At 41.7% G+C, this 57671-nt stretch carries 60 protein-coding genes and 2 other annotated features (1 of these 62 running past the window's edge); of the genes, 18 read left to right on the top strand and 42 right to left on the bottom strand.

Going from position 1 to position 57671, the window contains the following annotated elements; translation table 11 throughout:
* Positions 1-646 carry the 3' portion of a YwqG family protein gene (locus H540_RS0123635; RefSeq protein WP_028402657.1) on the top strand. The gene continues 116 nt to the left of window position 1, outside the view, so 646 of the gene's 762 nt are visible here — the last part of the coding sequence; its start codon lies off the left edge, out of view; its stop codon occupies positions 644-646.
* 406 nt (positions 647-1052) lie between these two features.
* Here the strand turns inward: H540_RS0123635 and minD are convergent, their stop codons facing one another.
* The 6 genes from minD to H540_RS33585 form a co-directional block, all read right to left on the bottom strand.
* Positions 1053-1904 (bottom strand): septum site-determining protein MinD, encoded by an 852-nt coding sequence (minD, locus tag H540_RS0123630; protein WP_051317257.1) that lies wholly within the window; start codon positions 1902-1904, stop codon positions 1053-1055.
* Positions 1905-2200: 296 nt separating this feature from the next.
* Positions 2201-2593 (bottom strand): large conductance mechanosensitive channel protein MscL, encoded by a 393-nt coding sequence (gene mscL, locus H540_RS0123625; RefSeq protein WP_028402655.1) that lies wholly within the window; start codon positions 2591-2593, stop codon positions 2201-2203.
* A 291-nt stretch (positions 2594-2884) separates the two neighbouring features.
* Complete coding sequence (locus tag H540_RS0123620) at positions 2885-3430, bottom strand: GNAT family N-acetyltransferase (RefSeq protein WP_028402654.1); 546 nt, start codon at positions 3428-3430, stop codon at positions 2885-2887.
* A gap of 166 nt (positions 3431-3596) precedes the next feature.
* Entirely contained in the window at positions 3597-4799 is a 1203-nt protein-coding gene (locus H540_RS0123615) for an MFS transporter (RefSeq protein ID WP_028402653.1), read from the bottom strand.
* A gap of 646 nt (positions 4800-5445) precedes the next feature.
* On the bottom strand, positions 5446-6360 hold the full coding sequence (gene cysK / locus H540_RS0123610; protein WP_028402652.1) for a cysteine synthase A: 915 nt from the start codon (positions 6358-6360) through the stop codon (positions 5446-5448).
* Positions 6361-6539: 179 nt separating this feature from the next.
* Positions 6540-6713 carry a hypothetical protein gene (locus H540_RS33585; protein WP_155891126.1) on the bottom strand — a complete coding sequence of 58 codons (174 nt, stop codon included), beginning with the start codon at positions 6711-6713 and terminating at the stop codon, positions 6540-6542.
* Positions 6714-7063: 350 nt separating this feature from the next.
* Here H540_RS33585 and H540_RS0123600 point away from each other — a divergent pair, with 350 nt between their 5' ends.
* From H540_RS0123600 to H540_RS0123585, 3 genes are all read left to right on the top strand, one after another.
* Positions 7064-7456, top strand: a complete 393-nt coding sequence (locus H540_RS0123600) for an NUDIX hydrolase (protein ID WP_028402651.1) — start codon at positions 7064-7066, stop codon at positions 7454-7456.
* A 278-nt stretch (positions 7457-7734) separates the two neighbouring features.
* Positions 7735-7980 carry a hypothetical protein gene (locus H540_RS0123590; RefSeq protein ID WP_028402650.1) on the top strand — a complete coding sequence of 82 codons (246 nt, stop codon included), beginning with the start codon at positions 7735-7737 and terminating at the stop codon, positions 7978-7980.
* Positions 7981-8077: 97 nt separating this feature from the next.
* Positions 8078-9091 (top strand): serine hydrolase domain-containing protein, encoded by a 1014-nt coding sequence (locus H540_RS0123585; protein WP_034671795.1) that lies wholly within the window; start codon positions 8078-8080, stop codon positions 9089-9091.
* Between the two features lie 214 nt (positions 9092-9305).
* On the opposite strand, the gene H540_RS31570 is transcribed toward H540_RS0123585, so the two are convergent.
* The 8 genes from H540_RS31570 to H540_RS0123540 all read right to left on the bottom strand — a co-directional run bounded on the left by H540_RS31570 (position 9306) and on the right by H540_RS0123540 (position 13925).
* Complete coding sequence (locus H540_RS31570) at positions 9306-10103, bottom strand: DUF1129 family protein (RefSeq protein ID WP_051317256.1); 798 nt, start codon at positions 10101-10103, stop codon at positions 9306-9308.
* On the bottom strand, positions 10100-10432 hold the full coding sequence (locus tag H540_RS0123575; protein WP_028402648.1) for a PadR family transcriptional regulator: 333 nt from the start codon (positions 10430-10432) through the stop codon (positions 10100-10102). Before H540_RS0123575 ends, H540_RS31570 begins: the two co-directional genes overlap by 4 nt.
* A gap of 203 nt (positions 10433-10635) precedes the next feature.
* Positions 10636-10908: a hypothetical protein gene (locus H540_RS30755; RefSeq protein ID WP_028402647.1), complete on the bottom strand. Its 273-nt coding sequence runs from the start codon at positions 10906-10908 to the stop codon at positions 10636-10638.
* Positions 10909-10991: 83 nt separating this feature from the next.
* Complete coding sequence (locus H540_RS33580) at positions 10992-11135, bottom strand: hypothetical protein (protein ID WP_155891125.1); 144 nt, start codon at positions 11133-11135, stop codon at positions 10992-10994.
* Positions 11136-11365: 230 nt separating this feature from the next.
* A complete protein-coding gene (locus tag H540_RS32605) occupies positions 11366-11497 on the bottom strand; it encodes a YrzI family small protein (RefSeq protein ID WP_081415256.1) in 132 nt (43 codons plus the stop codon).
* A gap of 18 nt (positions 11498-11515) precedes the next feature.
* Entirely contained in the window at positions 11516-11647 is a 132-nt protein-coding gene (locus H540_RS32600; RefSeq protein ID WP_081415255.1) for a YrzI family small protein, read from the bottom strand.
* 20 nt (positions 11648-11667) lie between these two features.
* Complete coding sequence (locus H540_RS33860; protein WP_162144554.1) at positions 11668-11799, bottom strand: YrzI family small protein; 132 nt, start codon at positions 11797-11799, stop codon at positions 11668-11670.
* A 488-nt stretch (positions 11800-12287) separates the two neighbouring features.
* Positions 12288-13925 carry a PAS domain-containing sensor histidine kinase gene (locus H540_RS0123540; protein ID WP_028402645.1) on the bottom strand — a complete coding sequence of 546 codons (1638 nt, stop codon included), beginning with the start codon at positions 13923-13925 and terminating at the stop codon, positions 12288-12290.
* Between the two features lie 377 nt (positions 13926-14302).
* On the opposite strand from H540_RS0123540, the gene H540_RS0123535 reads away from it, so the two are divergent.
* Positions 14303-14602, top strand: a complete 300-nt coding sequence (locus tag H540_RS0123535; protein WP_155891124.1) for a hypothetical protein — start codon at positions 14303-14305, stop codon at positions 14600-14602.
* 185 nt (positions 14603-14787) lie between these two features.
* Here H540_RS0123535 and H540_RS30750 read toward each other — a convergent pair whose 3' ends face one another.
* The 16 genes from H540_RS30750 to trpE all read right to left on the bottom strand — a co-directional run bounded on the left by H540_RS30750 (position 14788) and on the right by trpE (position 32410).
* Positions 14788-15366, bottom strand: coding sequence for a BclA C-terminal domain-containing protein (locus tag H540_RS30750; RefSeq protein ID WP_051317255.1), 579 nt, complete (start codon positions 15364-15366; stop codon positions 14788-14790).
* Positions 15367-15582: 216 nt separating this feature from the next.
* The gene (locus tag H540_RS0123525; RefSeq protein ID WP_211241927.1) at positions 15583-16911 is read right to left on the bottom strand and encodes an MATE family efflux transporter; all 1329 of its coding nucleotides are present in this window, start codon (positions 16909-16911) and stop codon (positions 15583-15585) included.
* Positions 16912-17008: 97 nt separating this feature from the next.
* The gene (locus H540_RS0123520; RefSeq protein ID WP_028402642.1) at positions 17009-17365 is read right to left on the bottom strand and encodes a GIY-YIG nuclease family protein; all 357 of its coding nucleotides are present in this window, start codon (positions 17363-17365) and stop codon (positions 17009-17011) included.
* A 25-nt stretch (positions 17366-17390) separates the two neighbouring features.
* The gene (locus H540_RS0123515; protein WP_028402641.1) at positions 17391-18146 is read right to left on the bottom strand and encodes a DUF2087 domain-containing protein; all 756 of its coding nucleotides are present in this window, start codon (positions 18144-18146) and stop codon (positions 17391-17393) included.
* Positions 18147-18554: 408 nt separating this feature from the next.
* Positions 18555-19658 (bottom strand): Ger(x)C family spore germination protein, encoded by a 1104-nt coding sequence (locus tag H540_RS0123510; RefSeq protein ID WP_028402640.1) that lies wholly within the window; start codon positions 19656-19658, stop codon positions 18555-18557.
* Positions 19655-20755: a GerAB/ArcD/ProY family transporter gene (locus H540_RS0123505; RefSeq protein WP_028402639.1), complete on the bottom strand. Its 1101-nt coding sequence runs from the start codon at positions 20753-20755 to the stop codon at positions 19655-19657. Before H540_RS0123505 ends, H540_RS0123510 begins: the two co-directional genes overlap by 4 nt.
* A 4-nt stretch (positions 20756-20759) precedes the next feature.
* A complete protein-coding gene (locus H540_RS0123500; protein ID WP_028402638.1) occupies positions 20760-22307 on the bottom strand; it encodes a spore germination protein in 1548 nt (515 codons plus the stop codon).
* Positions 22308-23033: 726 nt separating this feature from the next.
* Complete coding sequence (locus tag H540_RS0123495; RefSeq protein ID WP_028402637.1) at positions 23034-24524, bottom strand: L-lactate permease; 1491 nt, start codon at positions 24522-24524, stop codon at positions 23034-23036.
* 200 nt (positions 24525-24724) lie between these two features.
* Positions 24725-25663: a manganese-dependent inorganic pyrophosphatase gene (locus H540_RS0123490; RefSeq protein WP_028402636.1), complete on the bottom strand. Its 939-nt coding sequence runs from the start codon at positions 25661-25663 to the stop codon at positions 24725-24727.
* 367 nt (positions 25664-26030) lie between these two features.
* A complete protein-coding gene (gene trpA, locus H540_RS0123485) occupies positions 26031-26822 on the bottom strand; it encodes a tryptophan synthase subunit alpha (protein ID WP_028402635.1) in 792 nt (263 codons plus the stop codon).
* 1 nt (position 26823) lies between these two features.
* Positions 26824-28020 (bottom strand): tryptophan synthase subunit beta, encoded by a 1197-nt coding sequence (gene trpB / locus H540_RS0123480; protein ID WP_034671793.1) that lies wholly within the window; start codon positions 28018-28020, stop codon positions 26824-26826.
* Positions 28020-28631, bottom strand: a complete 612-nt coding sequence (locus tag H540_RS0123475) for a phosphoribosylanthranilate isomerase (protein ID WP_028402633.1) — start codon at positions 28629-28631, stop codon at positions 28020-28022. Before H540_RS0123475 ends, trpB begins: the two co-directional genes overlap by 1 nt.
* On the bottom strand, positions 28628-29389 hold the full coding sequence (gene trpC / locus H540_RS0123470; protein ID WP_028402632.1) for an indole-3-glycerol phosphate synthase TrpC: 762 nt from the start codon (positions 29387-29389) through the stop codon (positions 28628-28630). Before trpC ends, H540_RS0123475 begins: the two co-directional genes overlap by 4 nt.
* A complete protein-coding gene (gene trpD / locus H540_RS0123465; protein ID WP_028402631.1) occupies positions 29390-30415 on the bottom strand; it encodes an anthranilate phosphoribosyltransferase in 1026 nt (341 codons plus the stop codon).
* Positions 30387-30995, bottom strand: a complete 609-nt coding sequence (locus H540_RS0123460) for an anthranilate synthase component II (RefSeq protein ID WP_028402630.1) — start codon at positions 30993-30995, stop codon at positions 30387-30389. The genes trpD and H540_RS0123460 overlap by 29 nt, the downstream gene beginning before the upstream one ends.
* Positions 30992-32410, bottom strand: a complete 1419-nt coding sequence (gene trpE / locus H540_RS0123455) for an anthranilate synthase component I (RefSeq protein ID WP_028402629.1) — start codon at positions 32408-32410, stop codon at positions 30992-30994. Before trpE ends, H540_RS0123460 begins: the two co-directional genes overlap by 4 nt.
* Positions 32411-32505: 95 nt before the next feature.
* Positions 32506-32746: a binding site (T-box leader), on the bottom strand.
* A 143-nt stretch (positions 32747-32889) separates the two neighbouring features.
* Positions 32890-33122 (bottom strand) — a binding site (T-box leader).
* 634 nt (positions 33123-33756) lie between these two features.
* Here trpE and H540_RS30745 point away from each other — a divergent pair.
* Positions 33757-34155 (top strand): Ig-like domain-containing protein, encoded by a 399-nt coding sequence (locus H540_RS30745; protein ID WP_051317254.1) that lies wholly within the window; start codon positions 33757-33759, stop codon positions 34153-34155.
* On the opposite strand, the gene H540_RS0123445 is transcribed toward H540_RS30745, so the two are convergent.
* Entirely contained in the window at positions 34156-35049 is an 894-nt protein-coding gene (locus tag H540_RS0123445; protein WP_028402628.1) for a DMT family transporter, read from the bottom strand. It abuts the gene before it with no gap.
* Between the two features lie 135 nt (positions 35050-35184).
* Between H540_RS0123445 and H540_RS0123440 the strand changes: the two genes are divergently transcribed.
* The 4 genes from H540_RS0123440 to H540_RS0123425 all read left to right on the top strand — a co-directional run bounded on the left by H540_RS0123440 (position 35185) and on the right by H540_RS0123425 (position 39316).
* Positions 35185-35910 carry an alpha/beta hydrolase gene (locus H540_RS0123440; protein ID WP_028402627.1) on the top strand — a complete coding sequence of 242 codons (726 nt, stop codon included), beginning with the start codon at positions 35185-35187 and terminating at the stop codon, positions 35908-35910.
* A gap of 67 nt (positions 35911-35977) precedes the next feature.
* The gene (locus H540_RS0123435; RefSeq protein ID WP_028402626.1) at positions 35978-36490 is read left to right on the top strand and encodes a YjcG family protein; all 513 of its coding nucleotides are present in this window, start codon (positions 35978-35980) and stop codon (positions 36488-36490) included.
* Positions 36451-36918, top strand: a complete 468-nt coding sequence (locus tag H540_RS0123430) for a GNAT family N-acetyltransferase (RefSeq protein WP_081415252.1) — start codon at positions 36451-36453, stop codon at positions 36916-36918. The genes H540_RS0123435 and H540_RS0123430 overlap by 40 nt, the downstream gene beginning before the upstream one ends.
* A 112-nt stretch (positions 36919-37030) precedes the next feature.
* Positions 37031-39316 (top strand): UvrD-helicase domain-containing protein, encoded by a 2286-nt coding sequence (locus H540_RS0123425; protein WP_028402624.1) that lies wholly within the window; start codon positions 37031-37033, stop codon positions 39314-39316.
* Between the two features lie 29 nt (positions 39317-39345).
* Here H540_RS0123425 and H540_RS33575 read toward each other — a convergent pair whose 3' ends face one another.
* Both H540_RS33575 and H540_RS0123415 read right to left on the bottom strand, forming a co-directional pair.
* Positions 39346-39510: a hypothetical protein gene (locus H540_RS33575; protein ID WP_155891123.1), complete on the bottom strand. Its 165-nt coding sequence runs from the start codon at positions 39508-39510 to the stop codon at positions 39346-39348.
* A gap of 75 nt (positions 39511-39585) precedes the next feature.
* Positions 39586-39945, bottom strand: coding sequence for a DUF1360 domain-containing protein (locus H540_RS0123415; RefSeq protein WP_028402623.1), 360 nt, complete (start codon positions 39943-39945; stop codon positions 39586-39588).
* 162 nt (positions 39946-40107) lie between these two features.
* Between H540_RS0123415 and H540_RS0123410 the strand changes: the two genes are divergently transcribed.
* Positions 40108-40533, top strand: a complete 426-nt coding sequence (locus H540_RS0123410; RefSeq protein WP_028402622.1) for a CotY/CotZ family spore coat protein — start codon at positions 40108-40110, stop codon at positions 40531-40533.
* A 56-nt stretch (positions 40534-40589) separates the two neighbouring features.
* On the opposite strand, the gene H540_RS0123405 is transcribed toward H540_RS0123410, so the two are convergent.
* The 5 genes from H540_RS0123405 to H540_RS30735 form a co-directional block, all read right to left on the bottom strand.
* Positions 40590-41312, bottom strand: a complete 723-nt coding sequence (locus H540_RS0123405) for a CotO family spore coat protein (protein WP_028402621.1) — start codon at positions 41310-41312, stop codon at positions 40590-40592.
* Between the two features lie 66 nt (positions 41313-41378).
* On the bottom strand, positions 41379-42119 hold the full coding sequence (locus H540_RS30740) for a glycosyltransferase family 2 protein (RefSeq protein ID WP_051317253.1): 741 nt from the start codon (positions 42117-42119) through the stop codon (positions 41379-41381).
* A gap of 322 nt (positions 42120-42441) precedes the next feature.
* Positions 42442-43239, bottom strand: a complete 798-nt coding sequence (locus tag H540_RS0123390; RefSeq protein WP_155891122.1) for a hypothetical protein — start codon at positions 43237-43239, stop codon at positions 42442-42444.
* A gap of 14 nt (positions 43240-43253) precedes the next feature.
* A complete protein-coding gene (locus H540_RS0123385; RefSeq protein WP_028402619.1) occupies positions 43254-43922 on the bottom strand; it encodes a class I SAM-dependent methyltransferase in 669 nt (222 codons plus the stop codon).
* Positions 43923-44243: 321 nt separating this feature from the next.
* On the bottom strand, positions 44244-45665 hold the full coding sequence (locus tag H540_RS30735) for a sugar phosphate nucleotidyltransferase (protein ID WP_051317251.1): 1422 nt from the start codon (positions 45663-45665) through the stop codon (positions 44244-44246).
* Positions 45666-45860: 195 nt separating this feature from the next.
* Here H540_RS30735 and H540_RS0123375 point away from each other — a divergent pair, with 195 nt between their 5' ends.
* Entirely contained in the window at positions 45861-46973 is a 1113-nt protein-coding gene (locus tag H540_RS0123375) for a glycosyltransferase family 4 protein (protein WP_028402618.1), read from the top strand.
* Positions 46974-47023: 50 nt separating this feature from the next.
* On the top strand, positions 47024-48199 hold the full coding sequence (locus H540_RS0123370; RefSeq protein ID WP_051317250.1) for a glycosyltransferase family 4 protein: 1176 nt from the start codon (positions 47024-47026) through the stop codon (positions 48197-48199).
* 325 nt (positions 48200-48524) lie between these two features.
* Here the strand turns inward: H540_RS0123370 and H540_RS0123365 are convergent, their stop codons facing one another.
* The gene (locus H540_RS0123365; protein WP_028402616.1) at positions 48525-49679 is read right to left on the bottom strand and encodes a glycosyltransferase; all 1155 of its coding nucleotides are present in this window, start codon (positions 49677-49679) and stop codon (positions 48525-48527) included.
* Between the two features lie 300 nt (positions 49680-49979).
* On the opposite strand from H540_RS0123365, the gene H540_RS0123360 reads away from it, so the two are divergent.
* The 3 genes from H540_RS0123360 (at position 49980) to rfbG (ending at position 53072) form a co-directional block, all read left to right on the top strand.
* Complete coding sequence (locus tag H540_RS0123360) at positions 49980-50936, top strand: glycosyltransferase family 4 protein (protein ID WP_155891121.1); 957 nt, start codon at positions 49980-49982, stop codon at positions 50934-50936.
* Between the two features lie 255 nt (positions 50937-51191).
* Complete coding sequence (rfbF, locus tag H540_RS0123355; RefSeq protein ID WP_028402614.1) at positions 51192-51968, top strand: glucose-1-phosphate cytidylyltransferase; 777 nt, start codon at positions 51192-51194, stop codon at positions 51966-51968.
* Between the two features lie 18 nt (positions 51969-51986).
* Positions 51987-53072, top strand: a complete 1086-nt coding sequence (gene rfbG, locus H540_RS0123350; RefSeq protein WP_028402613.1) for a CDP-glucose 4,6-dehydratase — start codon at positions 51987-51989, stop codon at positions 53070-53072.
* Between the two features lie 178 nt (positions 53073-53250).
* Here the strand turns inward: rfbG and H540_RS0123340 are convergent, their stop codons facing one another.
* Both H540_RS0123340 and H540_RS0123335 read right to left on the bottom strand, forming a co-directional pair.
* Positions 53251-54372 (bottom strand): DegT/DnrJ/EryC1/StrS family aminotransferase, encoded by a 1122-nt coding sequence (locus H540_RS0123340; RefSeq protein ID WP_028402611.1) that lies wholly within the window; start codon positions 54370-54372, stop codon positions 53251-53253.
* A gap of 106 nt (positions 54373-54478) precedes the next feature.
* On the bottom strand, positions 54479-55282 hold the full coding sequence (locus H540_RS0123335; RefSeq protein ID WP_028402610.1) for a UTP--glucose-1-phosphate uridylyltransferase: 804 nt from the start codon (positions 55280-55282) through the stop codon (positions 54479-54481).
* Positions 55283-55843: 561 nt separating this feature from the next.
* On the opposite strand from H540_RS0123335, the gene H540_RS35280 reads away from it, so the two are divergent.
* Complete coding sequence (locus H540_RS35280; RefSeq protein ID WP_281172540.1) at positions 55844-55972, top strand: hypothetical protein; 129 nt, start codon at positions 55844-55846, stop codon at positions 55970-55972.
* A 151-nt stretch (positions 55973-56123) separates the two neighbouring features.
* Here H540_RS35280 and H540_RS35720 read toward each other — a convergent pair whose 3' ends face one another.
* Positions 56124-56879: a hypothetical protein gene (locus H540_RS35720; RefSeq protein WP_051317249.1), complete on the bottom strand. Its 756-nt coding sequence runs from the start codon at positions 56877-56879 to the stop codon at positions 56124-56126.
* A gap of 465 nt (positions 56880-57344) precedes the next feature.
* Between H540_RS35720 and H540_RS0123320 the strand changes: the two genes are divergently transcribed.
* Positions 57345-57614, top strand: a complete 270-nt coding sequence (locus H540_RS0123320) for a hypothetical protein (RefSeq protein ID WP_028402609.1) — start codon at positions 57345-57347, stop codon at positions 57612-57614.
* The last annotated feature ends 57 nt before the right edge of the window (positions 57615-57671 follow it).

Genomic DNA, 57671 nt, shown 5'->3' with positions numbered 1-57671 from the left:
GCCGCCCGGGCGCTCAAAAATGGGCGGCGTTCCTGATTTCCCTAGAGACTGGGAGTATCCGGTTTACAAAGATAAGCCGCTCCATTTTCTAGCGCAGATCGATTTGTCAGATTTGCCGCAGGAAGGCTTCTCGTATAAGCTTCCACAAACAGGCCTGATGTATTTCTTTTATCTCGATGATGCAGAAGAAGGGGTATGGGGCGAACCGGAACAAAAAGACGGCTGGCGCGTTCTTTACTACGGGGGCGCACTTGACGAATTGGAGCCAAGAGCAGAAGCAGATCGTACATATGCCCAATGCTCCATTTCCTTTGAAATAACACATAAAATTCCGGAATTATTTATTGAAGACGAGGCAGACAGCGACCGATTCCTGCAAATGCTGGAAGAATTAATGCCTGACCGCTACGATAACCACCAAATGTTCGGCGTACCGTTTTCCGTACAAGGCGAAGTGTTTGAGGAAATGGAGTACTATACAAAAACAAATGCCCAAGAATTCACACTTTTATTCCAAATTGATTCTGATTGGGAGCATTTAAAGATGCAGTGGGGCGACATGGGGATGTTATATTTCTGTATGTCCCATGAGGCGCTGGAGAATGAGCGCTTTGAGGATGCTTGGTGTATCATGCAATGTTTATAGGAAAAGCGAACCCTTTTTGGGTTCGCTTTTTTCGTTTATGGACTTATCATATGAGTTGTTTTATCGTATTGATGATTACATCCGGGCGATCTAGGTTCACGGAATGTCCGGCTCCCTCTGCAATTATGTGCTCGCCTTTGCTATATATGAGTGAATGATAATTTCGGCATGTCCATGTGCGATGTGCAACCAAAAAGGAGTAATGGTATGCTTCTTCTCTCTGGTTTACCCCTGCATGAACCAAAGGTTTGACCGCTTCTGCACGTCTTTTGATCTCTCCCCACTATAAACGGTTTTTTATTCACTTGTATATAATTTGGACCATTTACTATCCAAACTCCAATTTTATGCTAAATCTATAAGTCAGTTATCTATAGTAACAACCTTTGCAAAAAGATCCGTTATTTTACAAAAACGAAAGCAATCCCCGTCTCCCCCGCTTTCTTACCTGCTTTTCAATAGACTCAAAGATTTCCACCTCTTCACCTGTAATGCGTCTGGCGATATTGCGGAATACCGCGGCGTTAATGGAGGAGCGATTCATTACAATCGGTTTTCCTATTTGTCCAGCAATGTATGTGTCTTCGTCTTCCAATATAACTCCCAGCAGTGTAATGGCCAGCGTGTGTGTCACGTCTTCTATGCTTGGCACTTTACGCTTTGGAAGCTTTGGGTTGTATTCGTTTAAAATAAAGGAAAGATTTTCTTCATCATCAAGATATCCGATCAAGCGGTCTGTGTCCCGCAAGCTGTTTATGGAAGGCTTTGTCACAAGGATGACCCGGTCTGCCTGATGAATGATATTTTCAAAGCCGTGCTCTGTAAGGGATGGTGCGTCAATGAGTATATAATCGTACACTTTTTTCAGCTCGTCTATAATAGGGAGAATTTCCGGTGCGGCTGTTTTCGCGATATGTGCAGGAATACCGGACGTCGGAAGCAGATGTAAGTTTTCCTCCATCTTGATGTTCCTTGCTTTAACAATCATTTGATACGGCTGAGCGCGTTCTTCGATAACATCCATCCAGTCAAAGACAATGCGGTTTTCCAGCCCCAAATACAAATCCAAGCTTCGCATACCGAAGTTCGCATCCGCCACACAAACCTTTTTGCCCATTTCTGCTAAACAATAGCCAAGATTCGCAACAACTGTGGATTTACCCACTCCCGCTTTTCCGGAGGTGACAGCGATAACTGTTCCGCCCTGTTGTTTTATGAGATCCATGCTTACGTTATTCTCATACGTTTGTTCTCTCATTTTCCTCTCGCCTCCATTCCAACACATTCTAATTCAAAGATACCATAAATGCACAATATTTCTACAATTCCCCTCTCAAATTTACAAAAAAGCGCACGATACTCTCATGCGCTTCAGCCGATAATGACCTTTTCTGTTGGATAATGATACGATTCACGCAGCACTCTGCCCCGAACTAAAAATAATTTTCTTTCATATGTAACCTCGTTCTCTCTTTGCTACTCTCATTATAGAAAACAGCATCTCGCTGACCAAACCACGCGAAAAAACCGTCCCTTGATCAGAGACGGTTTTCCTTAGTTGTCCTTCGCCGCACTCGTTTTCAGCAAATCGCGAATTTCTGCCAACAGCTCTTCCTCTCTGCTTGGCTTCGGGTTTTCTTGTTTCTCCTGTACTTCTTCTTTCTTCTTCAGCCTTTGGAAGAGACGGATAAACAAAAAGATGGAAAATGCCACAATGAAGAAATCAACAACAGTTTGAATAAAACTCCCGTATTTAATGACGGAATTCCCGATTTCAATCTTCAAATCTGCAAAGCTGACCTTACCCAATAATAATCCGACAATAGGCATAATAATATCACTAACTAACGAGGTTACAATCTTTCCAAACGCTGCGCCGATAATAACGCCGACTGCCAAATCGAAGACGTTGCCTTTGAGCGCAAACTTCTTAAAATCATTCCACATAGTATCACCTCTCTTCTATCATTCCATGGAAATCATACCATACATACATGGTATACAAAAACTTGTTTTCACAAGGTGCTACTTGGAATCTTTACGTTTCAATCGAAGATAAACCCATCCCTTTACAATAATTCTGCAACTACTGGTAATCTGGATTATGTAAGCAAAAAAGGATAATGTCCTATAATAGGACACTATCCTTTTTTTGTATACGGAATATAATCGGTTCTGTTGCAAAAATAAAGAGATGTATCATATATGTGTTCTATCGTCTATGATATAGCTTGTATATCACTTACTTAAGGTAGGATAATGGTTGGATAGTAATTGATTTAAATCCTCCCACCCATAGGAAATTTCTTCTAATTCCTGTTCCCCACGGTTAATTTGAATACTCTCAATTACTTTGGCGCCGAAATGCTCATAAAAAGATCGAGAAGGATTATTCGCTAATACCCAGACAGACATGGACTCAATATTATCAGCAAGGAAGTTTTCCACCACTGTTTTTAACAGTTCTTTCCCAACACCAGTTTGCTGGTAATGATTCAGAATATAGATAGCGTATAGTTCTCCTTGATAGCGAGAACGCTGCTTTTCAGATCGGTTGGACCCATACGAAGCGAATCCCACAATCCTATCGTAAACGTCAACAGCTACATATGTGTTTTGATTTTTATCTGCTAAAGACTTCTGCCAGCTATCGTATCGGCCTTCATAAGAAATTTTTTCTAGATAATCATCAAAGATAATTCCTTTATATGTCGCTTTCCAGCTATCTACATGAACACGAGCGATTCCCATAGCATCGTGCTCGGCTGCTTTTCGAATAATCATTTGGAACCTCCTTTATTTTCATCTGTATAAAAAGAAATTCTATAACAAGGTGCAAAATACCTTTAACTTAATCCTTGTATTTTATATTGCTTACGGGTGACCTTCACCGATTTGAAAACAGCCTATACAAAAAAAGAAGCCGCATAGCGGCTTCTGCTTCTCCTCATCACACAGCTTTCCTGTCGTTCGGCAGCAGCCACGACAGCACGCCAAGCAGCGGCAAGAAGCTGCATACGGTCATAATAAAGCCTAAGCTGTACATATCCGCAAGCTTTCCGAGCGCAACTGCTCCCAGCGCACCCATGCCGAAAGCCAGACCAACAATCAGGCCGGACACCATGCCGACTTTGCCCGGCAGCAGCTCTTGTGCGTACACAACCGTTACGCTGAAGCTGCTGGACATGATGAAACCGATGGCAATAAATAAAGGCACGACCCAAGCGAGCGAAACATACGGCAAAAGCAGCGCTAACGGTGCAGAGCCGATCATGGAAAAGAGAATGACGTTTTTCTTTCCGAATCTGTCGGCGATCGGACCGCCAAAGAACGTGCCGATCACGCCTGCAATCATGAACGCAAATACATAATATTGTGCTTGCTTAATCGTTAACCCATAATGCTCAATTAAGTAAAACTGATAGAAATTGCCGATGCCTGCACTGTACCAAGAGCGGGCAAACACAAGGAAAATCAGTAGTATAATGGCAAACTTAATCTCCGCACTTATCTTTTCCACGCCTTGTGCCGCTTTCTTCTTCACACGGGTTGCCCCTGCTGCGAGTTCTTTTCTGTACCAAGTTGAGACATACAGCAATAGAACAATTCCTATTGCCGCAAGACCTGTAAAGGAAACAGCGCCTTTTTGGCCGAACGGCACGAATACGAGCACCGTAAATATCGGCGCAAGCGCATTCCCTGTATTTCCTCCGACTTGATAAATGGATTGCGCCAGACCGCGCTTCGCTCCTGCAGCCATATACGCGACGCGTGCCCCCTCAGGATGAAACACAGCGGAACCGAGACCGATGAACAACACAGATAGCAAGATAAAATAAAAGTTTGGCGCAAATGCCAGACCAATCATACCAAGCATGCTCGAAAGCATCCCGAGCGGCAATAAGTACGGAGCCGGCTTCTTATCGGTATAAAAACCGAACACCGGCTGCATAATGGATGAAGTCATATTCAACGCAAACGCAATCCAGCCGACCTGCATATACGAAAGATTCATCGACTTCTCCAAAATCGGAAATACAGCCGGCACTACAGCCTGCATGGAATCATTCAGCAAATGCCCCAGGCTGATGGCAAATAAAATCCGGTACATCGTGGACGCGGAAAGCGCTTGTTGTTTCTTTGTTGCCTCCATAGGCCGCTCCTTTCTGCGTACGTACGCTTTTTATTTAACAAGATTAATTTTATAACTAAACTTCTTATTTTACTAGATACGGACATCCTTATTTTTCTGCTACTTTAGTAGCATATCAAGAAAAGCGAAGCCGGCTCGTTCAGCTCCGGAAGGCAGAGGTTCTCCACCCAAAAAGGCACTTTTTGCCTTTATCCCGCTCTAAGCGTCCGTAACAGCGCCGCTTGGACAAGATGAACAAACGGACGCTAAGAGCCCGATTGATTCAACTAACATCCATGGAGGAAAAATCACCTCCACGGATGAAGTTTCATCTTATGGGTGGGGTTCTCTGACAGGAGGAGCTAGCCGGCGGAGCTAGACATCATCGAAAAGCGGAGCCGGCTCGTTCAGGTGCAGAACCAGAGGTTCTTCGCCCTTAAAGGCGCCTTTTGCCTTTATGTGGCGAAGAACCTCTGGTGGCAGCACCTAGCCGGTGGAGCTAGACATCACGAAAAGCGGAACCGTCCGATTCCGCTGGATATGCAAGTTTTGTTGCTTTTTCTGTCAACTAAACAAGAGCAAGTGTCTCTCTCGCATAATTCATTAGAGATTCAACTAAAGCACTGATTAACTTCGCCAACAATCATTTAGAAAAGAGCTTTTTATATCAGAACAAATCCATGCTCAAATAACGCTCCCCAGTGTCCGGCGCTATACATAACACTCTTTTCCCTGCACCGAGCCGCTCCGCGATCATCATTGCCGCAAAAACGGATGCACCGGAGGACGGCCCGACTAAAATCCCTTCCTCGCGAGCAAGACTGCGCATCGTTTTCAGCGCATCGTCATCTGCCATTTGAATGATTTCATCATAAATGTTTTGGTTTAAAATAGACGGAATAAAGCCTGGACTTGTGCCGACAAGCTTATGCTGTCCGGGCTGTCCGCCAGATAAGACAGGAGATCCTTTTGGTTCTACTACCGCAATATGCAGGTTCGGCAAATGCTCACGTAGTACTTCTCCTGTGCCTGTAATTGTTCCGCCTGTACCAGCTGTCGCCACAAATGCATCAAGGTATCCGTCCATTTGATCCAAAATTTCAAGAGCGGTTGTCATACGGTGCGCATCGGGATTTGCTTTGTTTTCAAATTGCTGCGGAATGAAGCTTCCCGGAATTTCCTGCTGCAGCTCAACTGCTTTTCGAATTGCTCCCGGCATACGCTCCGCAGCCGGTGTCAGCACCACTTCGGCACCATAAGCTTTCAACAGGTTTATTCGTTCCTTTGACATGTTATCCGGCATAATGAGAATGGCTTTATACCCTTTCGCTGCTGCGTTCATAGCTAAGCCGATTCCGGTATTGCCGCTTGTCGGCTCAATGATTGTATCCCCCGGCTGAATGATCCCCTCCGCTTCTGCCGTCGCAATAAGATTATATGCTGCCCGGTCCTTCACACTGCGGGATGGATTGAACATCTCCAATTTTACGAACACATCTGCCGCCTCTTTCGATACGATGCGGCGCAGTCTCACGACAGGTGTATTTCCGATAAGCTGTGTAATATTGTCATATACGTGCATAGCGCGCTCCTTTTTCTTATAAAAATATGAGAAAATTTATAAAAACAAGGTATCATTTATATAACGAGTGCGTCAATTATAATGAGTAAAAAAAGAAGATGAACACTACATTTTGTAGAGCTTCATCTTCTTTTTTTGGAACAGGTATTTGTCAACAGCCCCGAAATAAACAGGTCTCTTTACCTATCTACTTCTTCTGCGATCTCTACTAGTACGGAAAAATCTAGCGCGACCATCTGTACGTCTAGTACGGAAAAATCTACTACGGCCACGTCCATCTCTGCCTCCAGTACGGAAAAAGAGATTACGACCATCTCTATCTCTGGTACGGAAAAATCTAGTACGGCGTTCATCAGGCACTATAACCACTCCCTTCTCAAACCATTAATGTTACATGGTATAATATGTAAATTTTTTAAAAAAGAAAGGGACAAGCATGCATTATCAAAAAAATGGCAATCCCTAACATATGTAAAAATGATATGATAGAAGAAAAACAATCTAGTGAAAATCATGTTTATATGTAAAGATTTTGAAGGTTTGCTTCATATGAATGATCATGAATCCTTGCAGCTGCAGTTTTTTCCTTTGACGAGCTGCCGGTCGTGTGGGATGTACAAAGCAGGAATTTTCAGACTTGCTTTCATGACAGCAAAGACCGTTCATCAGATAACAGGAAAAACTCTATGAGAGGAGATGATATATATTGAGAAATAGAGGATCTGTCGTGTTAATACAAAATCATGAAGTTGCTTTAATTAGAAGGAATTGGAATGGAAAGATTTATTATGTATTTCCGGGCGGCGGCATTGAAAAAGGCGAAACGCCGAAGCAAGCAGCAAAAAGAGAAGCCTATGAAGAACTGGGCGTACAGGTGAGCATAGGCGATTTGCTGACGATTCTTGATTCTAAAGGCAAGCAATATTACTTTTACGCCGATATCGTGTCTGGCGAGTTCGGAACCGGTCAAGGTGAGGAATTTTCAAATACGTATCGGGGCACATATGAGCCCTTATGGGTTCCTATCAAGGATTTTCCTTCGTTGGACATAAGACCACCGAAGGTTGCGGAGATGATTTTGCATAGCGAATTTTAAAGGAACCGCCTGTTTTATAAGCGGTTCCTTATTCTTTGAAATTATAAAATTCCGCTGTAATAATTCTATATAAATGCAACTAAAAAAATCGACATAAAAACGTTTCTTGTCTATATCTCGTTTAATGCATCATCCTGCAGATAAATGTCCCGTTCTTCTCCCCATGCGGCAAATGAAGTCCACAGCTTGCTTACTGTTTCACAAGCTTGCTTCAGCTTCACATTGACTCCCCTTCTATGAAAAGGTTTAATAATAATAGGAAAGAAAGGAGAACTTCTATGAACTTAAACTTACAAAACCGCTCCGTTTTCTTCTACGGACGCATTGCGTTCGGTGTGCTGGCAGCGATTTTTATTATTTTATTGGTGCTGAAAAAGAACACGATTTCCCCTTCTTTGTTTTGCCTAGGGCTGATGGATATCCTGCACGCGATCGATCTATGGATCCAGCACGATAAAAGCAAGGCCATCAGCATCGGCGTATTCGGACTGCTGCTTTTTGGGTTTGGCTTCTTTTTACTGTAAAGTCTCTGTTTCTGCAGAGGTTTTCTTCTAATACATAAGAAAAGCGGAGACGGCTCGTTCAGGCGCTGGACATTAATTAAGAAAAGAGTTGATACCTTTGCATCTTCCTAAAAAGCTTACTCATCAGTTTAGCAGCCTCGCAGACTATACAGACGATATTAGAGAACGAAACGGCGGTTCTGCCGCTGCCCTTGTGATCATTCATAAAGACCGTATCGTAACCGAGCATTACAGCGGTTTCCATTCGCATAGACAAGGTGCAAGGCCGATTGGGACAGATTCACAATTTCATATTGCTTCGGCACGAAAAAGCTACATTGGGTTTGCAGCCGCTTTGGCTCTTTACGAAGAGAGCATTACGAGTTTAGATGATCCTGTTTCTATGTATCTGCCAGAGCTAGATTCACAGCTTCTTTCCAAAACGACTATCAGACATTTGCTGACTCATACGCATGGGCTGAATGAACGGGAGGATGGCACGATTTATCGCGAATTCTTACCGGGGACGACTTGGGCGTACCGCAATATTAACGTCACCATGATTGCAGAAATTGTAAAAAGAACGATGGGAAAAAGCGTGGGAGAGCTGCTTCGCGAGCATGTGTTTTACCCGCTTGCGCTGACAGAAACAGGCTGGAAAACAGAAGCGAACAATAAGCTCGTCTCTGTTATTACAGAAACGGAGGATGAAATCCCTCTCGGCATAAGCGATGAAGGCCATGAGAAAAACTTATTCGTGTCCGCCAGAGAGCTGGCATATTGGGGCTATCTGCATATAAAGAAAGGGAACATCTACGGAAAGCAAATTGTTCCCTCAGGAATTTTCGACTTAGCAACATCCATACAAAGTCCGCCTCTTGCCAACAAGGATTTACCGCAAAACGGGTTCTTTTGGTACACAAAGGATTGCGACACGAAATTCAATGAAATGGGAAAGCATGTTCCAAACGGATCGTATCAAATCCTTGGCGTGACCGGTCCGCTTTTATTAGTAATTCCGGAGCATAATTTAGTTGTGGCGAGAATGTATAACAAGCGCTATAACTATGGGGGAGACAACTATCTTCATTATTTACGGGAGTTTGGGAATCAGGTTATGCGCTGTCTTTAACATCAAAAAATAAAAAAGAACGCAGCACGGATTTCTCCCGTGCTGCGTTCTTTTTAGATGGGCATAGAGCACCTGCCGAATCTAGTAACAGCCAAATCCTGTAAGACGCCCTTGACCGTGTCTTTTAACTAAGTATACAGGTTTATTCTTTTATATGCCGTATATTGCGATGTTTAAAAGAAGGAGTGTCCTGATTTAAGACATCTCTTCTCCATCATTGCATTTTCGGCACTTTCTTCTCTTCTTTCGGCCCAGCCTTCATCATCACAAGAAATGCAATTAATGAAAACACCAAACCTAATACAAGTTTTATATGATTCTCCACAAAAGGAATATTTCCAACCCATTGAGATGCAAGCAAGAAAATGGAGAACAATACACCTTTCACGCCAAACGTGCGGTAGTCTACGATAAGTAATGCGATTCCGATAACTCCCATAAAAATATAAAACGGAACACCAGTTAACACGATAATCGGTTCCCCGTAGAAACGCTCAAGCAGCATGATCGCCACCTGCGCAAGTGTTGCGATAACCCAAATGACATACAAAATCACAAAACTTTTCTTTTTTGATTGAAAGGAAGTAAGGCGCAAACCATAAATCATTGAACTAATATACAACAGAATAACGATAGATACCCCAATAAGAGATATAAGGGAGTACTCTAATTTCCCGTTTCCTCCATCAATAAGAATCCACATTGCCAATCCCATAAAAATAGCCGGAAAAAACATCTTTACATTCTCTTTAAATTTCGCTTTCGGCAGCGCTTCGATTAAATCATGACAAAATGCTTTTGGATCTTTGCCAAATACCTCTTGCGCCGTCTTTCCATTCGCTTGCGCATCAAGGAGATGATCTAACAGCTCCATTAAAACCGTTTCAGCATCCGCTTCAGAAATATTAGACATCCTTACATACACCAAAACCTCGCCGTATATCTCTTCATTCTCCTTTGTTAGCTGCTTGCGCTTTTCATTATTTAATGCAATGAGCTCTTTCGGGTTCATTCCTTTTCTCCCTTTCCCTGTAAAAGTCGGTTTACACTTCCTGATAAATCCTGCCAGCGGTTTATAAACTCCTGCAGCTCTTTTTTCCCTTTTGCAGTCAGTGTATAATATTTCCGCTTCGGTCCGCTTGGCGAATCCTTCATGACACTATCTAAGAGTCCATCCTTCTGCATCCGAATCAACAGCGGATAAATGCTTCCTTCACTGACCATCGTAATGCCGTACTTCGTCAGCTTCTCAATCATCTCGTACCCGTATGTTTCTCCTTCTGAAATGACCGCCAGCAAACACCCTTCCAGTATTCCTTTCAGCATTTGTGTTGAAGACATCGCATAATTCCTTCCCTCTAACTTGTTTTACAAGATACTTAACTGTATATTTTCTATATTGTTTTACAAGATACCTTGATTGTAGCATTACCTATATTGTTTTACAAGATAGTTTTTCCAATTAAAGACAGATTGCTAAACATAAAAAGGGCAGACCTGCCAAAAGGTGATCTCTGCCTTACATACAAAACTGCCTCATTCTTTTATAAGAGAGCAGAAAAATCCACATCAGTATACGGCACACGATGTTTAATCCGATGTCTCAAATCCTGCAGCGTATACGTTTGCCAATCTTGCAGATGAGCAAAATCCCATACTTCATGAAAAAGCGTAAACAAAAATACTTCACGATATTTGAGAAACAGCGGAATTTGCTTCAATATCTCTTCATTGAGCTCATTTTCCTGCCTGTATCCTTCTAAAAAGCTTTTCATAAATGCGTATGGAAAATCATCATTATCGGGATTTACAGACATCCCTTACCAAACTGCATGGTAAAAAGACACGGCGATGTCTTGTGCATACCAGCTAAAGGCGCAATCATCAAAATCGAAAATCGTTAAAACACCGTTTTGTTTTCAAATGCATATATGAGGTTTTGATAACCCTCTGTGAGCTTCTCGAATCCTTTTCCATCGCTTGCAAATAGCTGCCCAGCTTTATGTAAAATTTGTTCGGTTATTGCTACCTCTACTTTTTTCATCTTCCCGCTCCTAACGCCGCATTTTTAAAAGAAAAGCAGCGCCTAGCCGGTGGCGCTAGACATGCCCCAAAATTTCATGCTTTCCTAATTTTATTATAGAGAAGGGACCTCTCATAGAAGCCCCTTCTCTATGGCTATACGGAATCTACCTCCACAACCCAGATCATTTCCTTTCTCCTCATCAACATCTTCTCCAACTCCCTTCTTTTTTGAATAGAAACGCTGCTTATTTAGCAGTAATACGCTTGACGCTCTTTTAATTCGTCCATCATTTGCTGCACGCGCAAGTCATGGCTTGCTTCTTCTAGCGTACGTTTTTGTTTTTGTACAGTAATCGTGAAAAATAACAGGTTGAGTGTCATACAGAACCCTCCCTTCTTTTAACAGTAATACGCTTGACGTTCCTTCAATTCATCCATCATTTCTTGTACGTGCATATCGTGCTTCGCTTCTTCTGCCGTACGTTTTTGCTTCTGTACGGTAATCGTAATAAACAATAAGTTCAGTGTCATACAAAATCTCCCCTTCCCGACTAACAGTAATACGCTTGACGTTCTTTCAATTCGTCCATCATTTGCTGTACGTGCAAGTTATGCTTCGCTTCTTCCGCCGTACGCTTTTTCTTTTTCACGATGATGGTGAAAAACAATACATGCAGTGTCATATAAAAACCTCCTTTATCCTGAAAAATCGCACAAAAAAGCCGCAGGTGTCCGAACATCCCTGCAGCAAGCATAAGAAAGCCGCAGGGAACTATTCGTACCTGCGGCTGAATGGTTTACATAAATGAGCGACGTTTCAGTTTTCCATCCATTTGGTCGAATAGCTTGGTAATCCGTATGATGTTGTAGAGTTGTTCATTACTGCTTTCATCATGTCATTCGACCTCCTTTTGGAATTTTTTTCTTACATTTCCAATTATATTCAATCAGAAATACTTTGTAAACCTATTTTTGGAAAAATCTTAAAAAGAAAGGCGGAGCCGGCTCGTTCAGGCGCAGAACCAGAGGTTCTCGCCCCTCAAAAGCGCTTTTTTGCTTTTGTGTGGGCGTGGTTCTCTGGTGGCAGCGCCTAGCCGGCGGAGCTAGACATCACGAAAAGCGAAGACGGCTCGTTCAAATACTTTCTTACCTCATAAAAAAACCATGCCCCTTAAACAGAGACATGGCTTTTCAGCGGAAGAAGCACCTCAGCGGCGGTTCCTTCATCCATCTTGCTTGTAAATTGAATTTTTCCTCCGTGAGATTCCACAATACGATAGCTGACTGTTAAACCGAGGCCTGTTCCCTTCTCTTTATAAGAAAAGAACGGTTCTCCTAAACTCTTTATGCGGTCATCCGGTATGCCGCAGCCGTTATCCTTTACTTGGATGGAAACGTACCGATCATCTTTTTTCGTCAGCTTTACATCGACTTTTGATGCGCCTGCTTCAAAAGCATTTTTAATTAAGTTAATGAACAGCTGCTTAAGCTGATTCCCCTCACAAGCAATGAGCGGCAATTCTTCCGTTTGAAGCGACATTTCGATTCCGTAAAAGTTTGCCTGCGGCTCCAACAAGGCCATCACATCTTCGAGGATATCGCCGATATCACCTTGTTCAAACGCCAATTGCTGCGGCTTTGCAAGTACAAGCAGTTCGCCTACAATGTTATTGATGCGGTCCAGCTCATCGAGCATAATGTTGTAGTAATGCGCCTGCTTCAAATCGTTTTGTTGCAAGAGCTGCACAAATCCGCGCAGCGCGGTAAGCGGATTCCTGATTTCATGTGCTACACCGGCCGCAAGCTCGCCGATTGTTGAAAGCATTTCTGATCTGCGCAATCGTTCTTCAGTTTCCATCAGCTTCGTTACATCCTGACTGTAGCCGATAATCCCGACAATCTCGTCATCAATAATCATCGGAACAGAAGTACATACTAAAATCCGTCTCGTTCCGTCCTTATGAATGATTTTTGTTTCTTGCCCGCTATAGGCGATTCCTTCTTTCAAAACCTTGCGGAAAGCTTGGCATACTCGTTCTTTGCTCGCTTCATCAATAAGCGACAACAGATTTTTCCCAATAAACTCTTCACGACTATAGCCGGTTATCACTTCAAACTGCGGGTTTAAATTTGTGGCGATTCCATTGACATCAATCATATAGACAAGATTAGGATTGTACTCAAACAGTGATTTATAGCGTTGTTCACTTTCTGCCAGCCTTTTTTCCGCAATTTTGCGCTCTGTAATATCGCGTCCGATGACAACTAATGCTTTCCGGCTGCCATCTTCATGAAACACCGGAGCTTTAATCGTATCAAAGGTTTTTTCTCCGCCATCCGGCAGCGGCACTACTTCTTCACATCTAGTAATCTTTCTTGCCTGCCATGTTTCCTCATCTGAACCCTCGCAATATGTAAGCGCTTCTTTATAAAAAGGCGTATACTCCCCAAGCTCGGAGTCCTTTTTCCCTCGATAATCCACATTCTCCAGCTGAAAAAGCTTGAGTCCGAAATCATTCGTCTGAATCCAGCGCCCTTCTCCATCTTTAAAGTTTACGAAGTCCACCATAGAATCGATTAAAGTGCTTAAACGATGCTCTTCTTTTTCAATCTCCTCCAGCTTCTTTTGCTTTGCCAGAAAGTAATACATAAAGCAGCAGGAAATCATTGCGTATAAAATATCTTCCAAACGGCTATGTATCAAAAAGTTCCGAATACTGGGCGCGGATGTTTTCATGAATACATCTGTCAGAACAAGCCATACGATACTGAACCCCATATAATAAACTACTATTTTCCATTTACCCACGTTATATTCTCCTTTATTTCACATACCTACCATTATTTTAACGGATTCGGCATAATTCGACAATCCTAACAACCTCCTCTTTGTGCTATTTTTACAATATCTTTACTGAAAGGTCAGACATCTATAAACTACCATAAAATACAATACATTCTCCATAAAAAATTTACAGATTATATCCTATATAGTTTCTTATGTAGAATAGGCTATTTTCATGTTTCATCACTGCTCTGTATGGTACATAGCACTTTTTTATTAAACTTTTACAGGAACAACAGAAAAATTACAGGAATTTTACAGTTTTGCTTCACTCTGATGATAAAAGCAGTTTCTATGCCTCCTCCTTTTATAATAAACAGGACAGCGGAGAAAGGATGGTTATGGTGGAAGCATTTGAAGTAAAGGTTGAAGATTATGAACGAGCGCGCGATGATTATGAAAATTTGTTGCGAAAACTTGATGCAAAAGCGGTTGAAATTGTCCGCATTTTATTTGAAGAAGAAAAAGAGAAAAAGCTGTATATAAAGTGGGAATACGGTACACTGTTTGTTCACAGCTCTAACGTGGTCGTATTGTTAAGAGCGGACGGTTCCCCCATTTACTTGGAGCGGAACGAAGTAATGGGGATTGTCAGTACGATTGACCGATTATATGAGGATATAGTTGTAAAAAATAACTAAGAAAGAACGGGATGCCCGTTCTTTTTAGTATTTTGGCATATCCCTGAGTACAGAAGTATTAGAGGCGGCGGTAGTTAGCTGCACGCCTTCTTGGAACATGAATTCCTTAGGCAAAGCCTTACACCATCTACCTCGGCGAATGCTTAAAGTATATTTGATATTTTTTAGATAACATCCATTCAAAACTAATTTAATTTTTTGATAACGATAGAAGCGTTTACGCCTCCAGCCAAAGTCTGGAGAGTAACCCCGGCAATAGAAGAATGATTTTGCAGAGTAAGAACATCTCCGGATGCTATCTTGATTATAGCTTGCCCTATGTTTTGCTGTTTACCAACGCTTGAACCATATAAAGTTCCCTGAACCAGCTTGCCGTTTAAAAATAGTGCGAATTGATTCGGCTCTCTCCCCGAAACCGAGAAAGTCACCTCATAGTCACCCGAAGCAGTAATTGAAATACCAGCGGTTCCAGGATCATGCTTAATTCCAGTTGTAATAATCCCGTTTGTATCAAACCTGATACCTGCCTCTATTGCTACCGTTTGAGCACCTGTATTGTAAATGTACCCATATTGGGATAATCCACCAGAAGGGCCCTGAGGTCCTTCTGGTCCTATTGGTCCTTCTGCCCCTGGTGGTCCCTGTGGGCCGATAGGACCTGGCTGTCCCTCTGATTCCTCTACAGGTTCTGGTCGCTCCTGTGCACCTAGTGGTCTCTGTGAACCTAAAGGCCCCCCTGCAGGACCTAATTTATGTTTTTTCATTCCATCACCTCACCATTGAATTACTCAATATAGTCGGGATGCTAGTAGAAAGCATAAAATAAAACCCTCAAGGTGAAAGTACAACCAATTAAATGGAATATTATCACATATCAAGTATATTAAATAATCAAATTTTATGCCATTGTTTTTATGAAAACTTGCATGTTGGAGTTGCATGTTTTAGCATCAAAAAAATGTTCTGAATAACCAACCTTCTTAATGGACGAGACGCACGATCCGCTTCTTCTTCCATGACCATCGATAGTACGAATATTGTAGAGCAAGACTGACGATGTAAGCGGCTGGATACCCGACCCATATCCCTTTTATGCCAAGGGTGCTGAAATGTGAGAGTAGGTAAGCCACAGGAACTTCAACACACCAGATTGATATAACACTGAACAAGGTCGGCCACAGTACAGTTCCGCTCGCACGCATTGTAGCGGTAATGATCATTGCATGCCCAAAAATCAAATAACTCCACAGTGTGATCATTAGCAAACTATGTGCGATATCAAGTGTATACTTATTTGTTAGGAAACAGGATAAAATTTCCTTCGAAAATACATAGACAAGTATGATTAAAACGCCGCCGATCACATAGTTAAGCAGCACGCCCACCCGAATCACTTGCTTCAGTCGATCAAACTGATTTCTCCCAATAGACTGTGCGGCAAATATGGAGACTGTAATACTTAGGCTTATTGCCGGCATCGTTACGTAACTCGCTACTTGATTCACTGCCCCATACGCTGCGGTAGCATCGGACCCAAAACGATTCACGAATGTGATGACAGCAATCTCAGATAGTGATACTAGTATCATATTAATGCTTGATGGAATGCCGAGACGCAACAGCAATTTTAACAATCCCCAATCCATCCGCAGGTGCTGGCGAACGGATGCATCGAATTGTAATGGATGCTTTATTTTGCGCAGGTAGATAAGCATGATGACAAATGTTAGTACCGTTGATACTACGGATGCGTACGCTGCCCCGTAGATACCAAGCTTTGGCAGGCCCAGCCAACCAAAAATCAGAAGCGGCAACAATCCCACATCGAGCGCTGTGCTGACAATCAGAAAGTATAACGGTGTCTTGGAGTCACCTGTACCGCGTATAAAAGTGGTATATGCAATATATAAAAACATAATCGGCATAGACCAAAATAGGATGCGCGCATAGTGAACACTAACGGCAATGATATTTTCCGGTGTGCCTATTAAGCCCAGTATATCCCAGGCGAATGTACTTCCAATCACTGCCAGAACCAAGCCGACAATGAAAGTAAACGTGAGTGTTGTTCCGACGATTGCCTTTAAACGTTCTTCATTACGTGCCCCATATGCCTGACCGATCAAGATTGCGCTGCCTGAACCTATGCCTATGATGAAAGAAACAAGCAGAAAAAACAATGGGAAGAAAGCCGAGATTGCCGCTAAGGTATTTACGCCAAGCCAGCGGCCGACAATGACCATGCCAAACAACTGACCGACCGATTGCAGCGCGTTGCTAAGAATCAGAGGGATCAGAAACATGAACATGGAACGCCATATCGGTTGGCTGCTTATTCCCCTACCCTGCGAATTCGTATCTTCTTTCTTTATATCTTGGTTTGATTTCAATTTTCATCTCCCCTTTTTATCGGGATTTTTCCCGATTGTATCCGCGTTCTCCATATGGCTGAAGCTGATCCAGCCATTTTTCTTCAAGCTTTTCCAGCTCTTTTTTCTCGTTGAAATATCCAGCTTCATTCTTTTTCAGAATCTCTAATACTTCAAAAATAAAAGCATCTTCTCCAAAATGCTTCCATTCATTTTGGAGTGTTTTGTTCAAATGCCCACCCATTTCCAACGTGAATTTCACGCCGTTCAAAGTCTTCAGGTTCCTTGTGCTTCCAATGAAAATCTTTTGGTTTTGAGTGTTTTTTATCTGGTAAACACCAGCTTCAATTTTGGTTTCCTTATATAGCTGCTTCAGTTCTTTTTTCCGATCCATCTTTCTTTTCCCCTTTCTCCCTATATCAATTTTTCAGCCAATATTGGCTCCCATCAGACTTTCTATCTAAAAACCCGTATTCGATCAAATATCTTCTTAAAATGACATAATCATGATAAACAGCTTTCAATATTTGATTGATTTCCTTCTCCTCATAAGTTCGTTCGCTTGTTAAGCGCTTTGCGATTTCCCGGAGGACGACCAGCTTCTGCTTTTCCTTTGGCGGGAAGGTTTTCAAGGGGCCATCTTTGCCTTCAGGAAAGTACTTCTTTACTATTTCCTCTTTTTCTTCCTGCGTAACATTATAACGGTCATCCACCATTCTGGCCGTTTTATGAGGGGGTAAAAAGGTCGGCGCATGTTGGTCCTTTTCTTTTAAAAGTTCCATCATTGCCAAAAACATCTTTGCCTGACGTTCCTTCTCCTTTAATACAAAGCGGTGATTCCGAATTGTAGACGCACTGCCGATCCCCATTTCCTTTTGAACTTCTGCATCGCTTTTTCCCTGGTGAAAAAGACGAAGGAGACGATTCTGATGGTCTGTAAGACCTGTGAGTTTTTTATCAAGCTGGATCAGGTATTCAAACACCGATTGATGGACATTCTCGATATGAACACGCATATACTTTTCAGCTTCATAGAGAATACCGTCATCCGGGTAGATTATTCCTTTTTCAATTTTTTCACCGCAGAGCAGGCATATATAATGATCCGCCTCTTGCATATATCCGCGTTTAAGCTCCTCCAACGATGCGTTCCAAAACAGTTCAGAAATCTTCATCAAGCAAACACTTCCTTATTATGTTTAGTATATACCAAACATTTTATTATAGTGTTTACCAAATAGCAAACGTTTTTTATTAACGTTTGTAAAACAACAAACATTTCATTATAGTGTTTGTTATTTTCGATTCTAATAGGTTTTATCTCTTTGTTTTTACATTCACTCCAGCTGAAGTCTGCCATATGTCTATCAAGTTCGAATTTCCGGATATCTCTAAACAGAAAAAAGCTATCCCTTATGTCATCATTGTCCAAAAGGAATAGCTGATTTTATAAAGCGAAACTTTCATCAGTGGGGGTTTATCCCTCACTTACACTTCTTTGTATACGCTAAGTTTTGAAATGGAGGTCTTACTGCCTATACGGGATAAATGAACCGTTCAAAATAGAACATCATTGTCTTATGTTACTTAATCGTTCCCATCCCGGCAATGGTTACACTTACCTTGACGTTTACATCAGCCTTTGAAAAGGCCTTTCCCCATCGATTTTGGACTTTTTTCCACTCTGGGTACGTGTAGGCCCTTGCATATAGACCAAATCCAATAGGATCAATTTTAGCAGTTTGTGTTTTCTTTATTAAGCGCTCAAAATCTGCTTTCAGCTTCGTTTCAATGCTCTTTTGCAGTTTCGATGCGTTTTTCCTTACATTGAATGGAAAAAGCCGTTCTGTAACGGCAATTCTCATTTTTACGTTCACGTCAAATATAAAATGCCCGTCATGCCTTACCTTTGTCTTTACCTTGATACCCTGAGTAGCAAAGCTTAACCAATGTTTATCACGGTCATGCGATTGCAACGGGACTGCAATTGTAAATGGAAATTCACCTTTTTTTTGGTGCTGCATGATGCGTAATAATTTGTTTTCATGCGGCGTTATAGTTAACTTATATCTGCCCTGTTCATCCAGTAAAGCTGAGCCTGTCAATTTTATTTTGTTCGTTTTTTTCATCTCGGTAATACTTGCTGTCATCCCTTTTTCCGTCGTTTGCTCATGAAATTCTTGAAGAGATGTTTTTACCGTGATATTTCTTCTGTAGGCTGTATCAACTAATTTTGTTAAATACAAGGGGAGACGAGGCTTGTCTTCTGGCTTATAAAAGATTACGTCCGAAACAGGTCCATCTACAGCGACGATTCGCGTGGTTACCGTATTTTTCGGGTCCCGATAGAAGGGATCGAGGTAATCTATCCAGTTTTTTCGTTTCAGCAGCCGTTTCCCGATTAAGAATATCTGGGTTTTGCTTCCCGATGTCAATGCCATTACCGTAGTATCAAATAGTTCTCTAGAATTTCGAACCGTAACAGATTTCACGCCGACTTTTTCCTCTTTCCTCCTTGCTTCTTTGTTAAAGACCGGACTTGACATGTACACCAATAAATTATCGTCATCGTCCAAATCTATACCAAGTATAAGTGTAAGAGAAACATCCTCAACATTTGTTTGATCAACGCATCCGGTCATCATGGTAGTCAAGAGCAATATGCAACATAGTATTTTCCTTTTCAATGTGTTTCCCTCCGGCGGTACTTTTCATATATCCAGCTATAGATCCATAAAAAGACAGGAGCTACATATGCTAATTGCAACCCACTCTTAACTACCCATTTTTGCCAATTTTCAGATTCATCCCAAGTAGGATGGAGCCAAAATACGAATCCAATAATTAATAATAATAAAACAACTGCGTGATGACTGTGGTCCTGTTTTCCAAGCAATTGACTGGAACAAAATGTAGCAATGTATACACAAGGCATCCACGCTGTGGAAACAACAATCAGGTAAACAGCCAATAAAATCATGTCAAAACGTTCCAAAAAACGAAATTCAATTAGTTTAAGTAAATTCAGTACCGGCTGATTAAATTCTACAATCCCATCGGGACTAAAATATGCAAAGCAGACAAGAGTTACAAATAAATAAAACAACATCGTTAAGGTGTTAGCAATAGTGATTCCGAGAACCGCATGTTGCTTTTTTTGTAAAAAGGGATACAAGAAGAACGCAACTTCAAATCCCAAAAAGGAAAAAACAGTGGACGGCACAGCTGATAATACAGGTTTCCATCCTTCTTTAAACAGAGGAAGAAAGTGCAGCCAGTTTCCATCCCTGAGCGGTATCAAGAAAAACAGCGGAATCCATATCGTCATGTAAAAGGCTAGTTCGGAGTATCGGCCTATAATGCGAATCCCATTGCGGGCAACAAAAAAAGTGGGAATCGAAAACAAAAGTAAAACGATGTAGTCGGGGGTTTTAGGCAGAAGCCATCCCCTGATATAAAGAAAGCCGTTCACAAGAACAGTCCAAGCGTAAAAAGCGAAGTACATCATGTAAACAATGACAGCTGCTTTCCCAACTATTTTTCCGAATAATCGTATAAGAATCTCGTAAAGGGTGTCATTCGGGTATCTTTCCATTGTTTTAACCAAAAAAATGCTGGCTGCCACGGAGAAACACCAGCCAATAAGTATAGCTATCCAACCGTCCGTTCCAGATTTTTCCGCAAGTATCCGCGGGATAGATAGAACGCCCGTTCCTACCTGTGCTCCATTAATCAAGAAAATATACTGCATGAGAGTGATTTCATTATAGGCATACTTTTTCATAGTTTCACCTTTTAGTGCGATTTTTCCCTTGTCGAATAGATTGCACAGCCCCGGCGCCTTTGGGACGGCTTCTCATTGACCATAAAGGAAGGCGCATAAACGCATCCTTCATATCGGCAAATCGGAAAGGAGCTAATGGACTTCCATAAGGAGTGCCTAATGATTCAAGACTTGTTAGATGGGCAACTAAGGTCATCCATCCGATAACAAGCCCTACAACTCCAAACATGGCAGCTGATAGCATCATAGGAAATCGCAACAGTCTAATTGCCGAACCCATATCATAATTAGGGATGTTATAAGAAGCGATGGCTGTAACGGCAACGACAATGATCATGATGTTGCTTACAATTCCCGCCTGAACAGCCGCTTGCCCAATGATAATGCCGCCCACAATTCCAATTGTTTGACCGATAGGAGTGGGCAGCCGCAAAGCTGCTTCCCTCATCATTTCCAAGGTCATTTCCATAAGCATCGCTTCCATCACGGGGGGAAGTGGAACTCGTGTCCTTGATTCTGCAATCGATAAGAAAAGCTCCATAGGGATGACCTCAAAATTAAAGGAAATAAACGCAACATAAGTGGCGGGCAAAAATAAGGAAATCATAAAGGCTATGAAACGCAGTACTCGGATAAATGAAGAGACTAACCAACGTGTACCGTAATCATCCACACCCTGAAAAAACGATATAAAATTTGTCGGAGCAATCAATACGCTCGGAGAACGGTCCACAATAACGGCAAATCTTCCCTGAAGAATTTGGGATACAGCGGAATCGGGTCTTTCGGTCAAGATGAATTGCGGAAACGGCGAATAGGGATTATCTTCAATAAACTCAACAAGTTCGCCGGTATTAATGATAGCGTCCACTTTAATATTTTGAATTCGGGTTTCCAGTTCTTTTAGCACGTCTTCGGAAGCTACATCTCTCAAATATAAAATGGAAACCTTTGTTTTTCCTCGAATACCGATCGTCATTTCTTTCAATATTAATTCCGGGTGGGGAATATATCGCCGAATTAATGCGATATTTTGACTTCCTGTTTCTACAAACCCTTGATGAGCACCTTTTAGAGAGATTTCGTTTTGCGGATCTTTAACTTCTCTTTGCGGCCATCCTTTCGTATCTAATCGATACCCTGTGATTTGCCCGTTGATCAATAAAACACTATCTCCTTCTAGAATAGCATTTTCGATCTGACTCCACGTATCGACGATTTTTACCTCTCCTAATGTGATTGGCAGTTCCTTATTAGGATCGAAGGAGCTATGCATCAAAGGCTTCAGAACATGATTATGGATAGAATTTTTATCCGTTAATCCAGCCAAGTACACCACAGCAGCCTCAAATTTACTCGCGGCGATTTGAAAGCGACGAATTACTAAATCAGGTGCTTGAGAAAACAGCTGTTGAAGTTGCTCTGTATTTTGGGATAAATCAGAGTACAGGACATAATCTTCTATGTTTTTTTTCTGAAGATTAGAATCGTTGCTTGCTTGATGGTGCCGAGAAGAGCGCCGGCCTTTTAAAAGCTTCAGAAAATAAAACATGAACTCCGTCCCTTTCTGCATTTGCTTTAAGAATATGTTTTTAGTATGGGTTGTCTAAGGAAAAATATTCTAATACTTTCCATGATTCATCACTCAAGAACTTATAGGGCGCAGTGACAGGCGCACTGTCATAGACCCCAAAGCAATTTCAGATAGGAGTAGCCTATCAAGCTAACGAAACGAACTGTCGCAAAAACGAAAAAACGCTACTCTTTCAGTAGAATAGCGTTTTTTCATAGATTTTTGCTTTCGGAAGAATTACATTTGTTCTTCTACTATGTTTCTAATGCGATAGCTTTTACTACAGAAAAAGAAGAAAGAACTCAGTGAAGATAGTCTTTGATATCCTATATATAACCGACTTATAGATTCAGAATAAAATGGAAGTTTGGATAGTAAATGGTCCAAGTTATATACAAGTGAATAAAAAAACCTTCTTTTTATAGTGGGGAGAGATCATCCGGCGACGTGCAGAAGCGGTCAAACCTTTGTAGTGGTTCATGCAAGGGTAAACCAGAGAGAAGAAGCATACCATACTCCCTTTTCGTTGCACATAGCACATGGGCATGTCGAATTTATCATTCCCTCATATATAGTCAGTTATATAATTATCCCCAAAACGAAAATTTTATCTTTCTACAGTTATCCATGAAAATTCAGTTCATTTTTTTCGTTTTGGGGAACAACAAATTTCTTAACTTGATGACGATGTGCCTGGATCATCCATCACCAGAAAAAACTCCAAATCCCTGTTTCGATCACGACAAGCAGCACTGCCCCAAGAACGAGAAGCGTCGTTTTTTGCAGCAGCTCATTTTCTCGAAAAGGTATTTTGCACAAATACGCCCCTAGTGTAATACGAGACGGGCAGGCAATAGTGGAAACGGATGAGCTTGCATTTTGGCTCATCGTAATCGCTTCCCACGGCAATCCGATATGCTGCGCTGTTTGCATTTGCAGCTTCATGAACATCGCGTTGGAGCCGGCATTGCTGCCTGTTAAAAATCCTCCAATTGCTCCGATAAACGGCGCGACAATAATAAACCAGCTCCCGAACGCTTCTCCCGCGAATCTTGCAAGCAATTGATGCATGCCTGCCGCTCCCATAATTTCAGAAACAGCGATGAACATCGTTGTCGTAATCGCAAACGGAATCCACTGCTTGATGGTTTGATGAAACGACTCCTTAATAATAGACACGGGAATGCGAAACAGCACAATCGTGAATATACAAGTGATTGCCAGCCAAAAGCCTGGTGAATATAGCAAAGCTAACTTATAAGAATATGAGGGCAAATCCAAGACCGCATACGATTGAAATACATCTTGCAGCGACGGCATTAAACGAGATATGAGAATACAGACTGTTAAAAACAAATACGGACTTAAAATTTTAAAAATACTTTCCCGTTCTCCTAAAGCGGCGGCATGCTGGGAATATGCTTCTTGTTTCACTGCTTTCTTTACAATCGCAAGCCCGCAGGCTGTTGTAAGAATGGATGCCAAAACACCTGCCAGCTCCACGCTTACATATTTGCTGAAGAGGAAAATAGAAGCTGAGAATAAAAGAAAGAACACAACTCCTTCTTTCCGTTTTTGCTTGACAGCTCCCCAGCCGCCGACTATGTATAGAGCAGCAATCATGAAATATGCAAAAATCGGCGTACTTAACACAGCTGTACCGGCTCCCATTTTCGCAAGCGGCATTTCAATGAGCTGCGAACCGATAATCGTTCCGGTCGCCAGCGCCCCCCATGAGCTTGCAAGCAAACCGATAAATGATAAAAGCGCGGCTTGAAGCGGCGGATAGCCGAGCGCAAGAAAAATCGGCGCCGCGACCATAAATCCGATTCCAAAGCCGCTTGCCGATTCAATAAGCGGACATAAACCGAAGCAAAGAAGAAGCGTCTGCAGCAATCTATCACTAGTCGCATGCGATACAAAAGAAGCGATGGAAGCAATGCTGCCCATTTTGTTCATCAGGTGAAATAATAAAATGCCGAAAAACAGCACGTAGCCGACAATAAAACAAATGAGCGCCCCTTTTACCGTCGCATGCGCAATACTTCCTACCTGTAATGAAAAAGAAGGATAAAAGCATACGATAGCCAAGGTTACAACATAAGCAAGTACGGATGACCTGAGCGACGTTTGCTTCCATATAAATAAAAACACGAAAATACTAAGAATCGGACAAAGCGCGAGAAGAACCTCCATATAACATCATCCCCTTATGAATATGCTTTTGTATGAATATAAGCTATTATATAATAACCTGAAAATTATGAATACAAGTTCAGGAACATATTAGTGCTGAATTTTATCATTTCTTATGTTTATAAACAAAAACAGCACCGTTCATAATGTGAACGGTGCTGTACTCATCATAATGAGCTGTTTACATGTAAGTATTCGTTTTAAGCTTCCAACGCATTGAAAGCATCAGTTAACACAGGAACGATTTGCTTTTTGCGTGATACAACACCTTTTAGAACGGCTGTGTTGTTCACAAGCGTAACATTATAAGCTTTCTCCACAGCATTCGCTGCACGGCCAAGCGCCAAAGCAACTGAATCGTTGTTTAGAATATCTGTTACAACCAATAAGAATAGGTCTAATTCCTTCTTAGCGATTACTTGGGAAAGAGCCGCCTCTAATTCTTCTTGGCGCGCAAGTACATCATTTGTATCCACTGCGTTTACTTGCGCGATTTCAACCTTGCTGCTGCCCATTTGGAATTCTTTTGCGTCAAGAGAAATCAGCTGTTCGATCGTTTTATCGCTCAAATCAGCTCCCGCTTTCAGCATATCCAATCCATAGCTCTCCATGTCCACTTCAGCGATTTCCGCCAGTTCGCGAGCTGCAGCCACATCTTGCTCTGTGCATGTCGGGGATTTGAACAATAAGGAGTCAGAGATGATTGCTGAAAGCATTAATCCAGCTATCTCTTTGCGGATTGCTACGCCGTGTTCCTTATATAACTTGTTTAAGATTGTCGCTGTACATCCAACTGGCTCAGCGCGGTAATACAAAGGGTCGCTCGTTTCGAAATTAGCGATACGGTGATGGTCGATTACTTCTAATACGCGAACTTTATCAATATCGTCTGCGCTTTGCTGACGCTCGTTATGGTCTACTAAAATAACGCTGCTCGCTTCAGCTGCAACTGCTTCAACTAAGCGCGGCGCCTCCACTTGAAAATAGTTCAGCGCGAATTGAGTTTCTCCATTAACATCGCCTAGGCGAACAGGCTCAGCATTCATGCCTAGTTGTTTTTTTAATTCAGCGTACGCAATGGCAGAACAGATTGTATCTGTGTCTGGGTTTTTATGGCCGAAAATAAGTACTTTTTCCATCATGACTCTCCTTAATCGTTTATAGGGATATGATGAATATTCCTCACCTTTCTGAACGATGAAAAATATCCATGCCTTGTCCCTATTTTATCATATTTCAGTAGAGAATACATACACTTCAAGCACAGCTGGTTTATCAACTATATATGAATGATTTATGATTTCGACATTTCAATGTGCTGTGTGCAGCAAAACGGCATTGGCGCTTTCTTCCTATCTATGGTTTACCCTTGCATGGACCACTACAAGGGTTTGACCGCTTCTGCACGTCGCCGGATGCTCTCGCCCCACTGTAAAAAGACGGTTTTTTATTCAGTTGTATATATTTAAGCATGAATGGAGAAACCCCCGCTTTAGCCGGACGTTCTTATCTATTAGCAGACACTGATTTGGAAGCCTGCAGCATTTCCCGAATCTCTGCATGACTTTCCTGCTCCAAGAGTTCAATGATGCGGCTGCCGACAACGACCCCGTCACAAACACTTCCCATTTCTTTTACTTGCTCTGGCGTGGAAATGCCAAAGCCAGCAAGCACCGGCAAGGATGACACATCTTTTACCTGCTGTAAATAATCGAACAGGCTTTGCTGAAAGTCTCTTCTTACCCCCGTTACGCCTGTAACTGTAACAGCGTAAATAAATCCTTTTGCATCCTTTGTAATTGTTTGGATGCGTTCAAGCGGACTTGTCAGCGTCACAAGCGGGATAAGCGCGATGCCTGCTTTTTGCAGGGCGCCGTCTATAATCGCTTTTTCTTCATAAGGAAGATCCGGAACAATAATCCCGCTTACGCCTGCCTCGAGACAGCGTTCTGCAAATCGTTCGATGCCAAACGCCAGAATCGGATTCAGATATGTCATCAACACGAATGGAACTGTCACTTGCGGTCGCACCTCTGTCAGCGCCTGAAAAATCCCCTCCAATGTTGTGCCGTTATCTAATGCACGCTTTCCTGCTCGTTGAATCGTCGGTCCATCCGCTACCGGATCGGAAAACGGAATGCCGATTTCCAGTATGCTTGCCCCTGCCTCGTCGAGAAAACGGATGTTTTCCTTCAGCTTCTCCATTCCTCCGTCTCCTGCCATAATATAAGGTACAAATGCTTTTTCGCCCTTCGTCTGCAGCTCTTCAAATACTTGCTGAATCCGTTGTGCTCCCATTTTATTCCCCTCCTAAGTATGATTTGACGCTCTCTACGTCCTTATCACCGCGTCCGGATAAGCAAATGACAATGCCTTCTTCTTTTTTCATCGTCGGTGCCAGCTTTAATGCATACGCAATGGCATGCGAGCTTTCCAGTGCAGGGATAATTCCTTCTTCTCTTGCAAGCAGCTGGAACGCCTCGAGCGCTTCTTCATCCGTTACAGAGTGATATTCCGCTCTTTCTAAGTCCTTCAGCAAGCAATGCTCCGGTCCTACCCCCGGATAATCGAGTCCTGCGGAAATGGAGTGCGCTTCTTGAATTTGGCCGTCCTCATCCTGAAGCAAATACATCATGGAACCATGCAGTACGCCGACTTTTCCTTTTGTTAATGTCGCCGCATGCTTTTCTGTATGCACACCTGCACCCGCAGCTTCTACTCCGTACAGCTTCACTTCTTCATCTTGGATGAACGGATAAAACATACCGATCGCATTGCTGCCGCCGCCTATGCATGCAATGATAGCTTCCGGCAGCTTTCCTTCAAGCTCCATGTATTGCTTTTTCGTTTCCTTTCCGATCACGCTTTGGAAATCACGCACCATTTGCGGGAACGGATGCGCTCCTAATACAGATCCTATAATGTAGTGCGTGTCCTGTACATGTGTAACCCAGTAACGCAGTGCTTCATTACACGCATCCTTGAGCGTTCCGCTTCCTGAAGATACGCTCTCTACCTTTGCACCTAACAGCTCCATTCGGAATACGTTCAATTTTTGTCGGCGAATATCTTCTTCTCCCATGAAGATGACACATTCGAGCCCGAGCAATGCACATACGGTTGCGGTTGCGACACCGTGCTGACCTGCGCCTGTTTCTGCAACAATTTTCTTTTTGCCCATACGCACCGCAAGCAGCGCCTGCCCGAGCGAGTTGTTGATTTTGTGAGCGCCTGTATGGTTTAAGTCCTCCCGCTTCAAATAAATTCTCGGTCCCCCAAGAATACGCGTTAAGTTTTCAGAGAAATAAAGCGGTGTTTCTCGTCCTACATACGTTTTAAGGTAATGATTCAGCTGCTTATGAAACTCCTGATCCTCCATCGCTTCCTTATACGCTTCTTCTAGCTCCAGAATAGATTGCATTAGCGTTTCCGGGACGTAACGTCCCCCATAAATTCCGTAATGACCTGATTCATTTGGATACGCGTACTTACTCATTAGGAACACTCCTTCACAGTTTGAATAAATTGTTTTATTTTTTGTACATCCTTTTTTCCGTCCGTTTCTAGGCTGCTGCTTGCATCGACCATGTAAGGTCTTACGAGCTGAATCGCCTCTTGCACATTATGCGAGCCGAGACCGCCTGCTACAATCACTCTTTTTCTTTGCTCTTCGGAAAGATTATCCAATAACTCCCACGGGAACACTTTTCCGTTTCCGCCGTGATACGCTCCTTTTGGACTATCAAGCAATATATACTCCGCTTCATATTGAAGAGCCTTCTGCACATCTTCCTCTGAAGCAACGCCAAACGCTTTAATAGCCGGAAGATTCAGTCGCTGTAAGTAACAAGCGTCCTCATCTCCGTGCAGCTGCACATAATCGAGACCGCAGTACGCAGCAATTTCCTGTACCCGCTCAGCCTGCTCATTCACGAATACGCCGATTTTCAAAACACCGTTCGGAAGCTGTTTGATAATGCTTTGCGCTTGATCCGGTGTTACCTTTCTTTTGCTGGGCGCAAACACAAACCCAATGGCATCCGCTCCGTACTCACATGCCTTTTTAGCTGTTTCAACATCGGTAATCCCGCATACTTTTACTTTCATACACGCAGCGCTCCAAACAATTCCTGCAGCGACGGTGCTTTCATGAAAGCTTCTCCGACAAGAATGCCGCTCGCTCCAGCTTTTTGCACCCGCAGTACGTCTTCTCGCGTACCGATGCCGCTTTCGCTTATAAGAAACGCGCCCGCTTCCACAACTCGCTTCGCCAAGCGCTCTGTTGTTTCCAGATTCACCTCAAAAGTTTTAAGATTGCGGTTGTTCACCCCGATGATTTCCGGATGAATGCTAAGCGCCGTTTCCAGCTCTTCCTCGTCATGCACCTCAACAATCGCTTCCAATCCAAGCTTCTTCGCGTATGCATATAGCTCTGCTAAACGTTCTTTTGATAAAGCAGCGACAATCAGCAAAATAATGTCCGCTCCCGCCTCGTTCGCTTTTTGAATTTGTATTTCATCTATCATAAAGTCCTTGCACAGAACCGGCACACTTACGACATTGCGAACGTTCCCTAAATCCTGGAATGATCCTTTAAAAAAACGTTCATCCGTTAAAACGGAAATAGCGCCTGCACCCAGCTGTTCATATGTTTTCGCCTGCTCTTCTACATTTACTCCTATGTTCAAATCCCCTTTAGAAGGTGACGCCCGCTTAATCTCGGAAATGATAGTAATCGTTTGTTCCTTCAGCTTTTCTACAAGAGAAACATGCGGTCTCATTTCTTCATACTGAAATTTTCTTTCTTTGAGTGCTGCTACTTCTATTTTCTTTTGATCTAAAATTTTATCTAAAATCGTTGTCATTTATCTCACTCCTTCTGCCGCTTGGTTGCTTTCTTTTATAAGCAGCCTAAGCTTTGCTAGCGCCCGTCCTGAATCGATGCTTTCCTTCGCCATGTCTACACCTTCTTGAACCGTTGCTGCTTTTCCATTTGCGAATAAAGCAAGCGCGGCATTCAAAAGCACTGTATCTCTATACACGCCAAGCTCTCCCTTTAGTACGCTCATCGTAATCGCTGCATTTTCTTCCGGCGCTCCGCCGCGAATCTCGCTGTTTGACGCAACTTGCAACCCAAGCTCTTCCGGATGGATTTTCATCTCCTGCACAACCCCATCATGCAAAAGTGTGATAGCATTCTCACCCTGCAAGGATGCTTCATCCAAAAAGCCGTTTCCGTTCACGACAACCGCTCTTCTTCTGCCGACTTTGTGTAAAACCTCTGCAATTGGCACAAGCATTTCCCGTTTGTAAATGCCGACAAGCTGCGTCTCAAGCTCTACCGGATTCGTAAGCGGACCAATCAAATTAAAAATGGTCGGAACGTTCAGCTCTTTTCGGACCTTCATGATTCGTTTCAAATTCGGATGAACGGAAGGTGCAAATAAAAACGCAATTCCCACCGTCTCCAGTAAATATTCAATTTGCCCCGGCGGACAAGCGATGTTCACGCCAAGCAATTCCAGCACATCAGCGCTTCCTGTTTTGCTCGAAACGGCGCGGTTGCCGTGCTTCGCCATCTTCACGCCTGCTCCGGCAAGCACGAATGCGGTCGTCGTGCTGATGTTAAACGTTTGCGCTCCGTCTCCTCCTGTGCCGCAGTTGTCCATCGCGCCGACAATGGTTTTAGAAAACGGTACGGCTTTTTCCCGAAGAGCGCGAACGAGTCCGTATATTTCTTCAGCCGTTTCTCCTTTCGTTTTTAAGCCGACCAAAAACGCAGCAATCTCACTTTCTGTTGCGGTGCCGTCAAGCATTTGCAGCCCCGCTTCATACACATCCTGCTCTGTTAAATCCTTTCGTTCAATAAGCTTGCGTAGATACTGATTCATGCTTGCTCCCCCTTTTCTCCAATAAAAATTGTTCGATTAGCTTTTTCCCTTCCTCAGTTGCAATGGATTCTGGATGAAACTGCAGTCCGTAGAGCGGATAATAATGATGCTTAATCGCCATAATCTCACCGTCGTCCATTGATGTGGCCAGCACCTCAAACATAGGAGGCAGCGTCTGCTTGTTTGCTACAAGCGAGTGGTACCGCATCGCTGTAAACGGCTGCTTCACGTATTGAAAAATCGCTGTGCCGCTGTGGCGCAGCAGCGAGGTTTTTCCATGCTTCACAAGATTTGCCCGGATAACCTCTCCCCCGAATGCGTGCACAATCGCTTGATGTCCAAGACAGATTCCTAAAATAGGAATCGTTTTATAAAATCGTTGAATGACCTCTGTGCAAATCCCTGCATCCTCTGGTCTTCCCGGCCCCGGCGAAAGAATAATCGCTTCCGGTTCCAGCTTTTCTATATCTTCAAGCGTCAGCTTGTCGTTTCTAATGACACGCACTTCCTTTGCACACATGCCAATAAGCTGATACAGGTTATACGTAAACGAATCATAGTTATCAATTAGTAAAATCATTTTAGCACCTCCAGCAATGCTTTCGCTTTATTAATTGTTTCCATATACTCGTCAGACGGCTTGGAATCATATACGATGCCGGCTCCGGCTTGGATGTAAGCTTGACTGTCCTTCACAACCATCGTCCGGATCGCGAGTGCCATATCCATATCTCCGGTAAAAGAGATGTAACCGACCGTTCCGGAATATACGCCCCTTTTGCTGTTTTCCAGCTCATCAATAATGGTCATGGCCCGAATTTTCGGAGCTCCGGATACAGTTCCCGCAGGTAAGCAATATTGCAAAGCATCAAAACACGTTATCCCTTCGCGAAGCTTTCCGGACACTTCCGAAACAAGATGCATGACGTGAGAATATCGTTCGATTACCATGAACTTTTCCAGTTCGACTGTGCCGATTTCACTGACAAGCCCAAGATCGTTTCTGCCGAGATCGACAAGCATTAAGTGCTCTGCCTTTTCTTTTTCGTTTTCGCAAAGCTCTTTTGCAATCCGCTCATCCTCTTCCTTCCCTGCACCGCGCGGCCGCGTTCCGGCAATCGGGTTGGTCGTCACTTTTTTCCCTCTTACCGACAGCAAGCTCTCCGGCGAAGAACCAAGTACGGTGTAGTCTTCAAAATCAACATAAAACATGTATGGAGATGGATTTGTTATACGCAAGCGCCGATATAGTCCGAATGGATCTCCTTCAAACTTCGTGCGCAGCCGCTGTGACAATACAACCTGAAAAATATCGCCGGCGCGGATATGCTCCTTCGCTTTTTCCACCATGCCGTAAAACTCATCCTGCGTTACGTTTGATGTAAAATCCGCTTTCAGCCGGGCTGCCGGTACAGCCGGAGCTGTTTGACGCATCGCCTGTTCTTTCATTCGCCGCAAAATGTTTTGCACTTCCTCGTATGATGTTTTCTCTTCAGGGCGATATACATATACGAATGTCACCTTTTGCTGCTTATGATCATAGACAACGAATGTTTGATAGAACATAAGATGAGCTTCCGGCATCTGCAATTCGTCGATGTTTTCTTCTCCTATCACTTCGTACTGCCGAATCACATCGTATCCGACATATCCCACCGCGCCTCCGGCAAATGGAAACGGGCTGTCAGCTTGTGTAAAGGACATGAGCTCTTCTAACACATGGAGCACTTTTCCTGTCTTCTTCTCCGTTCCGTCTTCTGAAACGATTTGCACCTCTTCGCCGTTGCTTTTCACCTCTAAATATGGATTGCTGCCGATAAACGAATAGCGGCCTTTGTCTTCATGAACGAGCGAGCTTTCAAGCAAAAATTTCTTCTTCCCGCCAAGCCGCTGATACAGAACAATCGGTGTCACCTCGTCTCCTTCCATCTCGTCTGTTATGAAAAACAATTCGTTGTTGTTTCGTTTCTCTTGGAATTGCTCTTTTGTAATCATCTCGTGTTCCTCCTTTTTGTATATACGGCCTTGCTGTTCATTCAACCAAACCCTTTTTTAGGTATAAAAAAAGTCCTCTGCATGAGAAAACTCATGCAGAGGACGATATATGAATACCGCGGTGCCACCTCTGGTTGGATTTTAAAAAAATCCCTCTTTTTCGGGTACAACTTAATACCCTATCCTTATAACGGCGGAACCCGGGTCTGCCTACTGCAATGTTCAGCAGACCTCTCGTAAGCCCATTCCGTATACGGTATCGCGCCGGGCTCCCACCTAACCCCGGCTCTCTGGAACGCCTCCCGTATACGTACTTTTCTTACTCAGCGATTTAAGTTATTAAAAAATTGAGAAATGATAAAATCTTGAAGTATGTCTAGCTTCACCGTCTAGCTCCTCCCGTCAGAGAATCTCTGCCTTCCGGAGCTGGACGAGCCGGTTCCGCTTTTCTTTAAAAAACACAAAAAGGGGCCTCATCCAAAAAGGACGAGAGACCCCGTGGTACCACCTTCATTAGTTACATACGTAACTCACTTTACACATTCTTTCGAATGCGTGTCTCTTGTAACGATGAGACTATTCGCCAAAGCCTACTCCTAGTTCGGTTTGGAAGCTCCGAAGCCCATTCCATACTACTTTCATACTGATTTGCACCAACCATCAGCTCTCTGTAATGTCCGTAATATGTACTCTTCTTCATCTGCGCTTGTCGTCAGTAAATTTGAACTTATTGTAGTATATGCAAAATCGATTCGTCAAGAACTTTATCGCAAATAATTTTTTCCAGCACGCGCAAATTCGTATATTTATACATATAATATTTTTCGAAACTTAACATAGTTAGTTTTTAAAAATAGCATAAAAATCTAACAAACGCACATTTTCACTCACTTATGTTATATTAAGAAAATTATAAAACGTAAGTATAATGCTTACATTTAGAAAATTCTTATATTTTATTTATTTTTAATACAAAAAATAATAAAATATAAATTGTTATGATACGCTGCGGTCACTGTTATTACATGGGCACAAGTTCCTTCGTTAAAAGCTACTGGTTTATATGAAATGATCCCCGGTGAGCTTGGTCACGATTATAGCCGTCAGCCTACTGACAAAACCTTCCCCAGCTGCCGAGCAGCAATTTGAAGAATTCCCCAAAATAGCATAATAAAAAAATCGCCGGAGCATGAAGCTTCGACGATTTTTTTATTCGACAAATTCCTTGTTTTTTCTATTTCCCTCTAAATTAATCTTAATATTTCCTTAATTTTTTGTTAACTGAACCATAACACTCCTCTTGTAAGATAAAGATAAGGATTAATACAGAAAAGGGGGGATTGTTCGTGATTATAAGACATAAAGATTATAAAAGCGGCGGAGCTGTATTCGCCTATACCGCTCCTGCTTCTATAACAGAAAAAAAAGATGAAAAGCCGTACCTTTCGCTTGCGCCTGTATCCATCAATGTCATCGGCGTTCATCTCAACAAAGCAAAGCTCAAGCTGAAGGTGGGACAAGCAGAAGAACTGAAGGCCGCCGTTCTTCCAGACAATGCAGCGAATCAAGCAATTACATGGAGCATTACCGATCCATCCGTAGCAGATTTAGAAATTAATGAGAATAAAGCTATTATAAAAGGAAAACAGGCCGGAAAAACCATCATCATCGCAGCGGCGGAAGACGGCTCATTTCGCGACCTGTGCATTGTAACCGTACACGATTACTTAACTACAAACAAATGATTAGATACTTTCCGAAATCTCTTTATATACCGCTTTTTGCTGTTGCATTAAAAAGAAGAATACGCCGGCCAGCACAAGGACGCCGCCCATGATTTGCACACCTGTCAGCTGTTCTCCCAGCAGCAATACAGCTAAAATGGTGGCTCCTACAGGCTCGCCTAAAATGCTCATAGAAATCGTAGTCGCATTCACGTAATTAAGCAGCCAGTTATGAATGATGTGCGCCAATGTCGGCACTATCGCCAATAAAAGAAACATCCCCCAGTCCCAAGCTGAGTACCCGAGAAACGATGTCGCCGTCACCATGTTATACACGGTCAAAAAGCTTGCGGCAAACAGAAACACACAAAAGCTATAAATCCAATGCGATACTTTCTTTACCGTACTTTGGCCGATCAGCAAGTAGCCGACAACCGCGATGACGCTCAGAAAGGACAATACGTCTCCTAAAATGGCGTTCTCGCTTAAGCCGACATCTCCCCAGCCGATCATTGCCACCCCGAAAATGGCGATTGTCATCGTTGCGACAGCTGAAAGCGTTGTCCGGTCACGAAAAAATAAAAAGCCTCCCGCCAGCGCCACAAGCGGCTGCAGCGCCAAAATAATAGTCGAGCTCGCGACAGTCGTAAGCTTCAGAGAACCAAACCAAAGCAAAAAGTGAAGCGCCAAAAAAAAGCCAGATGACGCTAAAAACAGCCAATCCTTTTTCGTAATATGTCGAAACTCTTCTCTCTTCTTCCACACGATTGGCACGAGAAGCAAGCTCGCCAGCCAAAGGCGATACATGCTCAAAATGGAAGAAGGAGCGCTCGAAAGCTTAACGAAAATAGCTGAAAATGAAATGGCGATAATGGAAACCGCCAGCGGCAGCGCAATAGATTTTTCTTGATTCAAGTTCTCTTCCCCCCCCTCTTTTACTTTATGATTCATTATAATCCGTTGCCGCACTCCAATCTAGCAAAATTGACTACCTACTCTTCTCTTATGGTAAGATACAGGTGTAACATTTTCGATGGGAGAGATCAGCATATGGCACAAGGGAACCTACAAGAGTTAACATTTTACAGTCAAGCGCTGCAAGAGGACATTTCTCTGCTTGTATATTTGCCTTCGGGCTTCACTCCGCTGCTCAAGCATACACTTGTGATCGCACAGGACGGCAGCGATTATTTGCGGTTCGGCCGAGCCGCCCGCGTACTGGAAAAGTTGCAGGAGGAAGGAACGATCGACCGCACCATCTTTGTGGGCATTCCATATAAAGATGTGTTCGACCGCAAAGAAAAATACCATCCGGACGGCTCACAGAACGCCGCTTACGTACGTTTTCTGGCACACGAGCTTGTGCCGTATCTGGACGAACAATATCCTACCTATCAAGTGGGAAGCGGCCGCGTCTTAGTAGGCGATTCGCTTGGAGGCACGGTATCGTTTATGACCGCGCTTATGTATCCGCATACATTCGGGAAAGTGATCATGCAGTCTCCTTTTGTGAATGATACGGTGATGGATAAAGCGCAAAGCCTATCCGCATCAAACAGCCTGGAGCTGTATCATATTATCGGGACAGAAGAAACGGCTGTAAAAACGACAGACGGCACAATTCGAGATTTTGTGCAGCCGAACCGCGATTTGCATAAGTTGCTTTCAGATAAAGGCATTCCATACTATTATGAGGAATTCCAAGGAGATCACACATGGAAACATTGGCAGAAAAATCTTCCTCACGCATTTTCTGTCATGCTCTCGTTGAAATAACATCTCCTAGATTTCAGAATTATTTGATATAATAGATAAGAGAGGTATATAAAAAGGAGGCAACAGCATGAAATTTGGTATTGTTATTTTCCCATCTAAAGCATTGCAAGACAGAGCAAACAACCTTCGTAAGCGCTACGATCCGCATTACGCGCTTATTCCGCCTCACATTACGTTAAAATCGGCTTTTGAAGCTCCTGAGGAAGAAATTGAAAGCATTGTAAATCAGTTGCATTCCATTGCTTTTCAAGTGCAGCCGTTTACCTTAAAGGTAGAGAAAGTGAGCTCCTTCTCTCCTGTAAATAACGTAATTTACTTAAAAGTTGAAAAAAAGCCGGAGCTCGAAGCGCTAAATGAGCATTTGTACAATGGCTATTTCAAGCAAGCGCGGGAATATGCTTTCGTGCCTCATATTACAATCGGACAAAAAATGTCCGATGCCGAGCATGCTGACGTATTGGGCCATTTAAAAATGATGGATTTCCAATATGAGCAGCCAATTGACCGCTTCCACCTTCTGTATCAACTGGATAACGGCGCATGGACTGTATACGAAACATTCCATTTAGGAAAGGAATAAGGAATTTGAACGTACTGGCAGTGAATCATGAACAACAATTGCAGGATGCTTTTATCGTTCGCAAGCTTGTATTTGTAGAAGAACAGCAAGTATCCGCAGAAGAAGAATACGATGAATTCGATGCAACTGCAAATCATGTCGTGCTGTATGATGAAGGCGTTCCTGTCGGAGCCGGACGCATAAGAGAAGTCGAGGATATCGGCAAAATGGAACGCATTTGCGTCCTCTCCTCTCATCGCGGCAAAGGCGCAGGCCGTCTGATCATGGAGGCGCTTGAAGAGCTCGCTGCGCAGAAAAACCTTCACAAAGTGAAGCTTCACGCACAAACGCATGCAGAGCCCTTTTATCAAAAGCTAGGCTACAAAACGGTTTCCGACGTATTTATGGAAGCAAATATACCGCATGTTGTCATGGTGAAGGCAATTTAGAAGGATGGTCATTTGACCGTCCTTTCTTTTCGTTATGCGTCTCGTTTTTTAGAAACAGGTATGATAAGATGAAAAGTACTGAAAAAAACAGATTTGAAGGGAGACCCGTCCCATGGAGATTGCCTCCTATAACGGAAAAGAAATCAACCTGCAATACTATCCGCGCGAAAGCTTTCAAATGCTCTATGAAGCCAGTCTTCGCGATGAGGTTACGTGCATTTCGTGCCAAAAGCCCGTTAAATTGTACTTAGGCATTCAACAGCGCCCTCATTTTTATCATACAACGGAAACAACAACCTTTGCTTGTGAAGCTGCCGTACATACCCGCGCGCAAGAAAAGCAGAAAGCGCTGGTGACTGCAAGCGCACAATACGCGGAGCAAGGCGGATTTCGCATCCCGAAATCGCGCAGCATTACAGAAGAACGGTCTGTTTCTCTTTGGAAGGAAGTTCAGCCCGCCAAAGGCATTACCGACTTTATGAAGCAAAACGAGCAAACCCTGCACTCTATCTTAAACGAAGAACAGTTTCCGCTTGATGCTTCACAATATAAAGCCGTCACATGCACAGAAGGACCGCTTCTCATTTTAGCCGGAGCCGGCAGCGGAAAAACGAGAGTATTGACTGCCCGGACCGCTTACATGATTCAGGAAAAAGGAATAGACCCAAAATCAATTATGCTCGTTACCTTCACTGCCAAAGCGGCACACGAAATGAAAGAACGGCTGCAGCGCTTCTCCAGCTTACCGAAAACAGCGTTACACTCTTTATTGGTCGGAACCTTTCACAGTATTTTCTACCGCATCTTGATGCACCATGAACCGGAACGATGGTCATCGCAATACTTGCTGAAATACGACTGGCAAATCGATCGGATACTGAAGGAAGCAGGCGCGGAAATCGGCATTGATGAGAAAGAATTTCCGTATGACCAAGCCATGCAGCAAATCGGATACTGGAAAAACACATTGACACATTATGACTCTATTACGCCTGCCAGTCCGTGGGAAGACAAGGCAGTATACTTGTACAAGCGTTATGAACAGATGAAACAAGAACGCGGTTTGTTTGACTTTGATGATATGTTATATGGCTGCTATGAGCTGCTGCGGACGAATGAAGAGCTGCTGGCTCGCTATCAGAACCGCTTCCGTTATTTTCTGATTGATGAATTTCAAGACATCAACAAAGTGCAGTATAAAATCATGCAGCTGCTCTCCAAGCAGACAAACAACGTATGCGCAGTCGGTGATGACGATCAATCCATATACGCGTTTCGCGGGAGCGACCCATCTTTTATCCTGCATTTTGATAAGGACTATCCAAATGCAGAAATTGTGACATTAAGCCAAAACTACCGCTCTTCTCACAGCATCGTCACCGTCGCAAACAAGGTCATACGCTTAAACAAACAGCGGCGCCCGAAGCAAATGAAGGCTCAGTTTCATTCCAGCTCACCGCCTTCCTTCTTCTTTCCATACGATGAAGAAGAGGAAGCAACCATGATTGTTACGGACATAAAAGAACGCATTGAAAAGGGCGCAACCCCCTCTGACTTTGCGATCCTGTATCGAACGCATTCCGCTTCGCGCGCTATCTTTGAACGATTATCGCAATCCTTCATCCCCTTTGTCATTGAAAGGGATGCCGATTCCTTTTATCAGCGCCGCATCGTACGCAGCCTGCTGGCATACTTGCGCTTGAGCGTGGATGAAGACAATGTGAATGCAATCAGCGATTTGCTCGTAGCTCTTTTCCTAAAACAATCTGTGCTGCAAGACTTAAAGGCTATCAGTATTCTGCAGGACTGCTCGCTCGTACGCGCGCTCAGCAAGCTGACAAACATACAGCCGTTTCAACAAAAAAAGCTGCAGAAAATGGTACCGCTGTTTCGTACATTAAAAGACGCACCCCCTCTCGTTGCGATTGAAATCATCGAACGGGAAATGGGATTTTCCGATTTTATTAAAAAACGCGGCAACGAAGGAAACGCGATGGACAAAGGTTCAGACGATCTGCGCGACTTAAAGGTAGTTGCACGCAAGTTCACGACCGTCCTTGCTTTTTTAGCACACGTTGACCATATGATTGCCATGAACGAAGAAATGAAAAAGCTCAGCAAAACGTACACGGACGCTGTGCAACTTCTCACCATTCACCGCTCTAAGGGGCTAGAATATAAGCACGTATACCTCCTCGGGGCAGTCGATGGCTCCTTGCCGCACGATTTTTCGCTAGATTCCTTCCGGGAAGGAGACAGCGTACCGCTTGAAGAAGAACGGCGGCTTACGTATGTGGCGATTACGCGTGCGCAGGAAACACTCTATGTATCTGTTCCAAGCATGCGGCGGGGCCGGACTGCTTATCCGTCTCGGTTTATAAAAGGTTTATTACAGTAAAAAGCAGAGCCTTCTGTGCGCTCTGCTTTTTATTTGTTTTCGTCTTGATTTTCTGGCTGTTCTCGCTGTTCTTTCTTTCTCTTACCGCAGTTGCAGCTTTTTTTCTTTTTATAGCCTTGTTGCAGCATTTGATGATGCAATTGGTAATTCAATTGATTTGCAGCATGCGAATTATATGACGAGCGTTTCTTCATTATGTCTCTCCCCTTGTTGTGTAAATTTTGCTCTATTTACTATATGACCCTTCTTCTGCACCCGTGCTCCTATTTTTATGCTTCTGTCCACTTGCCTATAATTGTTTCAATACATGCCGCTATCCCGGCGATGGCAAGCAAAAACAATAACGGTTCCGTCAGCTTCGGCATCCAATAGTAACAAAGAAGTAAAAAGGCCGTTGTCCATATTCCCGTACACCAATAACAGTTCAACAGCTCTCCGATCCAATACTGAAGTCCGCTCCCCTTGATTTTAGTATAAGTCGTGATCGAACCGTCTTCCTCCTGCACCTGGATCTCGTCAATAAAAGGAGCCCGTATAAACCGCGTAATTTTATCATATACAAGCAATCTCGTTAACCGAAAAGATGCAAATGCAAATAGAAACAGCATGAACCAGCTATACGGAAGCATTGGCTCCCTCCTCGTCTATACATCATCTGTCCCGCCAGTACAAACAACCTGAATTGACACATGCCCATTTCTTAAAAAGCAACCCAAGTACAGTAACCGATTATTACCCAGTTCAATATTCTAATAGTGTAAAACAAAACTTAATGATAAGGAGTGACATAAATGAGCTGTAACGATAACCATCATTTCAGCAAGGTTAACTGCGTATGCGATGTAGTACAGATGATTGCCGAAATTCAAGATGTAAGTACAGACTTCAGCTGTACTTCAAACTGCTTAAATCCAGTACTTGGCACATCCAACCAAAACGGCATGAGACCTAACACTCGGGTATTCTCTTTATACACGTCAGAAGGTGAAAGGTTTGAAGTTGACTTCTTCATAAATGGCTGCGAACCTGATTCCTCTCCATTCTTCCGCGTAGAAAGCGTAGACGATTGTTGCGCAGTACTACGAGTATTACGATTAGTCAACGAAGGCAACATGGCAATGTGCAAATTCGAAGCAACTGCCCAATGTATCATTGTTGATTTAAATTGCTTCTGTGCAATCGCATGTATTGAGGACACATTTGTTTCTGGCGTTTAACTCATGTAAACTTAAAAAACTATGAGCGGTAGGTATTTCTACCGCTCTTTTATTTACTAAAGCATTCTCATTTGAATGTTTATGATTTCTACATAAGGAATTCTTATTACAGAGAACTTGTTATAGGCTTTGAATGTCATAATCTCATTTTCAAAGCCGGTGATGTACCCGATGTGAATCCTGGTCTCTGTTCTAACCTCGCATAATATTCTCGGGATGTAATGCGGCCGATTCAATATATAATGAATCCTTTGTTTATTATCTAAATCTTTAAACGCTTTTCGGATTACATTCTCGCTTTCCTTCTGCTCGTCTGTCTCAGTTGATATTTCTTCCGCGGCCTCTGTTGCTGCGCTCTGCAGCACAACTTCTTCTTCGGTGACATAAGCCTCTTCTTCTTCTTCCTCCTCTTCTTCTTCTTCCTCCTCTTCTTCTTCCTCTTCTTCCTCCTCCTCCTCCTCTTCCTCTTCTTCCTCCTCGTCTATCTCAGTTGATATTTCTTCCACGGCCTCTGTTGCTGCACTCTGTAACACAACTTCTTCCTCGTCCTCTTGCGCTTCCTCCTGCTGCAGGATTACTTGCTCTTGAACTTCTGCCTCAATTTCGCTCTCCGCTTCTTGCTTCGATAGGTCCTCATTTTGCTCTTCTTGTGAGGTTTCAGTCTTATTTGCCTTGATAACGAAATACTGTTGCATAGAGGCCCCTGCTTTTTGAAACTCAGGCTGTGTAATATACAAAAGCGGTTCTCGTTCAGCCCGGCTGTTTTCCTTTTTCACCATGTCTCTCCCTCCTGCATCCTTTAATTCTGTATACAATATATGCTTGCATAAAGAAAAAAATATTTCTTACATTTCTCCTTTATTAAAAATGTCATCAACAGGAGAGGTAATCATCCCCTGGAAATTCCTTGTTTGACAAAGTGGTTTTGACCGTTCAAACAGCTTGTATTCCTGAAACGTTGAGGTATGATGAGTTGTTTGCGGATAACGAAGATATACATAGTTGTATCTTGAAGTACTATACGCCGGAAGCCCCTGCTTTAAGCATGCTTCTAAAAACATTGTGTCTTCTCCGACATTTATATGTTCAAATGAAATTGCCGGGTAAATATCTTTTTTAAATACCAGTGTAGCTCCGGGCAAATATTTCTTATATAATTCTTTCTCTCCACGTATATGAACAAATTCTTTGCCTTCGTTGAAAATAGTGAGGAAAGCCCGGCCAATATAGTAAATGAATACAGTGCTCTTTCCTACCACAGCAGCACCACTCTCTTCGAATCCTCTGGCAGCTTCTGATAAATAATAAGGAGAATAGTAGTCATCATCATCAAACTTGGCAATATAAGGATAGCGGGCTTTCGGTATAGCAAAGTTATAACATTCTCCTAAGGTAGTTTGCTGTGGCAATTGGAATACAGAAACATTCTTATATTTATCCGCCTCTTTTTTCCAATTATTAATATTCATGCGATCATAATTCAGTACAATAATTAACTCTTTTTCCTCGTATTGCTGACGTTCGTAGTTTTCAAAAACATTTTGCATAGCACGTTCACGCTTTGTGCATACAATGATTGAAATCATCAAACCACTCCTGTCACTTCCCCTTTGGATTTAAATATACAACGTGGGTAGTTACTACGGAATGTATGATTTTGCAAGAAAGAGTATTCGTAAAATTCCGCTCTCACCTCTAGCTATAAATTATATATAATGGTTATGATGTTGTATTTATCGACTTTCCAACATGAGATGAATAGTTTGGCTAAAACAATTCTTATTACAGGCGTGGCAGGGCCGGCTCACATTCCTCTTCTGAACTTTTACGTATGACAGAAACAACAATCATCAGAGCAGGCAATGTATCTACAGAAAAAATAAGTAACATCGAGAAGTTCCTAGAGCTTCACAAGGGCCTTTCATTATTCATATGCCATTTACAATATTCCAAAAGAACATTCTCTGTAACTGGGTGGACCCAAAAGAAAGAAAGCTTTTGTTTTTCCAAAATTTCAGCAATACTGAAATACGGCCTCCATCGTATTTGGTCAAGAGGATAATCATAGGTAAACTGATAATCCCTGCATTTCCCTCCAAGTGCCATCACTAAAGTTGGCCAAATCATCTCCTCAATTGCATGTACTTTCGTTTCGCTCCACATCTTCTCTAACACATTCAAATCGGTAGATTGCAAGATTTTTTCCAAAATACTCTTGGTATACACCTGCCCTGGATTTAAATATCTTACAAAGTATTCCGTATTAAAAAAGGGCTTCCAATAATCCCATTCTCTCCACATATCATCAGTTGGCTGTATATGCGGTGTATCATGCGGAGTATTTAAAATATTCATGTGCCCTCCCATACAATCATAACCGTCCATATAGGTTCGCACATACTCCTCAAATCCATAATTTATAAAAATCATATCAGGATCAAGATTTACAAGATAATCAAATTCGATATTCTCTTCTTTTAACCACCTCATAGTAAAATACAAAAAGGCAGCTGCTTTTCCGTAAACAAGCTTTCTACTGTAAGGACATATTGGAACCCCTAAATGCTTGGCAAAGTTTTCATCTTCCCCCCCATTGAATAAAACCACCTCACAACCCGGATTATAATATTTTACATTTTCAATTTGCTCTTTAAGAACTTCCTCGCTTCTGTAAGCCACAATTACAAAATAAATAATAATAAACACCTCCAAATAACTATTTATTGACTATTAATAAATCTTATATAGTTTTTGGGATGGATCCTTGTCAATTGATGGAACATGGTACGCTTAAACGCTTGCTTTAACTCGCTATGTTGATGTAAATAATCCTCCCGTACATATAAAATCATATTTTGTGCATACCACCAGTCAACTCGAGGATTATTCCATACTTTTTCCCTAATATAATCTACTGGTTCATATCCATAAATCAAGAAGTATCTAGCCCAAAATTCAGCCCACTGTTCGTTTATATGTCCTATTCCTCCTTGATATGGAATTGCAGCCGAGAAAAGGATAACCGGTCCCAGTTGAACAAGATAGTCTATGAAGCGTTTACTGCCTTCATATGGGAGACACTCTGCCACTTCCAGACATAAAACTAAATCGTAAGATCGGTCAGCTGTCACAGGATTTGTTAAATCCATTTTCATAAATTTATCTTCTGGAATTCGCAGCAAATTTTTATTAATGTAAGGTCCGTCAATGCCCTTAATATCCTCAATACCGTATTTCTGAAAAACACTTAGCCAAGAACCGATACCGCACCCAATATCAATAACGGATTTAGGCTGAATAAGCCTAATAATATCCGGTACAACTTCTTCAGCTGAACGTAAAGCAGCAAGATGCTGCCATTGAAAGTACGCCTTATTAAATACTGACATTTCCATCCTCCCTTAGCTTATTTCATAACCTTCCTGTTCTAATTTATGTAAGGAGCAGTTAAATATGTTATGTGAACAAGACCAGACCATTGTTAAACCATTGTACCTGCTCAATCCATGCCAAATAGACCGCTTCAAGCGGTCTATTTCCAGACTATTGAAAAATAATTTTGTCAACTGGTTGGATAACTCCCCCTCTTCTTTACAACAGAAAGAGGGGAGAGAGCTCTTCTATACCATTATCAACAAAACTCGAACAGTCAGACAATCGGGATGGTACATAGCCATCCCTTGTCTGAAGGCGATTCATCCCCACCCTACTCATTGGGCTGCGCCCTTCTCATTCCTTGAGGATGGGGTCCTCTCGCCTACAAAAGATAAATATTCCTCTATCTCTTCCCAAGATACACAAATTACAGAGATGTCTTCCTCTATCAATTCACTTCCAATTTGCACTTCAATCAATTCAAGGTCAGTAATAGCTTTAATACTATGTTTTGCACCTATTGGAATCTCTAATACATCATCCGGCTTTACATGAAATAATTTATCATCAAGGACAAACGCTCCTTCTCCGGAAATAATTGTCCATACCTCCCGCCTTTTATTATGTGACTGGTAACTTATATTCTTTCCACTCTGAATGGCTATTTTCTTAGTCAATGCCTCTCTTCCCGGTTCAATTTTAGAATAATCGAGTACACGATACCAACCCCAGTGGCGTTCTTCATACATTGGTCTTTCATCTGCATATTTGATGAGTCCCTTTAATTCTGTACTTTTTGATTTATCGGAAATTAAAATCCCATCTGGACTTCTTACAACAATAATATTTGATAATCCTAATACCACCACAGGTGTATTTAATTCATTAATGACATTTGTATTGGCAGAATGATGAATCATTCCTTCTCCTAATAGACACTCATCTATCTCTTCTGCCAACGTATTCCATGTCCCTAAATCCTTCCATATTCCCTCGTACTCAACCATCACAATATTATTTGATTTCTCCAATACCTCATAATCAAAACTTACTTTCGGCAGTTGCCCATATTGCTCGATTAACTCTTCATATTTAATAGGCCATCCATTCTTATGCAATATAGATATTACATAAGAAAGTTTAAATGCAAATACCCCGCAATTCCAAAAAGCTTTATCTTGAATTAGCTTTTCGGCTTGGTTCTTACTCGGCTTTTCTTTAAAACCTTTCACAGTAACATAAGGAAGTTCTAAACTTTCTTGTCTTTGTTCGGGAATAATATACCCATACTTTTCAGACGGGAAAGCAGGTTTTGTACCTACTAAAGCTAGGTCTGCTCCGCTATCGATCAATACGTTCTCTAAATCCTTTATTTTCATATAAAATTGTTCGTCAACGTAAGAATCGGTTGGCAACACGCAAACAATCTCATCTAAAGGAATATTGACTTTAGAATATAAGAAAGAAGCAGCCAACGCGACAGCCGGAAATGTATCCCTCATTTCCGGTTCAATAATAATCGGGATGTCACTTCCTAACTGATTTTGTAATATTCCTATTTGAGCCTTACCGATAGCTACATATGTCGAATTCTCCAGATTCACTGACCTTAATTGATTCCATACCCTTTGTACCATTGATTCAAGCTGATTATTTTTTTTATTTCTAAGTATTTTTAAAAACTGCTTCGGTCTCGATTTATTCGAGAGCGGCCATAGTCTTTTTCCCGAACCGCCAGATAACAATATGAGTTTCATATATGACATCCTTTTGCCTTGAAAACTTTACCTACATTGTATTTAAGTGTTGTGTAATGTGTGTATAAATAGGCGTAAGAAGCATACTTGTTCGGAAATTTACACTTCAATTTCATTTATCATCTTGTAACCATGTCATCGTTATGCAATATACATACAATAGTGTATTCGTGAACAGAGGAAAGGAGTCAATATATGAAGATCGGGGTTAACTTATTAGGGCTTTCACAGGATAGATTTGGCGGAGTAGAACAGTACTTGAAAAATCTAATTTGGTTTTTAGCCAACAAGGACGATAAATTAGAGTTATTCCTCTTCCTTACTGACCCAAACAGCGGCATGTTTCCTGATCAGATCAATCAAATAAAGAAAGTCATATTAAAGAAAGCAGATGAGTCATCGAAAATTTATGAAGCTATACACCGGTGTCAATTAGACCTATGGTTTTGCCCCCTGCACAGGTCATATCTTTCGGATATTCCCATCCCGACCGTGGTAACCATCCATGACGTTCTCCATGCATTTTACCCCGAGTTTGTTTCTGGGGGATTAGAATTTAATAATCAATACTATAGAACTTTTGCCCCATCCTTCGATGCCGTAATCACCGTTTCTGAATTCTCTAAAAAATCGATTGCCGATCGACTCCACATTCCCGAAGAGAAAATTCATGCTATCTATCAGGATACATCAAACGTATTTTGCAAGTCTCCAAACAGGAGACTCAAGGCAAAAATCAAAGCCAAATACAAGTTACCTGATGTATACGCGCTATATCCCGCGAGTTATAACCCGCACAAAAATCATCACAATCTTCTTACAGCACTTATTCATCTTCGGGATAAACATAAAAAGCCAATTCCCCTTGTGCTTACTGGTTATACCTATAAAGAGAATATGATTTATCAGTCTGTTGTCAAATTCCTGAGGGATCACACTTTAGGGAAACAAGTAAAAATATTGGGATATGTCCCGCAGCAGGAAATGCCCTATCTTTACTATAACGCTAGCTTTTTAGTGTTCCCTTCTCTTTTTGAAGGATTTGGCATCCCTTTGGTGGAGGCAATGAGAACACAAACTCCTATCGTTTGTTCCAATGGGGGAAGTATTCCTGAGGTCGCCGGAGATGCTGCTCTGCTGTTCGATCCTGATTCCCCTGAAGATATAGCATTAAAAATGCTCCAAGTATTGGATCCGCAGACAAGAACAAAGTTAATAGAAAAAGGCCAAACAAGAGTAAAAGCATTCTCTTGGGAAAAGAGCGCTCAGGAAACACTAAATGTTTTTCGCAGTGTTGTACCCACTTAAAATAAGTCAGAGCACCATTATGAAATTCTTTGTTAAGGAGGGATATATTAATGAAAAAAATATTGGTCCTAAATCATTTCCCTACAGTTTATCCCCCAACAAGCGGCGGTACATTGAGATACTTCCATCTGTATCATAAGCTCAGCCAATATTACGATATTACTCTATTATCCCAATCGTACCGTCACCAACTGCATCCTGTTGAATTTTCCCCCACATTTAGGGAATATCAGGCCGAAAGGGATTCCTTGCATAATCAGATTGGCAGGGAAGCGCAAAATCAAAATAATTATGAATTTGCATTGATTATGAACGTTAAGCTTTCACAATACTCAAACTCATACAAAAAGTATTTTGATATCTTATATAAAAAAAGCGATATTATCATTCATGAATCTCCTTATTTACTAGGATATGACCAGTATCTTGGTCTAGATGATAAACTACGAGTTTATAACAGCCATAATCATGAATATGTATTGGCAGATCAGATTTGGGAAAATAAAAAGGCAAGAGAATTTCTTCCTTCTATTTATGAGCTGGAGAAGCGATTAGTGGAATACGCTGATTTAGTATTTGTTACTTCTCGGCAAGAAAGAGACAGCTTTACTGCTATGTATAACATGGATCCTGTAAAAATAAAGTTAGCACCAAACGGAATTAACCCGGAAGAATGGATTCGAAATACAACAACACTCAGCGCAAAGACCAGGGCCTTTTTCATTGGAGCGGAATATCCGCCCAACGTCGAATCAGTTCATTACATCATTCATCATCTCGCAGATAAATGCCCGCACATAGAATTTATTATCGCAGGAGGGTGCTGTACCCCTTTTTCAAGGGTAAAAAAGTCTAATGTTAAGCTATTAGGAAGAATCAATAACAAAGAAAAATTAAAATTATTTGCAAGTGTCGATATTGCCATCAATCCTATGTTTAAAGGTGCGGGCGTTAACCTAAAAACCCTTGAATTTTTATCGGCAGGCATCCCTTTGTTCTCTACGCAATTTGGCGTCAGAGGATTAAACCTTATCGACAAGAAACACTATATTAACGCGGAACAAGAAGACTTCGCAGATAAACTTAATGAATTTTGCCTTGATAAAGAACACTTAAAAGAGATATCCGCATGCGGACGAAAATATATTAATGACAACTATTCATGGCACAATATCGCTAAAAGCATGCAAGAGGAAATAGATGATGTAATCAATAAGAAAAACTGAGCGCGGGAACACCGCCCGTGTTCAGTCCTTTTTAGATGGGCATAGTGCGCCTGCCGCGTATAGTGACGGTCAAAGCCTGTAAAATGCCCGCTCCTGTGTTTATTGGACTCCACATGCAGTCTATTCTTTTGTGTGCCGCAGGGAGCAGCGTACTTAAAAGAAGAAACATAATGGGAAGCATTGATACGAAATTTTATACTTTACTTTATAAAAAAAAGCCGTCAGTGAAATCACATGATGGCCTTTTGGGCTTTCATCTTCGGATAAACTATAAGGATTTTTGTATAGAATAGACGGCTTCGGCCGATTACTTGAAATTCTCCTATTATCCTATTATCTTCTCTACGAATTGCTTCAATGCGATGCCGGCTTTATCCCAAGACAGTTGAAGCATATCCCTTCTGCCTTGGAGTCCTTTCTGTCTGCAAAGATCCGGATTTTCATATGCATATCTCATTTGTTTTTTTAAGTCGTCAATATCAGCTTCAGCCCAAATTTGTCCTTCCTCTTCAAACAAATCGCGATAAACTGTCGATATTGCATATTCACTATTCATGCTGATTCCCGGATGACTTAACTTATAATCGACCAAGAAGGAATTCTTTTCATTTAAGAAATCCATTTGTCCCCCCCAGCCGGTAGCTATCACCGGAATACCGCTTGATAGTGCTTCAATAAACGGCAATCCTACTCCTTCCCCCCTTGTAGGAAGAACAAATGCATTACCCAGTGTATAGATTCCTCTGAATTGCCTTTCCCCGAGTATGCCTGTCATAATAAAAAGGGGTGCTGTTTCATCACCAAACCCCAGTTTCTTTTTATATTCAAATATCTTATTAGTAATTCTTTCACTCTTGTCCCCATAAGTTTTGATTACCAAAACTACATTATCATTAGAAGTAAACTCCTCCCAATAAGCCTTTAATAAGGTTTCAGGATTCTTTCGGTGTTGAAAATCAAATACAGCTACAAAAATAAACTTTCCTGCCGCTTCTTCTAACGGCAGCTTCTCATTTTCAGGTTTATACTTATTCGTATCTGCCCCGTGTGGAACTAAGAATACGGGAACATTTACACCGCTATTTATCATAGCCTCAATATTTTGTGAGCATGGGACGCACACAGCATCGAATTTATTGATGATCGGCAGCCAACTATTAGGGATTTTTGGAGTTTCCCATACGGTATTCAAAATGCTGTAATTGAACTTTTTCCTTTCTTCTCTTGTGTCGATATTTCCTGGAGGAGTGTGATAAATTAAAATCCTCTGTTTATTTCTTGCATAAGCTTTTTTTATTAAATAACGCAACCTTTTCTTTTCGTATCTGTCAACTCCAGTGAACGAAAAACCCCATGTGTACGTTTCAATTTTAACATCGACTCCTTGGCGGTCTAACGCCAAAGCATATTCTCTGCTTGCAGCTCCATATCCTGTGGCATCCAGTACCGGCCCCCTCCATACGATTTGGTAATCCTTCATAATTCCCCCCTTTGTCCATACTGCATCCTTAGTTTATCTGTTGAACTTGGTAGCGTCCGTGTTACAAAACCAGCCTTCTTTCATTCATTTTGTACGGCCTATTTCTAATGTATGACACACCTCATTTGTATTTGCTTGTATAGTGATGCAATAAAAAGCAAATTGAAGAAACGCACCCGTTTTTTACAGCGGGGAGATTGAGTCAGTCATATTATGTAACCAATTTTTGCAGCAAAAATATAATAATATGGATTTGGTATGCATCAGGTTATTTGGCGTATTGTTCTAGAGGAGGTTCGTATGAGAATTGTTCAAGTTGCCCCAAATATATTCCCCTTACCGCCAGATTATGGAGGGATAGAAAGAGTCGTTTATGATCTAACCGAGGAATTGGTAAGCAGAGGAGAAGAAGTATTTCTATATGCACCTAAAGGCACGAAAACAAGTGCCCATTTATTAGCATATCCCCATTCTGGAATTTGGAACAATAATTATCAGATTATACAGTATGTAAAAAGAACTCTTCCGCGGAATATTGACATCATTCATGACCATACACACTATTCTGTAATAGGAAAAAAAAGGTTACGGGTGCCGACAGTTTGCACCGTGCATATGCCTACCACCGCCAAAGTGAAATACCCCATTTACGTAAGTGAAGCAGCCCTAAAAGTTTATGGAAATAATTCCGGGGATTATGTTCATAATGGATTAAATCTTAACGATTTTGAATTTAGTGCGAAAAAAAAAGATTATTTGTTATTCTTAGGAAGAATTTCAAAAGATAAAGGGACACATTTAGCTGTTGAAGTTGCAGAAAGAACCGGTCAAAAACTAATTGTGGCAGGTCCGAATTTTGAAACAGATTTTTTTGATTCCGTTCTTAAATCCAAACTACAAGGTAATCAAAATATTGAATACATTGGTGAGGTTGGCGGAAAGAGAAAGCAAGAATTATTAAAGAATGCCAAATGTTTATTGTTTCCTTCCATTTGGGATGAACCCTTCGGATTGGCAATGATTGAAGCAATGAGTTGTGGAACGCCGGTTTTAGCATTGAATAATGGTGCTGCACCTGAAGTATTAAAAAGGTTCCCGAGTTTAGTGTGTCAATCCACTGATGAAATGGTTGATAAAGTGAATTTAAATCAATTTCCGTCCCCTATATTACTTCATAAATATATAGTAGAAAACTTTACAAGAGAAATAATGGCAGATAATTATTTAAGGATATATAAGCGTGTCGCAAAACGATAATAAAAACCCAATATATAAAAACCGTCTTTTTACAGTGGGCGAGAGCATCCAGCGACGTGCGGAAGCGGTCAAACCCTTGTAGTGGTCCATGCAAGGGTAAACCATAGAGAGAGAGTGAGCACAGTTTCCTTTTTGTTCTACGTGGCAAACGATAGATATGTCGGAATAACAAGGTGGACTTATATAGTTTGGCTCAAGGCATGCTTGATTATGTGCTCAGGATCCTTTACAAAGCTTTTGGAAAGAAGGAATAATATGAAAGTTGTCATTCTTGCAGGAGGGTTTGGAACAAGAATAAGCGAAGAATCACACCTAAAGCCTAAACCAATGATTGAAATTGGCGGCTATCCAATCATTTGGCATATTATGAAAATATATTCTGCTTACGGATTTAATGAATTCATAATTTGCTTAGGATATAAAGGTCATATCATTAAAGATTTCTTCTTAAACTACTTTCTGTATAAATCCGATATAACTGTTGATTTCAGTAATAATAATGAAAAAATAATTCATAATCACAATGCTGAGCCTTGGAAAGTCACATTAGCAGAAACAGGAATAGATACAATGACAGGCGGGCGTGTAAAGAAAATTAAGGACTATGTAGAAGATACTCCATTTATGCTGACGTACGGAGATGGTGTAGCCGATGTAAACATTCATAAGTTGCTGGAATTCCATAAAGCGCACGGGAGATTAGCCACACTTACTGCGACACAACCTACAGGAAGGTTTGGAGTTCTAAAGCTGGCAGAAAACCAGAGAGTAGAAAGCTTTCAAGAAAAGCTAAAGGGTGATGGCGGATGGGTTAACGGCGGATTCTTTGTATTTCAGCCTGAAATATTTGATTACTTAAATGATGAAAATACAGTTTTAGAAAAAGAACCTCTAGAAAATTTAGCTAAATGCAATCAATTAATGGCATATAAGCACCATGCATTTTGGTATCCCATGGACACATTGCGTGATAAAAAATATTTAGAAGAATTGTGGAAAGAGGATAAAGCTCCATGGAAGATATGGGCGTAGATAACTGAGGTGTAAAATATGATAGATAAAGACTTTTGGAAGGATAAGAAAGTATTTATCACAGGTCATTCAGGTTTTAAAGGTTCATGGCTCTGCTTATGGCTAAATTCATTAGGAGCAAAAGTTACAGGATTTTCTCTTAATCCGCCAACAAATCCTAATCTCTTTAAATTATGTCATATCGATCAGTATACGAAAACCATTATTGGAGACATAAGGAATATCAAATCACTACATTCTGCCCTAATGGATGCTAATCCTCATATTGTCATTCATATGGCTGCCCAACCCCTGGTTAAAGCATCCTATCAGGATCCTATCGAAACCTATGAAACTAATGTAATGGGAACAGTTAATTTATTTGAGGCTACAAGAGATGTCGCTAAGCGAAAGAAAAACATAAAAGCGGTTATCAACGTTACCTCTGATAAGTGTTATGAAAACAGGGAATGGCATTGGGGCTACAGAGAAAATGATCCAATGGGAGGATATGACCCTTATTCCAATAGCAAAGCCTGTTCAGAGCTGATAACAGCATGCTACCGTAATTCTTATTTTAATCCCGAAGACTATCAAAAGCACGGGGTCGCTGCAGCTTCAGCGAGATCGGGAAATGTAATTGGCGGCGGAGATTGGGCATCTGATAGATTAGTTCCTGACTGTATACGCTCTCTTCTAAAAGGGGATGAGATAAAAATTAGAAACCCGCACGCTATTCGACCTTGGCAGCATGTCCTTGAAGCTCTAGGGGGTTATATTATATTAGCTCAGCATCTTTACTTGCAAGGCGCAAAGTATGCAGAAGGATGGAATTTTGGTCCAAAAACCGAAGATGCCCGGTCAGTGGAATGGATTGTAGCTAACATTTGTAAGAAATGGGGAGCAGAAGCATCTTTTAAGATAATAAGCGACCAAGACAAGCATGAAGCACAGTATTTAAAATTAGATTGCTCAAAAGCCCATTTCAGATTAGGCTGGCAACCGAAATGGGAGCTGGAACAGGCCATTGATAAGGTAATTGAGTGGACGCGTGCCTATCAAGCATCTAAAGATGTAAAGGAAGTATGTCTAAAACAGATTGCCGAATATGAAAGCGGAGATTAAGGATGAGTCTCAAGCACAATGTATGTCAACTACAAGTTATGAAGGGTGCCCCAAAAGCATGCAGCGCAGGTTTGGGACACCCTCTGTTTTCATATTTTAATCCAACAATAAAACCGCTCCGGAGCGGCCAAACCAACCAAGAAAGCAGAAACGATTTTATATATGCAATCTTAATTTTTCAATTGTAATTATCTAGCTCATACTTAATAATTTCACATATTTGTTTTACATCACTAACATGCAGCTCAGTATACATAGGTAAAGCTAAGACCCTGTCACTCACATTGGCTGCAATAGGAGTTTCTTCAGAATTGTAATCATAGCATCCAAAGTCATTACATAATGGATAGAAATACTTTCTTGTGTATACATTGTACTCTCTCATTTTCTCGAATAACCAATCTCTCATGACATTATTAGCCAACAAAATAGGAAAATAAGAGTAATTATGTTCTACTTCCTCGATTTGCGGTAAAAATTGTATTTGCCGAATTTCCTTTAAGTGCTTAGCATATTCTTCGTAAATACTCTTTCTCTTGCTTATATCCTCTTTAATCGTTTTAATATTGCATAAACCCATAGCTGCCTGAAACTCATTCATTTTAGCGTTTGTTCCTACAAAATCAACAGTTTCCAGAGAAGTAATGCCAAAATTCTTAAGAGCTTTCAATTTTGAGTTTAGTGTATTGTCATGAAATGTTAATAGTCCGCCCTCAATTGAGTTAAAAACCTTTGTAGCGTGTAAGCTGAACATGGACACGTTGCCAAAATTGCCGATACCTCGGCCGTTTATCTCCACTCCAAAGGCATGTGCAGCATCATATATAACCTTCAAATTATACTTTTTCGCTAACTCGCTTATCTTATCGACATCACATGGGTTTCCAAAGACATGAACCGCCAAAATCGCGATTGTTTTGTCAGTAATGTATTTTTCAATTTGATCTGCATCAATATTGAATGTTTCGGGTTCAATATCACAGAATACCGGTTTAAGTCCGCAGTTTGTAATGGCGTGTACAGTAGACGCAAAAGTGAATGGCGTGGTTATAATTTCCCCTTCCAATCCTAAAGCTTTGATAGCTGTCTCTAGGGCTAAGTGACCATTGGTAAACAGCTCTGCTTCACTGACTTTTAGATACCGCTTCAATTCAGACTTAAATCTCTCATGTAAAAGCCCGTCATTCGTCACCCACTTCCTATCCCATATTTCCTTGATTTGATTGCAATATAAACCAAAATCAGGAAGTTTATGTTGTGTCACATGCATCGCCTGTGTGAATTTCAACTCTTTCTTCATGTTAATTTCTCCAGTCTATTAAGCATTCTAACGAATCCGAATCAAAAACCGGGATATCTTTCATTTCCTTCGTTCGTTTTCCTTCACTATACAAATCATCTATAATTTATTTTTTAAACATATAATTTAATAGCGTCATGTACTCTTCGTCTTTTCCTAAGTCGAAACAGTCCATTTCCAGTACTTGAGCCTTAGCCGCATAATTTGTAAGCATTTTTTTGATCGCATCCGTAAGCTGGATTTCATTACCGATCCCGGGAAGAGTCTCATTTAAAAAAGAGAAAATTTCAGGTGTAAAAACGTAGCGTCCAATTACAGCTAAATTTGATGGAGGGGCAGTTTGGGGTTTTTCAATAATATCTGTAATATGGTATAGTCCTTCAGTAAGTTCTGTTCCTTTTATTACACCATAAAGCTTTAAATCCTCTTGTTTTACTGCCTTCACTCCGATGATGGTTTCTTTATATTGGTTGTAAGCAGCGATTGTTTTTTGGAGTGCGTTAGCTGTCTCATTTATAAAAAATTGATCGGGAAGCAAGACCGCAAATGGCTCATCCCCGACAAATCGCTCCGCTAAACGAATGGCATCGCCTAATCCCTTTGCATATACTTGCCGGATAAACTGAATATGAACATTTGGCAGTTCTAGTAACGGAATTAAGTGTGACTTTTGAGCCTGATTCAGAAACATTTCCAATTCTAACGAACAATCGAAATAGTCCATGATCATATTTTTGGAACGGGAAATGATGATCAGAATTTCCTCGATTCCCGCTTCAACCGCTTCGCGTACGATATAGTCAATCGCTGGGCGCCCTGCAATAGGAAACATTTCTTTGGGCAAAACTTTTGTGATAGGAAGGTTTCTTGTTCCGTATCCCGCTGCCGGTATTACAGCCTTTTTTACCACTTTATGCCACCTCGCTTCTGCACATAATGAGGAATAGTATACTGCCAGTCGCTTTTTTCTACATTAATTAGTATATTTGTAGGTAAGTTCGTTTGTTCCATCTTGTCAATTTTCAGTGAAAACACCTATGATATGCAATCGAGTAGGAGAGGGTGACTAACCCTCGACCTCTCACACCACCGTACGTACCGTTCGATATACAGCGGTTCAACTATAAATGATTTATAATTTCGACGTTTTCATTTGCTATTTCGAACAAAACGGCATTGGCACTTACTTCCTCTCTCTGGTTTACCCTTATATGGGCCACTACAAGAGTTTGGCCGCTTCTGCACGTCGCCGGATGCTCTCGCCCCACTATAAAAAGACGATTTTTTTATTCACTTGTACATAAGTATCACGCAATTCGTTGTATCGTTGATATAAACTTCTTAACCCTCGGCAGCTCCAATAGGAGTGAATTTCACGGGAATAAAATCATAGAAGCCTTTTTCTGATCCGAAAGAAACGTTTTTTATCTTGTCTCATAAACTATTAAGAGATGAAGAAGGAGGTGTGACAATGAAGATAATTAAAGGACAGAAACCAATCATAGCAGGATCTGCTTCATCATCGACCACAACGAAAAAACAAAGTGGAGGCTGTGGATGCGGTCAAAATAAAAACGTAAAAATAAATAAGTCGAATTAGAAAAGAGACTTATGATTCTAGTATTTTGCTGCAAATAGAGCCCTCTTGAAAGATTCAAGAGGGCTCTATGGCTATCGTATTGTTCTCTTAAAGCGACTTAATGCACCGTTTGTTAGCCGTTAATTCTAGGCTACCTTTCTATTTAAGCAGTTTACATACAAGGTGGGGGAAGCGGTGGACAGTTGGTGCAATTAGATTTTCTAATACACACCTTGACAATGTCTTTTTCAAGAACTTTCCAGAATACTTCGACAGTGCCTTCTCCGTGCGGTCCCGGGCGTGTTCCGAAATTTTGTGGTCTTGGTGTACCTTCACATAAAACGGCAAATCCACAAACTTCGAAATGGTCTCCTTCGTTTGCATCATCACGGTCAATGATACATTGGAATGATCTCTCGTCACAAATTTCTTTCGGACATTGGTTTCCTTGTTCATCCACCGATGTAAACTTAATTTTTTTCGCTAATGTGCCGCAAATGATGACTTTTTCAGGGCAAACATCTTCAACAACAGGCGTCTGCGTGAAAAATACCTCCGTTGTTAGGTCTGCTGAAGCCAATGCAGGCGGAACGAGCTGTGTTTTAAATTCAACGGCAACTTGACAGCAAGTTTGCGGATTTGGAATTGGACATACAGTTGTTGTTGACGTTGTAGATGTTGTAGATGTTGTAGTTGTAGTGGAAGTTGTGGTCGATGTTGTCGACGTTGTTGTCGATGTTGTCGACGTTGTGGACGTTGTTGTCGATGTTGTCGACGTTGTTGTCGATGTTGTCGACGTTGTTGTCGATGTTGTCGACGTTGTTGTCGATGTTGTCGATGTTGTGGAACTTGTCGTTGATGTTGTGGAACTTGTCGTTGATGTTGTGGAACTTGTCGTTGATGTTGTGGACTTTGGACATCTATCCATTTTTTCCTCTCCTTATATATATATGAATATGAGATTAGGGAATCAGGAAAAAATAAGTATGATAATAAGCTACTGTCCTAAAACCCTAAAATACAATATGTGAAACCGGACAATTCGGTATGGGTAGTTGCCGAGAATGGACTGTAAAGATAAACAATGTGCATCTGTCTACCAATTTAATAGCCTTATCCGAAAGTCATAGATGTCTATCCCGTCTTGTTCATGATGGTGCCTAAACTGGCAAGCAAAGATTTGTTCTGTCTTTGTATAAAAAAAGACCTCAAGAATCATAAAGAGTCGAGAGGTCTCTATGGCTAGCGCATTGTTCTCTTAAAGCGACTTAATGCACCGTTTGTTAGCCATTAATTCTAGGCTACCTTTCTAATTTAAGCAGTTTACAGACAAGGTGAAGTAAAGGTAAAGTCGTCGGAAATAGGAATTCCATCAATTAGAGCCGTAATTGTAATGGTTACATTTCCTGGTCCAGTAGGAGTGCTATTCGTACTAAAAGTTCCACCTGGTCCTGTAATAACGGCAAGTGGAGAAACAGATGCTGAACCACTTTTTACTGCGAAAGATACTGGTATTCCTTCAACTCCAACACCGTTCACTGTCACAACTCCATTTCCAGTGGAAGAAACGTTACACGCGCTAAAAGCGACTCCAAACGCTATTCCACTTCTGGAGAAGGTTGTGGACAAGGTGGGGGAAGCGGTGGACAGTTGGTGCAATTAGATTTTCTAATACACACCTTGACAATGTCTTTTTCAAGAACTTTCCAGAATACTTCGA

This window comes from Ectobacillus panaciterrae DSM 19096 (genome assembly GCF_000430785.1).
Lineage (GTDB): Bacteria > Bacillota > Bacilli > Bacillales > Bacillaceae_G > Ectobacillus > Ectobacillus panaciterrae.
This window is presented reverse-complemented; position numbering and strand designations above follow the sequence as displayed.

Bases quoted from the DNA above. Each gene is read 5' to 3' on its own strand.
- H540_RS33580 (WP_155891125.1), bottom strand. From the start codon at position 11,135: ATGAAAAAAGTAGAGGTAGCAATAACCGAACAAATTTTACATAAAGCT.
- H540_RS0123495 (WP_028402637.1), bottom strand. From the start codon at position 24,524: ATGGAGGTTCTTCTCGCGCTTTGTCCGATTCTTAGTATTTTCGTGTTT.
- minD (WP_051317257.1), bottom strand. From the start codon at position 1,904: ATGAGAGAACAAACGTATGAGAATAACGTAAGCATGGATCTCATAAAA.
- H540_RS0123435 (WP_028402626.1), top strand. From the start codon at position 35,978: ATGAAATTTGGTATTGTTATTTTCCCATCTAAAGCATTGCAAGACAGA.
- H540_RS0123520 (WP_028402642.1), bottom strand. From the start codon at position 17,365: ATGGATCGGAAAAAAGAACTGAAGCAGCTATATAAGGAAACCAAAATT.
- mscL (WP_028402655.1), bottom strand. From the start codon at position 2,593: ATGTGGAATGATTTTAAGAAGTTTGCGCTCAAAGGCAACGTCTTCGAT.
- H540_RS0123500 (WP_028402638.1), bottom strand. From the start codon at position 22,307: ATGTTTTATTTTCTGAAGCTTTTAAAAGGCCGGCGCTCTTCTCGGCAC.
- H540_RS33860 (WP_162144554.1), bottom strand. From the start codon at position 11,799: ATGACACTGCATGTATTGTTTTTCACCATCATCGTGAAAAAGAAAAAG.
- H540_RS0123490 (WP_028402636.1), bottom strand. From the start codon at position 25,663: ATGGAAAAAGTACTTATTTTCGGCCATAAAAACCCAGACACAGATACA.
- trpD (WP_028402631.1), bottom strand. From the start codon at position 30,415: ATGAATCAGTATCTACGCAAGCTTATTGAACGAAAGGATTTAACAGAG.
- H540_RS0123370 (WP_051317250.1), top strand. From the start codon at position 47,024: ATGAAAAAAATATTGGTCCTAAATCATTTCCCTACAGTTTATCCCCCA.
- H540_RS0123575 (WP_028402648.1), bottom strand. From the start codon at position 10,432: ATGTCTTCAACACAAATGCTGAAAGGAATACTGGAAGGGTGTTTGCTG.
- H540_RS0123505 (WP_028402639.1), bottom strand. From the start codon at position 20,755: ATGAAAAAGTATGCCTATAATGAAATCACTCTCATGCAGTATATTTTC.
- H540_RS0123425 (WP_028402624.1), top strand. From the start codon at position 37,031: ATGGAGATTGCCTCCTATAACGGAAAAGAAATCAACCTGCAATACTAT.
- H540_RS35280 (WP_281172540.1), top strand. From the start codon at position 55,844: ATGAAGATAATTAAAGGACAGAAACCAATCATAGCAGGATCTGCTTCA.
- H540_RS0123405 (WP_028402621.1), bottom strand. From the start codon at position 41,312: ATGGTGAAAAAGGAAAACAGCCGGGCTGAACGAGAACCGCTTTTGTAT.
- H540_RS0123535 (WP_155891124.1), top strand. From the start codon at position 14,303: ATGGTGGAAGCATTTGAAGTAAAGGTTGAAGATTATGAACGAGCGCGC.
- H540_RS33575 (WP_155891123.1), bottom strand. From the start codon at position 39,510: ATGAAGAAACGCTCGTCATATAATTCGCATGCTGCAAATCAATTGAAT.
- H540_RS32605 (WP_081415256.1), bottom strand. From the start codon at position 11,497: ATGACACTCAACCTGTTATTTTTCACGATTACTGTACAAAAACAAAAA.
- H540_RS0123430 (WP_081415252.1), top strand. From the start codon at position 36,451: ATGGACTGTATACGAAACATTCCATTTAGGAAAGGAATAAGGAATTTG.
- rfbG (WP_028402613.1), top strand. From the start codon at position 51,987: ATGATAGATAAAGACTTTTGGAAGGATAAGAAAGTATTTATCACAGGT.
- H540_RS0123460 (WP_028402630.1), bottom strand. From the start codon at position 30,995: ATGATTTTACTAATTGATAACTATGATTCGTTTACGTATAACCTGTAT.
- H540_RS0123340 (WP_028402611.1), bottom strand. From the start codon at position 54,372: ATGAAGAAAGAGTTGAAATTCACACAGGCGATGCATGTGACACAACAT.
- H540_RS0123415 (WP_028402623.1), bottom strand. From the start codon at position 39,945: ATGCTTCCGTATAGCTGGTTCATGCTGTTTCTATTTGCATTTGCATCT.
- trpC (WP_028402632.1), bottom strand. From the start codon at position 29,389: ATGACAACGATTTTAGATAAAATTTTAGATCAAAAGAAAATAGAAGTA.
- H540_RS32600 (WP_081415255.1), bottom strand. From the start codon at position 11,647: ATGACACTGAACTTATTGTTTATTACGATTACCGTACAGAAGCAAAAA.
- trpE (WP_028402629.1), bottom strand. From the start codon at position 32,410: ATGATTACAAAAGAGCAATTCCAAGAGAAACGAAACAACAACGAATTG.
- H540_RS0123375 (WP_028402618.1), top strand. From the start codon at position 45,861: ATGAAGATCGGGGTTAACTTATTAGGGCTTTCACAGGATAGATTTGGC.
- H540_RS0123440 (WP_028402627.1), top strand. From the start codon at position 35,185: ATGGCACAAGGGAACCTACAAGAGTTAACATTTTACAGTCAAGCGCTG.
- H540_RS0123515 (WP_028402641.1), bottom strand. From the start codon at position 18,146: ATGAAGATTTCTGAACTGTTTTGGAACGCATCGTTGGAGGAGCTTAAA.
- cysK (WP_028402652.1), bottom strand. From the start codon at position 6,360: ATGCACGTATATGACAATATTACACAGCTTATCGGAAATACACCTGTC.
- H540_RS0123525 (WP_211241927.1), bottom strand. From the start codon at position 16,911: ATGTTCATGTTTCTGATCCCTCTGATTCTTAGCAACGCGCTGCAATCG.
- trpA (WP_028402635.1), bottom strand. From the start codon at position 26,822: ATGGGAGCACAACGGATTCAGCAAGTATTTGAAGAGCTGCAGACGAAG.
- H540_RS0123620 (WP_028402654.1), bottom strand. From the start codon at position 3,430: ATGATTATTCGAAAAGCAGCCGAGCACGATGCTATGGGAATCGCTCGT.
- H540_RS35720 (WP_051317249.1), bottom strand. From the start codon at position 56,879: ATGGATAGATGTCCAAAGTCCACAACATCAACGACAAGTTCCACAACA.
- rfbF (WP_028402614.1), top strand. From the start codon at position 51,192: ATGAAAGTTGTCATTCTTGCAGGAGGGTTTGGAACAAGAATAAGCGAA.
- H540_RS0123590 (WP_028402650.1), top strand. From the start codon at position 7,735: ATGAACTTAAACTTACAAAACCGCTCCGTTTTCTTCTACGGACGCATT.
- H540_RS0123360 (WP_155891121.1), top strand. From the start codon at position 49,980: ATGAGAATTGTTCAAGTTGCCCCAAATATATTCCCCTTACCGCCAGAT.
- H540_RS30755 (WP_028402647.1), bottom strand. From the start codon at position 10,908: ATGTCTGTAAATCCCGATAATGATGATTTTCCATACGCATTTATGAAA.
- H540_RS0123320 (WP_028402609.1), top strand. From the start codon at position 57,345: ATGGTTACATTTCCTGGTCCAGTAGGAGTGCTATTCGTACTAAAAGTT.
- H540_RS30750 (WP_051317255.1), bottom strand. From the start codon at position 15,366: ATGAAAAAACATAAATTAGGTCCTGCAGGGGGGCCTTTAGGTTCACAG.
- H540_RS33585 (WP_155891126.1), bottom strand. From the start codon at position 6,713: ATGAACGCCGTACTAGATTTTTCCGTACCAGAGATAGAGATGGTCGTA.
- H540_RS30735 (WP_051317251.1), bottom strand. From the start codon at position 45,665: ATGAAACTCATATTGTTATCTGGCGGTTCGGGAAAAAGACTATGGCCG.
- H540_RS0123365 (WP_028402616.1), bottom strand. From the start codon at position 49,679: ATGAAGGATTACCAAATCGTATGGAGGGGGCCGGTACTGGATGCCACA.
- H540_RS0123615 (WP_028402653.1), bottom strand. From the start codon at position 4,799: ATGGAGGCAACAAAGAAACAACAAGCGCTTTCCGCGTCCACGATGTAC.
- H540_RS31570 (WP_051317256.1), bottom strand. From the start codon at position 10,103: ATGAACCCGAAAGAGCTCATTGCATTAAATAATGAAAAGCGCAAGCAG.
- H540_RS0123410 (WP_028402622.1), top strand. From the start codon at position 40,108: ATGAGCTGTAACGATAACCATCATTTCAGCAAGGTTAACTGCGTATGC.
- H540_RS0123385 (WP_028402619.1), bottom strand. From the start codon at position 43,922: ATGTCAGTATTTAATAAGGCGTACTTTCAATGGCAGCATCTTGCTGCT.
- H540_RS30740 (WP_051317253.1), bottom strand. From the start codon at position 42,119: ATGATTTCAATCATTGTATGCACAAAGCGTGAACGTGCTATGCAAAAT.
- H540_RS0123475 (WP_028402633.1), bottom strand. From the start codon at position 28,631: ATGAAAGTAAAAGTATGCGGGATTACCGATGTTGAAACAGCTAAAAAG.
- trpB (WP_034671793.1), bottom strand. From the start codon at position 28,020: ATGAGTAAGTACGCGTATCCAAATGAATCAGGTCATTACGGAATTTAT.